General features: G+C 66.8%; 66 protein-coding genes. 30 read left to right on the top strand and 36 right to left on the bottom strand.

Annotated elements, in window-relative coordinates:
- A partial coding sequence (locus BGO91_RS06415) for a DUF4913 domain-containing protein (RefSeq protein ID WP_290471970.1) occupies positions 1 to 273 on the top strand: 273 nt, incomplete at its 5' end.
- Positions 274 to 392: 119 nt separating this feature from the next.
- Here the strand turns inward: BGO91_RS06415 and BGO91_RS06410 are convergent.
- The 4 genes from BGO91_RS06410 to BGO91_RS06395 are packed head-to-tail and all read right to left on the bottom strand — an operon-like array spanning position 393 to position 4209.
- Entirely contained in the window at positions 393 to 1241 is an 849-nt protein-coding gene (locus BGO91_RS06410) for a hypothetical protein (RefSeq protein ID WP_021762747.1), read from the bottom strand.
- Between the two features lie 15 nt (positions 1242 to 1256).
- On the bottom strand, positions 1257 to 2072 hold the full coding sequence (locus tag BGO91_RS06405) for a hypothetical protein (protein WP_021762748.1): 816 nt from the start codon (positions 2070 to 2072) through the stop codon (positions 1257 to 1259).
- Positions 2069 to 3793: a relaxase/mobilization nuclease domain-containing protein gene (locus tag BGO91_RS06400; RefSeq protein WP_290471969.1), complete on the bottom strand. Its 1725-nt coding sequence runs from the start codon at positions 3791 to 3793 to the stop codon at positions 2069 to 2071. The genes BGO91_RS06405 and BGO91_RS06400 overlap by 4 nt, the downstream gene beginning before the upstream one ends.
- The gene (locus tag BGO91_RS06395; RefSeq protein ID WP_021762750.1) at positions 3790 to 4209 is read right to left on the bottom strand and encodes a MobC family plasmid mobilization relaxosome protein; all 420 of its coding nucleotides are present in this window, start codon (positions 4207 to 4209) and stop codon (positions 3790 to 3792) included. The genes BGO91_RS06400 and BGO91_RS06395 overlap by 4 nt, the downstream gene beginning before the upstream one ends.
- 261 nt (positions 4210 to 4470) lie before the next feature.
- Between BGO91_RS06395 and BGO91_RS06390 the strand changes: the two genes are divergently transcribed.
- Entirely contained in the window at positions 4471 to 4842 is a 372-nt protein-coding gene (locus tag BGO91_RS06390) for a hypothetical protein (RefSeq protein WP_021762751.1), read from the top strand.
- Between the two features lie 330 nt (positions 4843 to 5172).
- Entirely contained in the window at positions 5173 to 5376 is a 204-nt protein-coding gene (locus tag BGO91_RS06385; RefSeq protein WP_115698368.1) for a helix-turn-helix domain-containing protein, read from the top strand.
- Positions 5377 to 5402: 26 nt separating this feature from the next.
- On the opposite strand, the gene BGO91_RS06380 is transcribed toward BGO91_RS06385, so the two are convergent.
- The 5 genes from BGO91_RS06380 to BGO91_RS06360 all read right to left on the bottom strand — a co-directional run bounded on the left by BGO91_RS06380 (position 5403) and on the right by BGO91_RS06360 (position 8149).
- Positions 5403 to 5810: a hypothetical protein gene (locus tag BGO91_RS06380; protein ID WP_021762753.1), complete on the bottom strand. Its 408-nt coding sequence runs from the start codon at positions 5808 to 5810 to the stop codon at positions 5403 to 5405.
- A 14-nt stretch (positions 5811 to 5824) separates the two neighbouring features.
- Positions 5825 to 6406 (bottom strand): recombinase family protein, encoded by a 582-nt coding sequence (locus BGO91_RS06375; protein WP_021762754.1) that lies wholly within the window; start codon positions 6404 to 6406, stop codon positions 5825 to 5827.
- Positions 6403 to 7182: a Fic family protein gene (locus BGO91_RS06370; protein WP_021762755.1), complete on the bottom strand. Its 780-nt coding sequence runs from the start codon at positions 7180 to 7182 to the stop codon at positions 6403 to 6405. Before BGO91_RS06370 ends, BGO91_RS06375 begins: the two co-directional genes overlap by 4 nt.
- The gene (locus BGO91_RS06365) at positions 7179 to 7373 is read right to left on the bottom strand and encodes a hypothetical protein (RefSeq protein WP_039921998.1); all 195 of its coding nucleotides are present in this window, start codon (positions 7371 to 7373) and stop codon (positions 7179 to 7181) included. Before BGO91_RS06365 ends, BGO91_RS06370 begins: the two co-directional genes overlap by 4 nt.
- Positions 7374 to 7579: 206 nt before the next feature.
- Entirely contained in the window at positions 7580 to 8149 is a 570-nt protein-coding gene (locus BGO91_RS06360) for a recombinase family protein (protein WP_021762757.1), read from the bottom strand.
- Between the two features lie 283 nt (positions 8150 to 8432).
- Between BGO91_RS06360 and BGO91_RS06355 the strand changes: the two genes are divergently transcribed.
- A complete protein-coding gene (locus BGO91_RS06355; protein WP_308458017.1) occupies positions 8433 to 8954 on the top strand; it encodes a cation transporter in 522 nt (173 codons plus the stop codon).
- 74 nt (positions 8955 to 9028) lie between these two features.
- Here BGO91_RS06355 and BGO91_RS06350 read toward each other — a convergent pair whose 3' ends face one another.
- Positions 9029 to 9577, bottom strand: a complete 549-nt coding sequence (locus BGO91_RS06350; RefSeq protein WP_039922000.1) for a hypothetical protein — start codon at positions 9575 to 9577, stop codon at positions 9029 to 9031.
- Positions 9578 to 9728: 151 nt separating this feature from the next.
- On the opposite strand from BGO91_RS06350, the gene BGO91_RS06345 reads away from it, so the two are divergent.
- From BGO91_RS06345 to BGO91_RS06330, 4 genes are all read left to right on the top strand, one after another.
- A complete protein-coding gene (locus BGO91_RS06345; RefSeq protein ID WP_021762760.1) occupies positions 9729 to 10058 on the top strand; it encodes a hypothetical protein in 330 nt (109 codons plus the stop codon).
- Positions 10059 to 10135: 77 nt separating this feature from the next.
- Positions 10136 to 10336: a hypothetical protein gene (locus tag BGO91_RS06340; protein ID WP_081703938.1), complete on the top strand. Its 201-nt coding sequence runs from the start codon at positions 10136 to 10138 to the stop codon at positions 10334 to 10336.
- Positions 10333 to 12243 (top strand): cytochrome c oxidase assembly protein, encoded by a 1911-nt coding sequence (locus BGO91_RS06335; RefSeq protein ID WP_081703939.1) that lies wholly within the window; start codon positions 10333 to 10335, stop codon positions 12241 to 12243. Before BGO91_RS06340 ends, BGO91_RS06335 begins: the two co-directional genes overlap by 4 nt.
- Before the next feature lies 1 nt (position 12244).
- Positions 12245 to 13183: a cytochrome c oxidase assembly protein gene (locus tag BGO91_RS06330; RefSeq protein ID WP_115698372.1), complete on the top strand. Its 939-nt coding sequence runs from the start codon at positions 12245 to 12247 to the stop codon at positions 13181 to 13183.
- Positions 13184 to 13188: 5 nt separating this feature from the next.
- Here the strand turns inward: BGO91_RS06330 and BGO91_RS06325 are convergent, their stop codons facing one another.
- Both BGO91_RS06325 and BGO91_RS06320 read right to left on the bottom strand, forming a co-directional pair.
- Entirely contained in the window at positions 13189 to 13824 is a 636-nt protein-coding gene (locus BGO91_RS06325) for a copper resistance protein CopC (RefSeq protein WP_021762764.1), read from the bottom strand.
- Between the two features lie 14 nt (positions 13825 to 13838).
- A complete protein-coding gene (locus BGO91_RS06320; RefSeq protein WP_021762765.1) occupies positions 13839 to 14774 on the bottom strand; it encodes a cation diffusion facilitator family transporter in 936 nt (311 codons plus the stop codon).
- Between the two features lie 121 nt (positions 14775 to 14895).
- On the opposite strand from BGO91_RS06320, the gene BGO91_RS06315 reads away from it, so the two are divergent.
- A complete protein-coding gene (locus BGO91_RS06315; RefSeq protein WP_021762766.1) occupies positions 14896 to 15210 on the top strand; it encodes a metalloregulator ArsR/SmtB family transcription factor in 315 nt (104 codons plus the stop codon).
- On the opposite strand, the gene BGO91_RS06310 is transcribed toward BGO91_RS06315, so the two are convergent.
- Positions 15207 to 15518 (bottom strand): zf-TFIIB domain-containing protein, encoded by a 312-nt coding sequence (locus BGO91_RS06310; protein WP_081703940.1) that lies wholly within the window; start codon positions 15516 to 15518, stop codon positions 15207 to 15209. The genes BGO91_RS06315 and BGO91_RS06310 overlap by 4 nt on opposite strands.
- Before the next feature lie 157 nt (positions 15519 to 15675).
- Here BGO91_RS06310 and BGO91_RS06305 point away from each other — a divergent pair, with 157 nt between their 5' ends.
- The 9 genes from BGO91_RS06305 to BGO91_RS06265 all read left to right on the top strand — a co-directional run bounded on the left by BGO91_RS06305 (position 15676) and on the right by BGO91_RS06265 (position 21007).
- Positions 15676 to 16089, top strand: a complete 414-nt coding sequence (locus BGO91_RS06305; RefSeq protein WP_021762769.1) for a hypothetical protein — start codon at positions 15676 to 15678, stop codon at positions 16087 to 16089.
- 336 nt (positions 16090 to 16425) lie between these two features.
- Positions 16426 to 17007, top strand: a complete 582-nt coding sequence (locus BGO91_RS06300; protein WP_051336951.1) for a M23 family metallopeptidase — start codon at positions 16426 to 16428, stop codon at positions 17005 to 17007.
- Positions 17004 to 17699, top strand: a complete 696-nt coding sequence (locus tag BGO91_RS06295) for a thioredoxin domain-containing protein (protein WP_021762771.1) — start codon at positions 17004 to 17006, stop codon at positions 17697 to 17699. The genes BGO91_RS06300 and BGO91_RS06295 overlap by 4 nt, the downstream gene beginning before the upstream one ends.
- Complete coding sequence (locus BGO91_RS06290) at positions 17687 to 17938, top strand: hypothetical protein (RefSeq protein WP_021762772.1); 252 nt, start codon at positions 17687 to 17689, stop codon at positions 17936 to 17938. Before BGO91_RS06295 ends, BGO91_RS06290 begins: the two co-directional genes overlap by 13 nt.
- Before the next feature lie 61 nt (positions 17939 to 17999).
- Positions 18000 to 18377, top strand: coding sequence for a hypothetical protein (locus BGO91_RS06285; RefSeq protein ID WP_185279204.1), 378 nt, complete (start codon positions 18000 to 18002; stop codon positions 18375 to 18377).
- The gene (locus BGO91_RS06280; protein ID WP_021762774.1) at positions 18371 to 18946 is read left to right on the top strand and encodes a signal peptidase II; all 576 of its coding nucleotides are present in this window, start codon (positions 18371 to 18373) and stop codon (positions 18944 to 18946) included. The genes BGO91_RS06285 and BGO91_RS06280 overlap by 7 nt, the downstream gene beginning before the upstream one ends.
- The gene (gene ccsB / locus BGO91_RS06275) at positions 18943 to 19938 is read left to right on the top strand and encodes a c-type cytochrome biogenesis protein CcsB (protein ID WP_115698371.1); all 996 of its coding nucleotides are present in this window, start codon (positions 18943 to 18945) and stop codon (positions 19936 to 19938) included. Before BGO91_RS06280 ends, ccsB begins: the two co-directional genes overlap by 4 nt.
- Positions 19939 to 20003: 65 nt before the next feature.
- Positions 20004 to 20348 carry a metalloregulator ArsR/SmtB family transcription factor gene (locus BGO91_RS06270; RefSeq protein ID WP_021762831.1) on the top strand — a complete coding sequence of 115 codons (345 nt, stop codon included), beginning with the start codon at positions 20004 to 20006 and terminating at the stop codon, positions 20346 to 20348.
- Positions 20345 to 21007 (top strand): cation transporter, encoded by a 663-nt coding sequence (locus BGO91_RS06265; protein ID WP_021762832.1) that lies wholly within the window; start codon positions 20345 to 20347, stop codon positions 21005 to 21007. Before BGO91_RS06270 ends, BGO91_RS06265 begins: the two co-directional genes overlap by 4 nt.
- Before the next feature lie 310 nt (positions 21008 to 21317).
- Here BGO91_RS06265 and BGO91_RS06260 read toward each other — a convergent pair whose 3' ends face one another.
- The 5 genes from BGO91_RS06260 to BGO91_RS06240 form a co-directional block, all read right to left on the bottom strand.
- Positions 21318 to 21755: an SHOCT domain-containing protein gene (locus tag BGO91_RS06260; RefSeq protein WP_081703946.1), complete on the bottom strand. Its 438-nt coding sequence runs from the start codon at positions 21753 to 21755 to the stop codon at positions 21318 to 21320.
- Between the two features lie 48 nt (positions 21756 to 21803).
- Positions 21804 to 23735 (bottom strand): ATP-binding cassette domain-containing protein, encoded by a 1932-nt coding sequence (locus tag BGO91_RS06255; RefSeq protein ID WP_115698370.1) that lies wholly within the window; start codon positions 23733 to 23735, stop codon positions 21804 to 21806.
- A complete protein-coding gene (locus tag BGO91_RS06250; RefSeq protein ID WP_147295979.1) occupies positions 23732 to 24640 on the bottom strand; it encodes a hypothetical protein in 909 nt (302 codons plus the stop codon). Before BGO91_RS06250 ends, BGO91_RS06255 begins: the two co-directional genes overlap by 4 nt.
- 178 nt (positions 24641 to 24818) lie before the next feature.
- On the bottom strand, positions 24819 to 25655 hold the full coding sequence (locus BGO91_RS06245; protein ID WP_147295978.1) for a hypothetical protein: 837 nt from the start codon (positions 25653 to 25655) through the stop codon (positions 24819 to 24821).
- On the bottom strand, positions 25655 to 26011 hold the full coding sequence (locus tag BGO91_RS06240) for a peptidase inhibitor family I36 protein (protein ID WP_021756243.1): 357 nt from the start codon (positions 26009 to 26011) through the stop codon (positions 25655 to 25657). The genes BGO91_RS06245 and BGO91_RS06240 overlap by 1 nt, the downstream gene beginning before the upstream one ends.
- A 244-nt stretch (positions 26012 to 26255) precedes the next feature.
- Here BGO91_RS06240 and BGO91_RS06235 point away from each other — a divergent pair, with 244 nt between their 5' ends.
- The 3 genes from BGO91_RS06235 to BGO91_RS06225 are packed head-to-tail and all read left to right on the top strand — an operon-like array spanning position 26256 to position 27311.
- Positions 26256 to 26651 carry a hypothetical protein gene (locus tag BGO91_RS06235; protein WP_021756244.1) on the top strand — a complete coding sequence of 132 codons (396 nt, stop codon included), beginning with the start codon at positions 26256 to 26258 and terminating at the stop codon, positions 26649 to 26651.
- A gap of 35 nt (positions 26652 to 26686) precedes the next feature.
- Positions 26687 to 26983, top strand: a complete 297-nt coding sequence (locus BGO91_RS06230; RefSeq protein ID WP_039920821.1) for a hypothetical protein — start codon at positions 26687 to 26689, stop codon at positions 26981 to 26983.
- A 55-nt stretch (positions 26984 to 27038) separates the two neighbouring features.
- Complete coding sequence (locus tag BGO91_RS06225; RefSeq protein ID WP_039920823.1) at positions 27039 to 27311, top strand: hypothetical protein; 273 nt, start codon at positions 27039 to 27041, stop codon at positions 27309 to 27311.
- Between the two features lie 3 nt (positions 27312 to 27314).
- On the opposite strand, the gene BGO91_RS06220 is transcribed toward BGO91_RS06225, so the two are convergent.
- Positions 27315 to 27638: a hypothetical protein gene (locus BGO91_RS06220; RefSeq protein WP_021756247.1), complete on the bottom strand. Its 324-nt coding sequence runs from the start codon at positions 27636 to 27638 to the stop codon at positions 27315 to 27317.
- A 59-nt stretch (positions 27639 to 27697) separates the two neighbouring features.
- Between BGO91_RS06220 and BGO91_RS06215 the strand changes: the two genes are divergently transcribed.
- On the top strand, positions 27698 to 28024 hold the full coding sequence (locus BGO91_RS06215) for a hypothetical protein (RefSeq protein ID WP_147295977.1): 327 nt from the start codon (positions 27698 to 27700) through the stop codon (positions 28022 to 28024).
- 10 nt (positions 28025 to 28034) lie between these two features.
- On the opposite strand, the gene BGO91_RS06210 is transcribed toward BGO91_RS06215, so the two are convergent.
- The 17 genes from BGO91_RS06210 to BGO91_RS06130 form a co-directional block, all read right to left on the bottom strand.
- Entirely contained in the window at positions 28035 to 28559 is a 525-nt protein-coding gene (locus BGO91_RS06210) for a hypothetical protein (RefSeq protein WP_021756249.1), read from the bottom strand.
- Entirely contained in the window at positions 28556 to 29314 is a 759-nt protein-coding gene (locus tag BGO91_RS06205; protein ID WP_021756250.1) for a hypothetical protein, read from the bottom strand. Before BGO91_RS06205 ends, BGO91_RS06210 begins: the two co-directional genes overlap by 4 nt.
- 35 nt (positions 29315 to 29349) lie before the next feature.
- Positions 29350 to 29775, bottom strand: a complete 426-nt coding sequence (locus BGO91_RS06200) for a hypothetical protein (RefSeq protein WP_021756251.1) — start codon at positions 29773 to 29775, stop codon at positions 29350 to 29352.
- Complete coding sequence (locus BGO91_RS06195) at positions 29772 to 30611, bottom strand: ParA family protein (RefSeq protein ID WP_290471968.1); 840 nt, start codon at positions 30609 to 30611, stop codon at positions 29772 to 29774. Before BGO91_RS06195 ends, BGO91_RS06200 begins: the two co-directional genes overlap by 4 nt.
- Positions 30612 to 30688: 77 nt before the next feature.
- A complete protein-coding gene (locus tag BGO91_RS06190; RefSeq protein WP_021756253.1) occupies positions 30689 to 31075 on the bottom strand; it encodes a single-stranded DNA-binding protein in 387 nt (128 codons plus the stop codon).
- A 65-nt stretch (positions 31076 to 31140) separates the two neighbouring features.
- Positions 31141 to 31377 carry a hypothetical protein gene (locus tag BGO91_RS06185; RefSeq protein ID WP_021756254.1) on the bottom strand — a complete coding sequence of 79 codons (237 nt, stop codon included), beginning with the start codon at positions 31375 to 31377 and terminating at the stop codon, positions 31141 to 31143.
- A gap of 155 nt (positions 31378 to 31532) precedes the next feature.
- Positions 31533 to 31814, bottom strand: a complete 282-nt coding sequence (locus tag BGO91_RS06180; protein WP_021756255.1) for a hypothetical protein — start codon at positions 31812 to 31814, stop codon at positions 31533 to 31535.
- A 319-nt stretch (positions 31815 to 32133) separates the two neighbouring features.
- Positions 32134 to 32343, bottom strand: coding sequence for a hypothetical protein (locus tag BGO91_RS06175; RefSeq protein ID WP_021756256.1), 210 nt, complete (start codon positions 32341 to 32343; stop codon positions 32134 to 32136).
- A 25-nt stretch (positions 32344 to 32368) separates the two neighbouring features.
- Positions 32369 to 32986, bottom strand: a complete 618-nt coding sequence (locus BGO91_RS06170; protein ID WP_021756257.1) for a DUF6349 family protein — start codon at positions 32984 to 32986, stop codon at positions 32369 to 32371.
- Positions 32987 to 33015: 29 nt separating this feature from the next.
- On the bottom strand, positions 33016 to 33900 hold the full coding sequence (locus BGO91_RS06165) for an ArdC-like ssDNA-binding domain-containing protein (protein WP_021756258.1): 885 nt from the start codon (positions 33898 to 33900) through the stop codon (positions 33016 to 33018).
- 366 nt (positions 33901 to 34266) lie between these two features.
- Entirely contained in the window at positions 34267 to 36267 is a 2001-nt protein-coding gene (locus BGO91_RS06160; RefSeq protein WP_290471967.1) for a hypothetical protein, read from the bottom strand.
- 133 nt (positions 36268 to 36400) lie between these two features.
- On the bottom strand, positions 36401 to 36634 hold the full coding sequence (locus BGO91_RS06155) for a hypothetical protein (RefSeq protein WP_183428951.1): 234 nt from the start codon (positions 36632 to 36634) through the stop codon (positions 36401 to 36403).
- Positions 36635 to 36693: 59 nt separating this feature from the next.
- Positions 36694 to 37608, bottom strand: coding sequence for an FHA domain-containing protein (locus BGO91_RS06150; RefSeq protein WP_021756260.1), 915 nt, complete (start codon positions 37606 to 37608; stop codon positions 36694 to 36696).
- A complete protein-coding gene (locus tag BGO91_RS06145; protein ID WP_021756261.1) occupies positions 37605 to 38936 on the bottom strand; it encodes an AAA family ATPase in 1332 nt (443 codons plus the stop codon). The genes BGO91_RS06150 and BGO91_RS06145 overlap by 4 nt, the downstream gene beginning before the upstream one ends.
- Before the next feature lie 20 nt (positions 38937 to 38956).
- Positions 38957 to 40015: a M23 family metallopeptidase gene (locus BGO91_RS06140; RefSeq protein ID WP_021756262.1), complete on the bottom strand. Its 1059-nt coding sequence runs from the start codon at positions 40013 to 40015 to the stop codon at positions 38957 to 38959.
- A gap of 2 nt (positions 40016 to 40017) precedes the next feature.
- Positions 40018 to 40572 (bottom strand): hypothetical protein, encoded by a 555-nt coding sequence (locus BGO91_RS06135; RefSeq protein WP_021756263.1) that lies wholly within the window; start codon positions 40570 to 40572, stop codon positions 40018 to 40020.
- Positions 40572 to 40847 carry a helix-turn-helix domain-containing protein gene (locus BGO91_RS06130; protein ID WP_021756264.1) on the bottom strand — a complete coding sequence of 92 codons (276 nt, stop codon included), beginning with the start codon at positions 40845 to 40847 and terminating at the stop codon, positions 40572 to 40574. The genes BGO91_RS06135 and BGO91_RS06130 overlap by 1 nt, the downstream gene beginning before the upstream one ends.
- 42 nt (positions 40848 to 40889) lie before the next feature.
- Between BGO91_RS06130 and BGO91_RS22150 the strand changes: the two genes are divergently transcribed.
- The 8 genes from BGO91_RS22150 to BGO91_RS06090 all read left to right on the top strand — a co-directional run.
- Positions 40890 to 41621, top strand: a complete 732-nt coding sequence (locus BGO91_RS22150; protein ID WP_307794843.1) for a DUF6668 family protein — start codon at positions 40890 to 40892, stop codon at positions 41619 to 41621.
- Positions 41618 to 41926, top strand: a complete 309-nt coding sequence (locus BGO91_RS06120; protein WP_290471966.1) for a hypothetical protein — start codon at positions 41618 to 41620, stop codon at positions 41924 to 41926. The genes BGO91_RS22150 and BGO91_RS06120 overlap by 4 nt, the downstream gene beginning before the upstream one ends.
- Before the next feature lie 7 nt (positions 41927 to 41933).
- Positions 41934 to 42680, top strand: a complete 747-nt coding sequence (locus tag BGO91_RS06115; protein ID WP_021756267.1) for a hypothetical protein — start codon at positions 41934 to 41936, stop codon at positions 42678 to 42680.
- A gap of 3 nt (positions 42681 to 42683) precedes the next feature.
- Entirely contained in the window at positions 42684 to 44318 is a 1635-nt protein-coding gene (locus tag BGO91_RS06110; RefSeq protein ID WP_185279202.1) for a hypothetical protein, read from the top strand.
- Positions 44305 to 45816, top strand: a complete 1512-nt coding sequence (locus tag BGO91_RS06105; RefSeq protein WP_183428952.1) for an SCO6880 family protein — start codon at positions 44305 to 44307, stop codon at positions 45814 to 45816. The genes BGO91_RS06110 and BGO91_RS06105 overlap by 14 nt, the downstream gene beginning before the upstream one ends.
- Positions 45816 to 47390: an ATP/GTP-binding protein gene (locus BGO91_RS06100; protein WP_021762744.1), complete on the top strand. Its 1575-nt coding sequence runs from the start codon at positions 45816 to 45818 to the stop codon at positions 47388 to 47390. Before BGO91_RS06105 ends, BGO91_RS06100 begins: the two co-directional genes overlap by 1 nt.
- Positions 47387 to 49183 (top strand): type IV secretory system conjugative DNA transfer family protein, encoded by a 1797-nt coding sequence (locus tag BGO91_RS06095; protein ID WP_241706175.1) that lies wholly within the window; start codon positions 47387 to 47389, stop codon positions 49181 to 49183. The genes BGO91_RS06100 and BGO91_RS06095 overlap by 4 nt, the downstream gene beginning before the upstream one ends.
- Positions 49180 to 49639, top strand: a 460-nt coding sequence (locus tag BGO91_RS06090) for a DUF4913 domain-containing protein (RefSeq protein WP_290471965.1), incomplete at its 3' end; no start/stop codon positions are given. The genes BGO91_RS06095 and BGO91_RS06090, both read left to right, overlap by 4 nt.

The following is a 49639-nucleotide window of genomic DNA, read 5'->3' as shown; positions in this document are numbered from 1 at the left end:
GCCGAATGGTGGAAGTACGACGAGGCGGTGATCCGTCTCGAAGCGCTCTGGCGCTCCTGGGAGTTCCTGCGCCGCGATCCCTCGACCGGTATGAGTGTGTGGTGGCGTGACCACGCTGACACGCACATGGCGGTGCTGATGGACCCGCAGGGGCCGTTCGCGCCGGCCGACGCGATGGCCGCGGAGAACCAATGCAGCAAGGGTGACCCGCTGCCCTACAAGCGACCACCGGAAGGGCTGTTCCCCGACGTCCGCGAAGCGACCGCCGACTAGGGGTGTTGCCGCCTCGGCCGGTCACCCAATAATTGACCCACCGTCGATCCCCCAGCGACGGGGCACGAAGAAGGGCCGCGCTCCCTCAGCGCGGCCCTTCTCCCTGTCCGGTGTCCGGTTCAGCGGCTCTGTTCGTTGCGCTGCACCTGGACCCCGCGGCCGCGCGCCTTGCGCGCCTTCGGTGCCTTGGCCGGACCGCCAGCGGCCACAGCGGCGGTGGCCGGCTTCGCCTGGCTGACGTCTGCGCGCATCCGGGTCGCGATGACCTCCTGATCGATGCCCTTGCTCTCCAACTCCGCCGCGGTGGACGCGCGCCGTTCGGAGCTGTCGTAGGTGGCCGCGCTGTCCTCTCGGGCAGCGCCGGCGCTCACGGTGCGCTCGTCCGCGTCGGCCTGAGCTCGAGTACGCTCCTCCGGGTCGGGCTCGTACTCGGCCGCGGCGCGCTCCTGCTCCGCCAGGCGGTCCTGCTGGTCCGCCTGGGTGAGGAGCTGCTGTGCCTCGACGTTCTCGACCGCAGAGCGCTGTCGTTCCGCGTCGGCCTGCGCACGCTCCTGTTCGGCGCGCTCCACGGCAGTACGGACCGCGGCCGCGTCGGCGCCCGTGTCGGCCGGGTCGACGCCGTAGCGGGTGCGCAGCTCCTCGCGCATCCTCTCCTCGGCGCGGGCGGCCTCCGGGTCGTCCTGCGCCCACGCGCGGGTGGTCTGGTACGTGCGGCCGATCTGCTCGGGCGTCGATCGCTCCCACCAGTCCGACCGGTAGACGTCGGCGTACTCGGTGCGTGCCGTGCGCTGCTCGGCCTCGAACCGTGTCCGCAGCTCGCGCGCCTCACGCTCGCTCGCGGCCTGGGCTCGCCGCAGCGCGTCCTCCCGTGCTCGGGCGATGCGCTCGCCCACCTGTCCCGCAGCGGTCACCAGCACACGGAGCTGTCCCTCGAACGCCTCCGCGATCCCGTCGCTCTCCTCGGCCATGATCGGCCCCCCTTCCTATTCCTGCCCGCCGCGTTGCGACGTGACTTTGTTGTGCGACTTCACATGCAGCCCCAAGGCCTTGATGGCTGCTTCGATCGACCCGTGCTCCGCGATCACGCGAGAGAAGATCACAGCGTTTAGGCGCGCGTCCTCGGCGGCATCGAAGGAGGTTGCCTTGTTACCGACACCGAGCCCGACGTGGAGCGACCACCGGCGGGACGCCGTGGTGGGGTCTACGAGCCCGTACCGCACCACCTGCGCATCCAGCGTGTTTCCCCCGGCTGTGAATGCCTCGATCGACAGCTCCAGGTCGGTATCGGTGCCCGGCACTCCCCACTCTTGTGGGGTTAGGTGTCGTATCGCTTCCATGCCATCCAACCAACGCAAATTTGGCTGTTGGATAGCGGCAAGGTCAAGGAGCCGGCGTAGTTGCGCGCGATCGAATCGCGCGCCGTATGCGGCCGTGTAACCCTCGCGTAGCCGCGGCTCCAACGTCGACCAGACCTCGCGCAGCGACGGCGGTCGAGCCCTCGTGTGCTCCGGCATGAAGCTTTCGCTCATGTCGACGAGCTCCGCGAGCTCGTCAGGAGTGAACGCGCCGTGCAGCGGCGGCTCCACCTGATCGCTCTTGCGGGCCATCCATACCTTCCACGCCTCGACGCGCTGAGCGGCGCACCAGTCGTCCCACGAGTAACCAATGTCTGGTCGCATGAAGCGGTGCAGCTGGACTGCACCGACGCCGGCTGCGTCAACCTCGGCCAGGCCGATGAAGCCTACGGGCTGGTCAATTCCGCCTGGCTCGATGTCGATAGAAACGACCGTGGCACTCATCGCTCTGTCCCGTCCCGTCCCGGACGTGGTGCCGGCCGGCGAGCTGGTGAGTCATCGGGTCGCAGCTCCCGCGGGACGGGCGAGCCTGGCGTGCCGCTCCGGCCGGCGTTCAGCCGGTCGAGCATGGCACGAGTCTCAGCGTCGAGCGCGGGAGCCTCTGTCGCCACGCTGCCCTGCTCCTCGACTACGGCAGCCTGGCCGACGCTACGGGCTGGCGGAGTCGGCAACGCTGCGTGTACACGCTCCAATCGGTCGCGCGCATCCGCTAGAGCGGTACGCGCGTAGCGGTCCTGACGTGCGGCCTCCGCCACCTTCATGACGGCAACGGTGAGTGTCAGCATCTCTCGCACAAGAGCCGCTTCACCGACAGTGCCTTGCCCTCCGCGTACCGCGCTTGCCAGGAACAGCGCAGCCCCGGAAATAGCGATCGTTCCCGCCTTCGCCGGAGGCGGGGTGCGTCGATACGTCTGCGCCGATCGAGACAACGCCTCAGCGGCCGCAGCGATATCACCTGGCGTCTCCTCCACGGCGTTCGACCATGCAGCGAGAGCGCCAGCGGTCTGCCGTGCCACCGTGGCCCACGTCTCGCGATCGTCAAGCGGAACGCGCGCCAGCTCGTCGACAGTACGCGCCAGTCGCTCGCTGTGTCGCAGTGCTTGATCGTTCGTCGGCTCCAGCCGTTCGCGACCAGGTGCCACAACTCGCCGGCCACGCTTGGCCGCGTTCCATTCGGCCACCGCCGCGGTAGCGCCTTGCGGGGTGTCCTCCCACCCGTCGCGCAGCCGCGGCAGCGTGAGGTCGCGGCCAAGGTGGCCGCCGCCGTACCAGATCGGACGTTCCCCGGCCGTGGGTCGTTCGGCCACCGAGTAGCCGGTCACGACGTCAGTACGCCCGTCAGCGTAGCGAGGGCGTACGAGCAACCCTTCACGCCGCATCCGGCGCACGAACTCGGCTTCACTCCGACTAGCGCCAGCACACCCTCGGACCTTCAACGCCAGCAGGTAGCGGGGCTGATCGGTGCGCAGCTCGGCGCTGATCCGAGCCTGCCGATCGGGGCCGGTCAGATGTTCCCAGCGTAGGGCGTCATCGCCCAACTGCGGGCGGGTGCGTTCGTACTTCGCGCGTGCTCGCGACCGTGCCTGAGCCTCCCGCTCGGCCGGGTCGTACCCGCGTGTGGAGCGCTCTGCGCGCACCGATTCCAGCTGCTCCAATCCGTACTTCACTTCAAGCGCTCGGGCCGCGACCTGGGCGCGGTGGAAGTCGTTGTGGATCGATGCCTTGGTGCCGTCCTCGCGAACCAGGTTCACAGCGATGTGGATGTGGTCGTTGCCGTTCGAGGACACACCGTGACGGACGGCAACCCACCGGCACGGCGCCTTCGTCCCCTCGTTGTCGTCGAACTCCATCGCCGCGATGAAGTCGTTGGCGATCGCGCCCCACTGCTCGTCCGCGAGCTGCCCTTCGTCGGCGCGCAGCGACAGCGAGCAGTGCCACACGTGACCGCCCGGAACCTCGACACCGAACACAGCCCGCGGCTTGTCCAAGTGACGCGCGATCGACAGCGCCGCGTCGCGTCCGAGCTCCGCGTCGTCGTGCCACGCCATCAGCGCCGGATCGCCCGCGACCAGGTGCGGTTCGGTGTGCTCGTTCGACCGGCCCGGGCCGGTGAGGTACGTCATCAGTCCCGACATGCGATCGCCGCGGACGACGTTCGGCATCACGACGCTGCACCGCTCAGCTCGTCGACGAATGCGTCGATCCGATCGGCCACCTCGCGGACCTTCCGCAGCGTCGCCACCATCTCAGCCTGCACGTCGCCAGTCGCGTTCGTCGCCTTCGCCATCTGGTTCACGTTATTCGCAATCGTGGCCAGCAGCCGGTGCGTGGAGAACATTTGCGCAATGACCTCATGCCGCACCGACGCATTCGACGCGGCGGCCGCAGCTCCTCCAGCGAGAGCGGAATCCACAAGCAGCTTGGGCACGCTCACCTTGTACTGCAAGGCGAGCGCGAGGAGCTGCCCCTCTTCCTCCGGAGTGACGCGGACGACATGACGGTGCCGGCGACCGCCCTCGACGCGACGGCGGCGTGCCTGGCGGCGCGGCTCCTGCTCCCCCGCGGTGTCAGAAACGGCCATGCCGTCACCTCCTCTCGGCCCAGCGCAGCGACCCCGCCTAACGCGGGGACCACACGTCCAGTGTGCCGCATCCTCGACCTTGTGTCGAGGATCAAGCCCGATCCGGTTACCGGATCGTATAGCTTGCTCCGTCCCTCCGTCCGGGACTCCAATCGCATTTGCTAACATCGTCAGACGGGAGTGGTCGCGGCTTCGCCGCGGCTGCTTGTCAGTGTGTCGATGGGCGTCGACGAGAGGCGCTCAGCTCCGTACCATTAGTGCATGGCTACGCAACTGACACCAGAGGAAGCAATCGAGCGCGCGCGACGTCTACAGGACGACCGGCTCAACGCCGTTCGCAGCGTCGCGGAGGCGCGCCAGGCGCTCGTCGATGTGCGCGAGCAGACCGACCGCGAGCTGAGCGAGCTGCAAGCGAGGATCGCGGAGCGGATCGCCAACGCAGAGCGCGACGACGTGCGCGCCTACTCCGCCGCAGTGAGCGCCGGATGGACCGCGGAGGAGCTTCGCAAGATCGGGTTCTCCGAGCCCGACAAGAAGGCTCGCACCCGGCGACGCGCAACGCGCAAGCCAGCGAACCGACCCGTCTCCGAGGCGGCCACCGAACCAGCGCAGGAGACGTCCTCGCAGGGTTGACCACGCACTCACGAAAGGCCCCACGTTCCGCTCTGCGGCGTGGGGCCTTTCGCATGCCCCCGCGCTGCGGGGGTTGCACTCCGCTACGAGGCCGTCAAGGGCGCTACGCGTCCCTTCGGGAGAGCCCTACGGGCTCCCCTTGACCGCCTCTCCACTGCGTGCAAGTCGGCCAGTGTTCCGTTGAAAGCAGCCAGCTCGTCGCAAGCGCCGAACTGCCAACTTTCAATCGGACACACAACAACCGGAAGGCCGAACGATGAACAGGGAAACCGAGCAGATCGAGAACATCGGAGGGTACGCCGTACCCGTCGACCCGATGGACGAGATGGGATGCGACTCGTGCCAGTGAACGACGACCAGAAGCGGCCCACGATGCTCACACCCAAGGCCCTCGCCGCGCAGCTCGGCGTCGACGTCGAGCACCTGCGCCGCCTACGGGATCAGGGCATCGGGCCGGCCTACATCCGCATCACTCCCCGCACCGTCCGATACCTCAGCTCAGAGGTCGCAGAGTGGCTGAACGACGAGCAGTGAACAGCTCCGATTTGGGGGATTTTGGGCTAGGGGATGAATTGCTCGGGCAGGCTGAACATGCGATCTAGAAGCGGCTCTAAATGCGCGATTGCAGCTCGGTGCTGTTCCTCCGTGAACTCCTCGATCAGAGGCGGGTCGTCGTCCGTCCAGCCGGTGGCTTCTGCCGCGATCGTCAGATCCCATCGGTTCCACCGCAACCGTCCTTGTTCGCGTAGTTGCTCCTGGAACTGTCCCTCGATTCCGAGCGGTCGGAACCGGTTGGCGTCGTTGGGCGACAGAGCCCCGCGCACCTGGTCGATCGCGAGGGTGTATCCGGCGATGAAGGCTGTTACCCGGTCGAACCGGATCGGCAATCCCAGGAACATGCCAGGTCGCTTGATGAACGCGCCCGCCATGATGAGCTGTGATGGGGCGCTCGCCTGGTGTTCACTCATCGTCCATACCTCCTTCAGGCCGACGGCTGGCTCTGGTCGTGCTTCGCAAGCGCGCGCGCGACGGATGACTTGCCGACGCCGAGCACGGCCGCGATCTGTGCGATGCTGTCGCCCTGCTCACGCATCCGCGCGGCCGCGGCGGTCCGTTCCGCTGTCATCACCGAGGGTCGGCCTCCCACGCGACCCTCAGCGCGCGCGTGAGCCAGGCCCCGTACGGTGTTCTCCCGGATCGTGTCGACGCGGAGCTGCGCGAACACGGCAACGATGCCGAACAGGGCTCGGCCCATCGGGGTTGTCGTGTCGATGTCCGGCTCGGTGAGGCTCTTGATGTTCACGCCCCGCTCGTGCAGGTCCGTGATCGTCTCGATGGCCATCTTCTCGCTGCCCGCGAGGCGATCGAGCCGGCGCACCAGCAGTGTGTCGCCGGGGCGCAGGTAGTCCAGGCATGCGAGCCACTGCGGGCGGTCTTTCACACGGCTGGACTCGCCGTGGTCGACGAACACCCGCCCGGCGCCTGCCGCGCGCAGCTCGGCCTCCTGGGCTGCCGGGTTCTGGTCATGACGCGACACCCGCGCGTATCCGACAACGTTGCTCATCGCCCCATCCCTCGATCCATGCCATACCGAGCTCCGGACGTGTGGGGGGCACTCCCGCGCTCCTGGATGCCGCCTGCCGGCGGCGTTCTCCGCGTGGCTTCAGTAGCGGGTTGCGGAAAACTCGCGTGTAGCGCCGAGCTGACGCCCGCCGTGCTCGACAGGGACGGGCTCTGCCGTGGAGCTTCGGAGCTCATGAGCCTGGCACCGAGATAATCGGCCAGCGGCTTGGTGTTGCCGACGACGGCGCGCAGCCGAGCGGTGCGCAGCTCGTCCACGTTGACGCGCCGCCAGTCGATCGGGTGCCCGGCTCGCTCAGCGAGCACGGTGACGTAGAGGCTTTGGCTGCGCGTGTTCCCGTCACGGTAGGGATGGATGGCCGAAAGGTCCCCCCAACGGTCTGCGAGCCGCGCAGCGAACGTGTCGGCGTCCAGCCCCGTCAGGTAGTCCTCGCGGTCGAGCTGGTCGAACAGGCGAGTGAGGTTGGGCTCGATGTACTCGGGACGGCAGTACGCGATCCCGACCCCGGTCGCTTGCACGTCGACGTCGCGGAGCTTACCGGCGATGCCAGGCACGATGCGCTCGAACAGCCGCGTATGGATGCGGCGCAGGTAGTCGTAGTCCAACCGATCCGGCGTCGGCTCGGTGCGCAGCTCCGCCATTGCGACAGAGGCATAGTCGTTCATCGCGGCATCGAGCCGGGCGGCGTTGCGTATCCCCTTCGAGTTGACGAGCACTCCCCCGCTGTCGGGGTAGGTGTACTTGTCGTCCTCACTCACCCTTGGGCGTACTTCGCGTCCAGCTCGACGTACGCCTCAGCAGCGGTCACACGACCGTCGAGGATGCGACGAGCGCGATCAAGCGCTTCGTGATCCGGGAAGTGACCGGCAAGCTGCTGAGCCTTCTCAATCATCGACAGCTCGCCATCAACGTCGACAGTCGGTTGAATCGTCGCGGTGCTGCGGGCCATGCTGGCTCCTCTCGCCTGTTCCGTCCATTCTATCACTTATCCCGAAAACGTTATAGGCGGCATTTCGGGTCAAATTGGTTTCGGGACTGAGTTTCGGGACGGGATTTCTCGGCTGTGACTTTGGTCGCTGTGTGGCGGTTTTCTGGCGGTTCTTGGTGGCGGCTTGGTTGTGAGTCGCGGCGCTAAATGGCGGCTTTCTGGCAGCGCTATTTGGCGCGGTCGCGTTGGAGTTCTCGGTAGATCGTCGCGCGGGAGACGCGCAGCAGTTCGGCGAGCTCGCTCTGGGTGTGAGTGCCGGCGGCGTGGAGGGCGAGTAAGTGCTTGCGCTGGGCTGACGAGAGTTTCGGCTTCTTACCTTTCAGTCTGCCGTTGGCGCGGGCAACGGCCATTCCTTCGCGGGTTCGCATGCGGATGAGGTCGGCTTCGAATTCGGCGACCATGCCGAGGACGTTGAACAGGAGCCGGCCTACCGGGTCGGTGGGGTCGTAGATGCTGCCGCCGAGGCTGAGCGTGACGCCTTTGCGGGTGAGTTCTGCTGCGATGTCGCGTGCGTCCGGTAGGGAGCGGGCGAGCCGGTCGAGTTTGGTGACCACGAGGGTGTCACCGGAGCGCACCGCTGCCAGTGCCGCGCGCAGCCCGGGCCGCTCTCGGTTGGTGCCGGTCAGCCCGTGGTCGACGTGGATGTTCTCGACATCGACGCCGAGCGCCCTGAGCGCGTCGCGTTGCGCGGTGAGGTCTTGTTCGGCGGTGGAGACGCGGCCGTATCCGATCAGCATGAGAACAGTGTTGCAGTTAGCGTCCCATCAGCGGGCATTTCATCGGGCGGGTCTAACGGGCATTGACCTTCGCCCGCACTCCCGCGTGATGACGCGGTTCACACACGCAGGCCCCAGCAGTCGAGGACTGTGCGCTGGTCGACCGCCTATCGGACACGCGATTGCAACTCGTCCGCGTCGTTTGGCGACAGCTGATCATCTTCGTCGTCGCACTGTCGGCCGTGGTCGCCGGGTGGGAGGCGATCGACCGGTTCGTCCATCCGCGCCCGGTGGAGAACGCGTGGTGGCTGATCGCCGCCGGTCTGGTCGGCTTCGCCGGCAACGAGCTTGTCGCAATCTACCGAACCGCGTTGGCCGGAAGATCGGCTCCGCGGCGCTCGTCGCCGACGGTGTGCACGCGCGACTGGATGGCATCACCTCGCTGTCGGTTGTGCTCGGCGCAATCGGCGTCCTTCTCGGGTTTCCGATCGCCGACCCGATCATCGGCCTCCTCATTGCGATCTCGATCCTGATCCTGCTGGGGGGGACCGCGAAGTCCGTCGGGGCGCGCCTGATGGATGCTGTCGACCCGGGTCTGATCGACCGCGTCGAGCGCAGCTTGACGCACACGAAGGGCGTGACCGGTATCCGGAGCGTCAAGCTGCGCTGGGTCGGCCACCGGCTCCTCGGCTCGGCAGTCATCACGACGAACGCCGAAAACCTCCGCGACGCCACGCACGTGGCAGAGCACGCGACCGAACACGTCCGCGGCGAGCTGCGCAACCTCGACGAGTTCGTCGTCACCCCCATCGCCGCCGATCGCTGATCAAACCGTGCGCCTTGAGAGGCGGACTTCCGGCGGATACGCAAGGCCACGACGGGACCACTCACGGCTCCTGGTCAATAGAGTGCCGTCTTGAGCAGGATCACCAGAATGCCGAGTAGAGCGCTGATCAGCGCTGCGGTTATGCAGGCCCACCATGGTCGAGCGCGAAGCCAGAGGACGAGGTAGCCCAGCAGAGCAAGCATGACGACGGCGACCCAGAGTGCGATCGATATGCCGGTGTCGGTCGTCATCACACCGAAGGCCGCGAGCAGCAGGGGAATGGATGGGACGACGGCTGCCTCCAACATGCCGCTGGATTCCTTCAGCGCTTGTCTGATCGAATCTCTTATCCGGTCTCGGAGATGGTCGGCATGCCCGTGGGAACCGAGCGCAGTCGAATAGACGTGAGCGACCCAGAACACGACGACGCTGACGACGGCGAAGATGAGCACTTGCCATGCCGAGCTTGATTCCTTGAGACCGATCGAAGTCGCAGCGACGACGCTCGCATAGACGATCGTGCCGTAGATCGCAGCGGGGGTACCGATGTGCCCCAATAACGTACGGCGTGCGTCGTCGGTCGGCGCGTGCGAGGGTGGGCTCAGTGAGCCCCGACCGGTCATGGTTCACATCATCCGTTTGCCGGTCCGCGGTGGCAAGAGGAGCCGCTGCGCCGACGAAGTGCGACCGATGGGCTCTGAGAGGGGCCTCTCACAGTTGAACTGGGTACGCTGAGCCGAGCAAATGGAGGTAGAGGTGAGTAGAACGCTGCGCGTGGTGCACATCTTCCTACTCGTCCTTGTCGCCGCGGTGATCGCCGGCGTCGGCTTCGGCCACTCTTCCGATGCAGCACACGCAGCCGTGGGCACGTCTTGGTCACAGCCAGTGAGTGTCGGCGACACGGATTCCAATCACAGCGATTCCGAATTCTGCGCGGCGTTGTGCGCCACGGCGGGCGCTGCGACCCCGATTCATGATTCGTTGGTCGTGGTCGAAGTCCGATTCAGGACCGAGCGGCCGACGCCGGCTGCTGTGGCCATTCCGCAACGAGAGTCGCCCGCGCCGCCTTCACTGTTGGGACTGCTGGGCATACTTCGAATCTGATCACCGTCCGTTCCGGGATTTTGCACGCGCACGCCCTGCTCGGCGAGCCGTGTGTTCGACGGTTTGTGAAGGTGAAGATGGACGACTTTTGGACCAATGCTCTGTGGTCTCTGACACCAACGGTGTTGGTGGGACTCGTTTTCTGGTTCGTGCTGCGATCAATATTTCGCGCTGATCGGCGTGAACGTGAAGCGTACGCGCGCGAGGAGAAGCGGCAGCGCGCGCAACGCGTGTCGGCAGCCGGTTCCGCGCAGGCCGGTGAGCAGGATCCGTCGTGACCGGGGCAACGTCGACGCGATCCGCCCCAACGCGAGGTGCGATCGCTGCGCTTGCCGCTCTCGCCATTACAGCGTTGTCTGCTGCGCTGGTGCTGGCATTGCTCACCGTCCAGCCGGATGGGTCGATCTTCAATCCGGGGCCGGCGGTGACGTATGGGTTGCCGGCTGTGAAAGTGGTCGTCGATCTGGCGGCTGCGGCCACGATCGGTGTGCTCGTCGTTGCAGCTTTCTGCGTACCGGTCGGATTACGGTCGTGGAACCGGCTCCTGGACGCGGCGCCCTGGTGTTCCGCCTGCTGGCTGGTCGCCAGCTGCATTGCTGCGGTCATGACCTCGATCAGCTTGACGGGGCCGGTTGAGGCGAACATGCTCGGTCCTAGCCTTGCTCAGTTCTTCACACAGATCGCGGTCGGCCAAGGGTGGTTCGCCACAATCCTGATGACTGCGACGATCAGTGTTGTGGCGTTCGCGGCCCGTGGGCAGGCAGGCGTGGCCGCGGCTGCCATCTTGGCTTTCGCTGCGCTGGTTCCACTCGCGCTCCAGGGGCACGCCGCCGGGGCTGGAAATCACGTCACGGCGACGGTTGCGCTGTGGCTGCACGTCGCGGGAGCGGCGGTGTGGGTTGGTGGTCTGGCCGCGGTGGTCTATGTCGCGACCGTTGATGGGCGCACATTTGTTGCGTTGGTGCGTCGCTATTCAGCGATCGCACTGGCGGGGTTGTGCGCGGTGACCATTTCCGGGTTGGCAGGCGCACTCGTTCGTCTGAGCGATCCAGCACAGCTCCTGACCACGGACTACGGTCGGCTCCTGTCCGTGAAGGTGGTCGCCCTCCTCCTTCTGGTGGCGTTCGGATGGGCGCAACGAACCTACGTGATTCGACGGTTCGGTTCCATGGATGCGCCTGCGCTGCGGCGCCGGCTCGCCTTTGGCTCCCTCGCTCTCTGGGAGCTTGTGGTTATGGGCGTCGCGATGGGGACAGGAGCAACGCTCTCTCGGACAGAGACTCCGGGTGGTCAGATCCTGTTGGCGACGAAGGCTGAGCAGCTCACTGGTGACCGGTTACCGTTGGCACCGGGCATCGCCCGGCTCATGGACGCGTGGGTGTTCGACGCCGCAGCGGTGCTCGTTGTAGTCCTCGGCTTTGGGTCCTACCTCTACGGCGCGATCGCGGCACGTCGAAGCGGCAGCTGGCCCCGATCGCGGATGGTCGCCGCGATCGGGTGTGCCGTGGTCATCGTGTTCGCGTTCTGTTCGCTTCCCGGGGCTTATGCAACGTTCTCGTTTGCGGCGTACACGACTCTGCTTCTGCTCGGTGGTGTGCTTTCGGCAATTCTGGTTGTCGCAGCGCAGCCGATTCGCTTGCTTCAGACGGTCGTGAGACTTCGGGGGGACGGCAGCCTCGGTACGCGCGAATGGACGAGCTGGGTACTAGGAAGTCGAGCGATGGCAGTGCCGCTCCGGACGCCGTGGCTGTCGGCTTGTGCTCTGGTTGTGCTGCTCGGCACCGTGTTTCTATCGCCGTGGCTGGGTTGGGCGGTGCAGGACCCGGTGGGCCGGACCCTCACGACAGTCCTGGTGTTCGGGGTGACGACGCTGTTCGCTGCGTCACTGTTGCGCACGCTCGGCGAAGGACAGCGCCTGTTGGCGCAGGCGGTGGGGATCGCCATGGCGGTGGTCCTGGCAGTGGGCTTGCTCGCGGTCGTGGTCGCTTTCGTCCCCGGAGGTATCCTCCCTGCGTGGTACGGGGTGACCTTGCCCGCGTTGGGCGTGACTCCCGCGCTCGATCAGCTCATCGCGGCCGTGCTGCTCTGGGCGATCGCCGCCATTGCTGTGTTCGTGCTGCTGCTGGTTTTGGGTCAGCGGGTGGTCGAGGCTCGGCCGGAGTCTCCAAGACCGGAGCGAGCCTGAGATGGATGGGCCTGTGTACTTGCCGGAGGAGCCACCGGGCTTGGAGGCCTTCCTAACCTGGGCTCCGCAACCGGTGCCGCTTCTCCCAGTGGTAGGCGTCCTTCTCGCCCTCGCCTATGGGTGGGGCGTTTGGTTGCTAGCGTGCCGGCGTATTGCATGGCCGTGGTGGCGCACCACTCTCTTCGTGACCGGCTGCGGAGTTCTCGTCGCATTGACCGGTACGGGGCTGGAGGGCTACGGCTATCGGATGTTTTCGGTGTTCATGTTTCAGCAGCTCACCCTGATGATGACGATCCCGCCGCTGCTGATTTTGGGGGCGCCGGGCACGCTCCTACTGAAGGCGGCGCCGGCGAGGGGGCGTTGGCGCCTCGTTCGGCGATTGGCTCTCACCGGTCTGAGGTCCCGGCTTGCCCGTCTGCTGTTGCATCCGGGGTTCATGGTCCCGCTGTTCCTGATGGTGTTCTACGGGCTCTATTTCAGCGGCATCGCGTCGACATTGCTGGGATCCGTGGCCGGGCACCTCTCACTCGAGGTGGTGTTCTTGGCCGCGGGCGTCCTCTTCACTCTGCCGCTGATCTCTCCTGACCCATTGCCACATCGCCAATCGCATCTCGGTCGCCTGTTGGACATGTTCATCGAGATGCCCCTTCATGCGTTCTTCGGGGTGATCGCGATGATGGCGACCGTACCGCTGGTGGGCTTCTTCGCCCGGCCGCCGGCGGCGTGGAGCGTTGACGCTGTTGCTGATCAGCGCATCGCTGGCGCGTTGGCGTGGTCCTATGGTGAGCTGCCGTCGCTGATTATCGTGCTGATCCTGTTGTTCGCGTGGGCGTCCGACGACACCCGCCGAGCGGAGGCCGCCGACCGCCGGAAAGATGTGGAAGGCGACGCGGAGCTCGATGCGTACAACGCTTGGCTGTTGCGGCTGAATCGCCGCTGAGCAAGCTATTCCTTGCTGGCGCGTCGCCGGTTGAGTTCGGTGGCGAGCCAGAGTCCGCCGCCGGCGAGGATCAGCACGACGATGATGATCACGACCACCAGCGCGATCGGCGTCCCGGAGGACGAGTTCGCGGCCGTCGGGGGGCTGGTTGGTGAGGCGACAACGGAGGGGGTCGGCGTTGCCGATGACGTCGGCGTCACGGTCGCGGTGGCAGCGGCCGGGATGGGCCCGGCGTAGCTGAAGGTGTAGCTGCCGTCGATCGGATGCCCGTCGGCGGAGACCGTGCGCCAGGACACTGTGTAATCGCCTTGATCGGTCATCAGAACGGCACGGGACAGGGTCCGGTCCTGGATGCGGAGTTCGCCGGTGGTGACCTCGTGGCCGCCCGGACCGACGGCCTGGATGACGATGCCGCCCTGGAGGCCGCTCAGCGGTGCCTCGTTGAAGGTCAGCACGATCTGGTCCAGCTTTTCGGTGACGGTTTGGCCTTGGGCCGGATTGGATTCAGTGAGAGCATCGTGTGCTTCGGCAGGGGGCGCGGTCAGGCAGTTGGCGACCAGAGCGAGCGCGACGACTCCCAGGAGGGCAAGGACCCTCCACAGGAAACGGCTGGGCTCGGCGGCGGCGCTGGGGGCAGTCATCAATGGTCCCTGTGTTACTCGTGTGCGGAATGCTCGTGGCGGCTGTGCTGCGGGGGCTCGAACTGGAAGGTGGAGTGTTCGATACTGACCTCGAAGTGACTTGCAACGCAGTCCTGCAGCTTGTCCAGGAGCTCGGGCAGACGCCCGTTCTCGAAGGTATCGGGTTCCACGATGACGTGTGCGGTGAGGACCGGCAGCCCGGTGGCGATCTGCGTGGCGTGCAGGTCGTGGATGTCGACTACCTCCGGCAGCTCCAGGACGTGATTGCGCACGGAGTCGAGGTCGAGGCCGGGCGGTGTGGATTCCAGCAGCACGCTGGTCGTCTCCCGCAGCAACTTGAACGCACGCGGGAGGATCAGTACTCCGATGAACATTCCGGCCAGCGCGTCAGCGGCACCCCATCCGGTCAGTCCGATCAGGATCGCAGCGACGATGACCGCAACCGAACCGAGCGCGTCGTTCATCACCTCGAGGAAGGCGGCGCGGAGGTTGAAGTTCTCGCTTCGGCTGGAGGCCAGCACGGTCAGCGAGGCGATGTTGCCGACCAAGCCGATGATGCCGAAGACCAGCAGCTCGGTGGAGGGAATCTCCGGCGGCTCGAACAGCCGCCGAATGCCCTCGATCAAGACGAACACGCCGACCCCGAGGAGGACGGCGGCCTGCGCGGTCGCGGCGAGCACCTCAGCCCGCCGGTAGCCCCAAGTGCGCTTGTTCGTAGCCGGTTTGGTGCTCAGGTACGACGCCACCAACGCCATCGCCAGCCCGGCAGTATCGGTAAGCATGTGGCCGGCGTCGACGAGCAACGCCAGGGAGCCGGTGAGGACCGTGCCGACGACCTCGGCAATCAGGATGACGAAAGTGATGCCGAACGCGATCGAGAGGCGAACGCGATGGCGTTTGGCGGCCTCGCCGAAGAGTTCCATCGTGCTGCCATGGTCGTGGCCATCCATGCGACCTCCTTTCGCCATCACCCACTTTACGTCAATACATGCGAATATGTAAATTAGTTAATGTAGTTGAGAACCGTAATCAGAACCGTTCTCGGTACGATGAAGAATCGAGGAGCGAGTCGTGGACGAATTGACGTTGAACATCGAGAGCGCCGGCGAGCTGGCGGAGGTCTTCCATGGCCTGGCATCGCCGACGCGCTTGCGCGTGCTCGCCAGACTTCGGCAGAGTCCATCGAGCGTGACCGTCTTGGCGGAGGAGCTGGAGATCGGACAGGCGACGCTATCGAACCACCTGCGCATCCTCCGCCAGGCAAAGCTCGTCATCGGCGACCGCGACGGACGCTCCATCACCTACCGGCTGTTCGATGACCACGTCGTCGAGTTCTTCGACCAGGCACTGCTGCACCTCGGCCACGCCCAGCCGGGCGGCGACTAGTCGCCGAAGAGATCCCCCAGCCAGCCACCGCGGCGCTTGTTGCCGTAGCCGTTGTGGCCGGAGTTACCGTGGCCGGCGTTTCCGTGGCCGCTCTTGTTGTGATGTCCGGATCGATTCGGGTCCGACCATCCTTGCGGGTCAGCCGGGGCGGCGTATCCAGTCGATGGGCTCTGGGTCAGTGAGCGTTCGATGATCTTGTCGAGCTCGCCCCGATCCAGCCAAACGCCTCGGCAGGCGGGACAGTAGTCGATCTCGATTCCGGAGCGATCGGAGAGCAGGAGTGTCTCGCCGTCAACGGGACATTTCATGGTTCTTACCCTTCTGGTCGGTATGGTTGCCGGAGCGTAGGGGCCTCGTCTGAGAGTCGGCTGATCGCGGACGCGACTCGGATGCGGCAGTCAGGAGCCGTTTGCTACGCTTCCCACCAAAAGCTGGCTGTTATCGAACTGTGACCGTGGAGGTGAGGTGAACGCGCTGAGTGCAAGAGGAATCCGACGCTGGGTCGTCCTCGCCGTCGCAGCGCTCACCGTCGTGTTCGCTCTGCTGCTGGCGCACATGTTCGAAACGGCACACCCGGTCAACGAAACCGCCGGGCCCGCGGCATCCGCCATTGAGGGCAACGCCGCTCCGGCAGCAGCAAAAGCCGCCGCCGCCGCGCTCGCTTCATCAGAGAACGGCGTCCCACACGACCAGGTGCTGGTCCTGGGGTGCGTCCTCGGACTTGCTGCGGCCGCCTTAGCTCTAGCCCTGTTCGTGGGTTTGCTGCGACGAGACGTCCGCCTGACTCTTCTGCGCGTCGTGCGACGCCTGGGCGCGTCATTGCAGCTCGAGCGACCACTCGCGCCTTCTCTGGAATCTCTGGCCATAAGCCGGACCTGACGACACTTTCGCGCACCCACGGTGCCCTCGTCGTTCTTGTCCGTGCCCGCATAGGGCCGAGTCCGGAAACCCTAAATGCTCATCACCCGCCGCGCGCGGCCGGTTCGCCGCGCAACCTTCACCCCCGCCCCCGCTGAACCTCGATCACGTCGTGAGGCTCTCTCCGCTGAACGGAGCGTCCCAAGACGGCGACGCCGCAGCCGGCCGCGCTCCAAGGGTCGGCCTGCCCGCCGTTCCCTGCTACTTCCTCTGGCGGGGGCCGTCTTCGCCGTGACTTTGAGCGTGGCGACCTCGGTTCCAGCCGAAGCTGTACAACCTGACGGCGCCCTCGAAACGGTGGCCGACACCATCGTCGCGGGTGTGCCGCAGGCTATCGGGCAGACCGGCGGCGCAGCCGTTCCGGTGAATCGTGACGCACCCAGCGCGACCTCAGAAGCCGAACTCAAGGCTGCGGCGCGAACGGACCCCGCGGGCACTCTCGTGGGCAACACGCTTGGCCCGATCCAGTGGCCGTTCGCCGGCGATGTCCCGATCAGCGACGGCTATGGGTCGCGCTCCGCGCCCTGCTCCGGGTGCTCCAGCAACCACAAGGGCCTGGACATGACCCCCGGCGGCGGCACCAAGATCGCCGCGATCGCTGACGGCGTGGTCCGTTCCGCCGAAGAGTCCGATGTCGGGTTCGGCGTGAATGTGATCATCGACCACCGGGTCAATGGTGAGCGATTCGCAAGCCTCTACGCGCACATGCAGTTCGGGTCGTTGCAGGTCCGGGCCGGCGACCGCATCGCGGCTGGCCAGATCATCGGACGGGTCGGCACGACGGGCGCCAGCACCGGCAATCACCTCCACCTGGAGATCTGGGCGAACGGCGAGACACCGATCGACCCGTACTCCTGGCTCCGAGCACGAGCGAGATGAGTACCACCATGCCGAAACAGCCACGCCGGAAGCCACAGCCGACCCGCCGGCTTTCCGCGCGATTCTGGGCCAACACCATCGTCATCGCGCTCGCCTTCATCGTCGTGATCGTCATCGTGCTCGTCGGCCGGGCGCAATCGGCATCGAAACAGGACGCAGCGCCCGCCGTAGTGCGAGCCGACAGCCGAATCCTGCAGAAGGCGCCGACGGACAAGGTGACGGTGGTGGAATTCCTCGACTTCGAGTGCGAAGCCTGCGGCGCCGCCTACCCCGTGGTCGAGCAGCTGCGTGAGCAGTACAAGGACCGTGTCACATTCATCGCTCGCTACTTCCCCATCCCGAGTCACAAGAACGCGATGAACGCGGCGATGGCTGCCGAAGCAGCCGGCCGTCAAGGCAAGTTCACCGAGATGTACTCGAAGCTCTTCCAAACTCAGACGCAGTGGGCCGAACGACAGGATGACCAGTCGACTGTTCTGCGATCTGTGGCCGAGTCGCTCGGCCTGGACATGCGCCAGTACGACAAAGACATCGCCGACCCGACACTCCGGATCCGGGTGATGAAGGATCAAACCGACGGTGTCCAGCTGGGTGTGGCGGGTACACCAACGTTCTTCCTGAACGGCGAGAAGCTCACGCTGACCTCCACAGAGCAATTCGCCGCCGAGCTGGAGAAGGCGTGGCGGCGATGATGTTGGGTGACCGCCGGATCCGCCGCCAGATGCAACGGCTGTGGAGGACACCAGAAGCACACGAGACCATCCCGGCAGCCGTGTACCGGGAGCTGATCGAAGCAGCGACCGCGGCCTCCGTCCAGCTCCAGGTCCTCCTCCGCCGCAGGCCCGCAGACTCTGACGTGGAGCTCGAGGCACTCAGCGACGACATCGACACCCTCATTCGGATCATCAAGCGTCATCGACCAACCCGCTGAATCGAGAAGAATCATGTCCACTACTAACCGGCCCGTCCTCATCGCCGCTACAGCGGTCGCATTGGCGGCACCCCTGTTGCTCTCCGGCTGCTCGATCGGGGACACCGTATCCAAGCAAGCGCAGAACGCCGCCTGCCCCTTGGTCACCCCGATCACCGACAAGGTGGCATCCGACATCGATGCCGCCTTGAAGTCCGCGGTGCTCGACCCCGCGGCGGCCCTCGACCAGCTGAAGGCCGCCCGGACGATCCTGGCGCCGATCGCCGATCAACTGCCCGCGGGGAAGCAGCAGACTGCCGTGCAGAACGTGGTCGACACCATCGACAAACTCATCCCCGTCTTGAAAGCGGAATCCACCGGGTCGTCGACGGGCACCAGCTCGGACGTGCTCACCAAGAAGCTCTCCGAACAGATGAAGGCGCTGACCACCCTATGTTGACCGAACAAGCCGTAGAGACGGCGACCACTGGAGACGTCGACCGTCGACGCGTGGCGTTGCGTGCGCTGTCCGCAGGCCTTCTCGCGATTGCTGTAGACCAGGCAGTCAAGGGCATCGCCATCCTTTCACTCCCGTATGGCCAGCCCGTGCCGACGGTGATCCCCAGCCTGGATCTCAATCTGGTCCTGAACGCTGGAGCGGCGTTCGGGCTCGGCGCCCGAGTCGGCCCCCTGTTGGCGGCCGGAATCCTCATCGTCCTGACCGTCCTCACGGCCTGGATCATCCGACGAGTGATTCGTCGGGAGAACCCGACGGTGACAATACTGCTCGCGATCGCCGCCGGTGGCGGCTGGGGCAACATGGTCGACCGCGCGCTCCGAGGAGAGCACGGCGTCCTCAGCGGTGCCGTGGTCGACTACCTCTCCGTCAGCTGGTTCGCCATCTTTAACCTCGCCGACGTCTTCACTGTGGGCGGCATCGCGGCCGCGGTAGTTGCCGCAACTGTCCAAAACCGCCGCGCGCAGGGCGTCGCGGCGGCGACCGTTCACGACACGGTGACCGGCGCATGACCGGGACCCTCTCCGCACTCTCGACGGTGGCACTCTACGTCGCGATGGGCTTCTACACGGCGGCTTTCGTGGTCTTCTCCATCGACCTGGCCAGACGCGGAGCCGAAGCGACAACGACCGTCCCCAGCGCGGTCGCACGACGGATCGCGGCAACACAGCCACCGACGACCGTTGTCATCGGCGAGGAATCCAGCGAGCAGTCGACCAAATCGAAAGGAGCGCCGTCCCGCGCCGCCCGCGGCGTCACACGATGGGCATTCGGTCTGACGATCGCGGGCTTCGCCTTCCATCTCATCGCGACGGTGCTGCGCGGCGTCGCTGCGGCCCGAGTTCCCTGGGCAAACATGTGGGAGTTCTCGATGACCGGCACGTTGGTCATCGTTGGTGTCTTCCTGCTCGCCAACCTCAAGTGGGACATCAAGTACCTTGGCACGTTCATCGTCGGCCTGGTGCTTGTGCTGCAAGGCGTGGCACTGTTGCGGTACTACGTTCCTGTCGTTCCCCTGCAGCCGGCGCTCCAGTCCTACTGGTTGGTCATCCACATCATCGTCGCCGTCCTGGGGACCGCGTTCTTCGCCCTGGGATTCGCGCTATCCGGACTCCAACTGCTGCAGTACCGGCGTGAAGGCCAGGTCAAGGAGTTTCTTCCGCAGCAATTCCGGTTCCTGGCTACCCTGCCAGACTCGGTCGCGCTAGAGAACCTCGCCTATCGGATCAACATCGTCGGCTTCATCGCCTGGACGTTCACGCTCATCGCTGGAGCCATCTGGGCCTCCGCAGCCTGGGGTCGCTACTGGGGTTGGGACACGAAGGAGGTCTGGACGTTCATCATCTGGGTGATCTACGCCGGCTACATCCACGCCCGCGCCACGCGCGGCTGGCGTGGCTCTCGCTCCGCGTGGCTCGCGATCATCGGCTTCGCCGCCGTGCTGTTCAACTTCGGTATCGTCAATGTCTTCTTCAAGGGCCTGCACACCTACTCGGGACTGTAAGTCCAAGCCCCGGAGGGCAACAGTACAGCGATGCATTAATTCAGCATTCGCTGTACATTGGTGGAATGAGCATCGTCATGCCGGCGGCGACCATCACACACACCGCCGCTCTCGCCCGCTTCGGCCACGCGCTGTCCGACCCCACACGAGTGGGTATCCTGCTGGCCCTGCGGGAAGCACCCGCCTATCCATCTGACCTCGCGGACGCCCTGGACGTGAGCCGTCAGGTGATGTCGAATCAGCTGGCCTGTCTGCGCGGCTGCGGCCTGGTCGAGGCCATCCCGGATGGCCGACGCACCTGGTACCGACTTGCCGATGGGCACATCGCCCCTGCACTGGATGAGCTGCTTCGGGTGGTCCTCTACGTTGAACCCGGGTGCTGCGAGGGCGAGGAGTGCAACTGCACATGACGACGGCGACCGCACTCACAGACGCCCGCCGCGGCGTTCTGCGTCGACGAATCCGATGGATCGTATCGATCACAATCGGGTACAACCTCATCGAGGCCGTCGTCGCGATCACCGCCGGAAGCGCCGCATCCTCAGCCGCACTCGTCGGCTTCGGCTTGGACTCAACCATCGAGGTGCTCTCCGCTGTCGCGGTCGCCTGGCAATTCACTCGGAAAGATCCGGAGCGATGGGAGAAGGGCACGCTGCGCGTCATCGCGGTCGCGTTCTTCACGCTCGCGGCCTACGTAACCGTGAGCTCGCTGCTGGCCCTGGTCGGAGCTGTCAATGTAAAACACTCACCGTTTGGGATCATCCTCACCGCGGTCAGTGTCGTGATCATGCCCTTCCTTTCCCTCGCCGAGCGTCGCGCTGGGAAGGAAATCGGTTCTGCGACAGCGGTTGCCGACTCCAAACAGACATTGATCTGTACCTACCTGTCAGCAGCGGTGCTGATCGGGCTTGTTCTGAACAGCGCCTTCGGCTGGTGGTGGGCAGACCCGATCGCGGGCCTCGTCATCGCGGTTTTCGCACTGCGTGAAGGGCTGGAGGCTTGGAAAGGCGATGCCTGCGCGACATCTGTTGGAATGGTGCTAGAGGACGGGAGCGACCACGATCAGTAGGTGATGCGCAACGCTTCGCCCTCCTGGCTCAGCCGCGCGATACGCCCACGCAAATGGCACGCCTCATGAATGCACGCCAACAGGCCCTCCATCCACGCACGCCTCGACCGCATCTGCCCCGCACGGTCGGAGATGTCGTACCCGCCCGCTGAAGGATCCGCTTACGTACCAGCGATGCCGCCACGCAGCGATAACAGAACACCGCCACACAGCGACCAAAGTCACAGACGAGAGCGATCGCCTCAGCGTCCCAGAAACGATCGCTTTCGGTGTCAGCGCGGTCGGATTCAGGCTCTGCGCCAAGGCTGCCCTACTCTAGGAGCTTTCGCTTGCCCTGCTCGTACTCCGCATCAGTAAGAACTCCTTCGTCGTGAAGAGCGGCCAGCTGGCGGAGCTGTCGAGCAAATCGCGGCGGCATGTGGCGCACGGTTTGGCGGGCGGCCCATTGGTGACGCCGCCACGACGTCCGCATTCGAGAAGCGAGATACCCGCCAACGAGGCAGATTCCCACTACAGCCAGAAGGATCCCTCCGCACATCCACAGCCTCGCGTCTGCAGCGGCTGAAGCAGCGGCCGGGTCAAATTGAGAAGCACGGACCTCTGCAATGCCTGCGCGATCGGCCTGAATCAGAAAAATGATCGTTCCGGAGATCGCGGCAGCCGCCCCAACCATCCACAGCAGTGCACCGTGTGATCCGCGCTCGGTGTGGGCTTCACTCAGCTCGGATGTGAGAACTTTCGCGCTCATGCGTCGAGGGTAGTCCTGTGGGTGGCGAGGTGGCACGCCTCTGGGCGATTATCGAATGGCGTCGGCGGGGTCAATTCGCGCGGCGCGTACGGCGGGAAGGAAGGCCGCGAGAGCCCCACAGACGGCGCCGGCTACCGGCGCGATCGCGATCGTCTCCCAAGGCGCGATCGCGGTCCATCCGCGCGCGGCGGCGACTGCGACGGAAATTGCTAATCCGCCTGCGATTCCGGCAAGTGCGCCAGCGAGGCCGATAACGACGCCTTCCCAGAGAAAGATTGCCGCTACGCCGCGTTGTCCCAGTCCCACGGCCCGGGCTAGCGCAAGTTCTTGCGTGCGTGCTTGAACTGAGATGAACATCGCTGAGGCGCCGCTAAGTATGGCGAGGGCCAGAAGCGCGATCGCCAACGAGGCGAGTAACCCGTTGAGGTCGGTCTGCACTCCTACCCGCAAGTTCCGTAGCTCGGCAGCGGTCTCGACTGAGATATCTGCGGGGGATGCCGGGGAGAGAGCGAGCGGTATCGCGCTGGCTAAGGGTCCGGCAAAGCCAGGATCAGTTCGGACCACGATTTGTCGAGAACCGGCCGAAAAAGGCGGTAACGGTACGACAACACTCGTCAAGAGGTTCGGTTCCCGAGGCGCAGCAGTGATAGTGCCCACGACTGTATACGGTTCGCCGTTGACCCAGACCTCAGCTCCAATTCCGCCCCTGTCGGACAGGCCGAGCTGTGCGCCCGCGTCCGCACCAACGAGCGCCACGTGTTCCTTGGTCGATGAGAAGAGCCTGCTCAGGCTCTGGGGGGACGTTCCGATATCCAGCACCCCGAAGAGTCCACTATCAACGGCCACGGTGCTCCCTTGAAAGGGCGAGTTACCGCTGGCCGAAGTGAATGCGAACCGGCTTGTCCGTGCGGTGTTGGCGTCGAGGGGTGCCACCTGCCCGACCTCTCGGACATGTGGGAGCTCCCCGAGTCGGTCTAGCCAGGCGGCGGCCTCCTCGTCTGATGTACCCGCCGGTACGTTCACCCGAACCTCGTCCCGAGCTGCGGCCGTTAGCCGTCCGGCGATCTGCTGCGAGGCAGTCGCGCCGATGCCGGCCGCGCCGATGAGTCCCGCGAATGCGAGAGCGAAGGCCGCAATCAGAGCGACAGAACGCAGCGGTCGAGACGTCACGTTGTTGATCGCCCGAGTGAGGCGATCCGATGCCCGTCGTGACCGTGTGCCACGACGCTCCTTTGAGGGAGTCACTGCCAGCGACGGCCGTTCCTGTCCGTCAAGTTTCGAGCCAACAGAATTTTCTGCCCCCGTGATCTCTAGAACACCGTCAGCCATCCGGACCGTTCGGTCGGCGTAGGCGGCAATCCTCGGATCATGGGTGACGAGGATGACCGTTGCTCCCTGTCGATTGAGCTCGAGCAGGGCCTCCATCACTTGATCGCCGGTCTCGCTGTCCAGGTTTCCGGTGGGCTCGTCCGCGACGATGATCGAAGGATTCGTTGTAAGGGCCCGCGCGATGGCAAGTCTTTGACGTTCCCCACCGGAGAGTGACCGTGCCAGTGCAGCGGCCTTTTGATCAAGGCCCACGGCTTCTAACGCTCGCGAGACCTTTTCGGATTGCTCGCGGAGCGGTGCTCCTTGAATTGCGAGGGCCAGCGTCGCGTTTCGTTCGGTGCTTTCGTATGGGTTGGCGTAGGAGGACTGGAAGATAAATCCGTAGGTTGTGCTGCGCAGGTGATCGATCTGTGTTGCGCTCAGACCGCGAACGTCAATGTCGCCGAGGTGGTAGCTCCCCTCCCAGCGTGAGTCGAGCAATCCGATGATGTTGAGGAGTGTCGACTTTCCCGATCCGGATCGCCCCACGATCGCGAGGAATTCGCCCGGTTCGACGACCAAGGACGCCTCTCGGACAGCGAACCACTGCTGCGACTCTCCGTAACGGCGCTGGATATGGTTGAGCGTGAGCCGTGGCGGTGAAACGGTCATTGGGACACCAATATCTCGTCCCCGACTGCGAGGCCCTCAGCTTTGATGGCCGTCCACCCGTCCGCATTTCGTACCACGACGATTGGAGTGCGCGCAGGAGTATCCGATTTGCTGCGCTTGATCACGTAGTCACCGCCAGAGTCCGACCGGATGGCGATTGTAGGCACTGCCATGTCGGGTTTTGACTCGGTGCCGAAGAGGACTGCGACGGCGTCGCCTGCCGTCAGGTTTCCGCCGGCATCAAGGTTGATTTGGATGTCGCGGCCGGGTGGCCGTCCGCCGCTGGTGGGGCTCGACTGGAAGTCACTGATCTTGGCCACGGCGCCGGTGCCCTTTTTCCCGCCAGAGCCGGTGATTGTCACCTTGTCGTTCAGTTTGATTTGTTCGGCCTCGCTGACACTGGCTCGCACACTGACGTAGGGGGATCCCATTCCCAGCACAGCGAAGGGGTGATCGTTGTCCACGGAAGTGCCGGCCGGAGCGACAGAGACCAAGGAGAGGGCGCCGAGCGAGGTTGGAACGGTGTAGAACTCTGCGGTGGTGATCGTCGTGGAGTATCGACCACCAGGTGGCTCGACATTTGCGGCTGAGTAGGCGGAGCGCACTGCACTGAGGGTGGCGCTATCGACCTTCCCCGTTTGCGGGACTCCAAGCGCCTTTTGCAAGCTGGCGACGTCACTGCCAGTATCTCCAGCGACCAGGTTCCGGAAGAGCGGTATATCCACGCTGTACAGAAACACGGGTCTGTTCGAGACAGTACCAAGAAGCTGTCCGTTGGTAAGTGGGCCGGGGTTAGCCGAAACAGAAGTGACAACGATGCGCTCTGCGCCCGCCGGTGGGCCAACCGTCACCGGCTGTTCCTGTGTCCCCGAGACCTCGCCTTGGATGCGGATGTCGGCGGTCACGGTCCTGGATTCAACCGGGGCGTATACGGGCACATTCGTCCCGCGAGCGTCAAGCACAGCCGAGTCCGGCGAACGCACCCATATACCCAGAAGGAATGCCGCACCCGCGATAAGGACCGTGATTAAGACAAATGCGAGTGCGCGGAAGGGATGATCCAAACGACGCAGCCGCCGCGGCTCACCCGCCAACGGTCGTGACCAATTTCTGTGCTTGGGCGACCACCTTCTTGACCTTGTCGCGGTAGGCCGTCAATTCGCCCTCGTGATCATCGATGTACCCTGCCTGCTTGGTCGCTTCCCAGTCCGCCAGCGTCTGGACGGAATTGAGTGATTCTTTGCACCGTACGTCGATTGCAGCGACCTCGAGCTGCTCTTCTCCAGCGGAAGGGAATTGAGGCACCAGAACCCGGGCATCCTTGTTGGCCGCCAGGCCCCCGTCCTGTATGCAGCTGAGCCACTTCTCCCGGACCGACTTAAACTCGTCGCTGGCAAGAAGAGCCTCGAACGATTCATTCATCCCGCGATCTACCACCGACTGATCCGGCGACGTGTTTACCCCCATCACGGGTAGCTGCTTGGTTGATTTGAAGCACGCCCGATAGTCCTGCCACCAATCGGGACCGAGCGCATCCTCCTGGGCTTGAACATCTTTCGACTGACTCGACTCGGGTAGCTCGTACCCATTGGCCTCAGCGTCGGCCGGCGCCCATAACCCATACCGACGATCCGGTAGAGGCGCGAGCGCCGACCAATCCTGAGACGCGCGGGGGAAAGTCAGCCCCTTGTTGGCCATGCACTTTTCGATCGCAATCGAGTTCGCATGGTTGACCGTCTGAACCTCACCCCAACTCATCGCATATGACTCAAGCGGCAACAGAATCTGTGCCGTCGCCGGATTGAGCTGCGCGCGCACGTTGGCGTGCGCTTGCGACGGCCCGGACGAACACCCGGTCAATGCAACGACGAAGATGAGCGCTGCTGCTGAAGTCGTCGCTGTCAGCCGCCCACCCGCCATCAGTAGAAGTAGAGGGAGTCGAACGAGTCGTTACGCCAGTCAGGCCAATTGAAGAAGCCCGCGGCTCCTCCGGGCTGCTGGAACAATGAACCCGAGTAACCGGGGTCGCTGAACCAGCCGATATAGGCAGTTCGGTTGTTGGCGACGGAGGAGATGACGTCGTGGAACCCCGCAAGCGACGACTGGCTGCTGGTCCACGATCCGAAGGCTCCGGCATAGCTGGAGTCAGTCCAGGCGCACGCGCGGTTACTGCCGCACTGAGTGATGGATGCCTGTGCCGGTGCGCTGAATCCAATGACAGAAGCAGCGACAAGAGCTGCAGCACCTGCAACCCCAATGATTGAACGCTTTTTCACGATATCTCCCCAATCCTCAGTGAACGTGAAGCTGAGCCGGAGTCTAGAACGCCCTGTCTAGGGGACGCAAGTACCAAGCGCGAGAGCTCCACGAGCATCCGAGAACATCAAAGCTGGTGCCATCTCGGGCGGCACCAGCCTGGTCGTCGGGCACCGCTATGGCCCGCCGGGTCGCTTGCGCTAACGATCGTTTCTGAACCTGCCCCCTGTCCCAATGTCGGGACGATGGTGTAGTGTCCCAAGCATGGGACAGCAAGACGGCGGATACCTCGATTGGCTCAGATGGCATGACTCGCTCACCACTGAGGAGCGGATCGCCCGCGGGCCTTTTCAGTCCGCGTTCGCAGTAGGCCGTGGCGAGCACGGTAAAGGCGCAATCGACCGCGCGCGCCGGCAGGCGTCCATCGCATCCCACGTGCTCGACCAGGTGGAGGAGCAAGCGGTGTTCGCCCTCCTCGTCGACGGCCACAGCGTCCGCGACGTCGCCGCGAGCACCGGGCTCAGCAAGAGCGAGGTGGGACGCATCGCCAAGCGTTTTGAACGGGACGGTGACACCTTGGTGTCGCACGCGACGTTAGCGCCCCTGGGAGCCGCAGACGATGTGCGCGACGGCATCCGCGCCGCGTGGGGTCACCGCTGATGCGGGGGTACACAGCGGTCCCGGACCCGTGGCCCATGCCCACCCTGCCGCAGTGGGCGGCCAACATCGTGGACAACGCCGTGCTGTTCATCGTCGGCGTGGTGATCGTCGCCGGCATCGGTGTCGTTGTGTGGATGGTCCTGAGCGATCGCGCTGAGCGTCGGCGCCCAGATGGAGGGCTGCATGCGTTTCGACCGTTCCACGCTGGGCGACGAGCTGCCCGGCAGGGTGCACCGGTGGTCGCTCCGGCAGAGCTGAGCGACCAGGACGCACCCGCCTGGGTGGCCGGCTACCATGTCGGCCGCATGGAACCGGTCGCGTCCCGGAAGTAGGCCGCCCGGTAATGCGGGAGGGCTCGTCAGCTCTGGGTATGAGAGTGTCGATGGCATGAGCGATGAACCAGAAGCGAACCCTCACCTTCGGGATGCGTTGCTGATCGCCAGGCAGCAGTGGCAGCTCAACGAGATACGCGAGCTGGTGCGCGCCTTCGCGCGAAATGGGACGTCGACGGCTCCGCCGGAGGCGTACGCCTATCTCGAACTCATGGTGGATGCGATCGTGGACGATCCGGAACAGGTAATGGCGCTCAACGCGGACGTGAGTCGGCTACTCAACGACGGGGGTACGACCTTCGATCCAGACGGTCGCCAGGCCGGCTGAGCTTCACGGCCTCGGCGTCCCGCTGCGTGGGTCGAGGCCAGCCTTCCATCGCTCGCGCTGTTCCTCCGGGGTCACGATCTGCCCGTGCGGGTCGGTGATGGGGACGAGGAACTTCGGCGTGCCTAGCTCGCCTTCGGCGGCGGCCTGTGCCTCAGCGAGGCTTTCGTAGTAGCCCAATGGCCACCGGTCAGCACGTTTCAGGACCCAATGGTCGACGCGGTACATCATCAGCGTTTCGCGGGTGATCTTGTTCACGGCCGGCCCGTGGTGGATTAAGAAGCGCGGTTGGATCGCGTCGTCGAGCACCAGCCAGTCGCTCTCCCCCACCCGAATCGTTCGCACGAATCCATTCGAACATACTTTCGAATCTCTGGTCTAATGGGGGCATGAGCACGAACCGCCGATATCCCGAAATGGGGATCGGCCGCGGCGTGGAGGAGATTCTGATCCGAGCCCAGCCGGTGAGTCTGACCGATGCGGAGCTCGACGTCGAGCACCACCCGATTCACCGGCCGGCGGAGCCGCGGCCGGTGCGGGCGTGGGTGCGTTTCCCGGAGACGGTGATCCGCCCAGAGTGCGAGGCGATCGCCTGGACGGATCGCGCCGTTCAGGTCCGTTGGACGTCGGTCAACGGCATCGTGCGTACGGCATGGGTGTGGCGGGGCGCGATCGAGGATGGTTGGGACCGGCCGCCGATTCCCCCGCGGCGATAGGAGTCCCTTGTCAGGCTCGGTCGCCAGCCGACCGCTCCGTAGCCTGTTGTTCCAGCCGCTCCCGGGCTTCGGTGATCAGCCGGCCGAGCGCGAACAGGGAGGGGATGGCCTCCGGGTTGCCAAGGCCGGAGTCGTCGACGAGCGTGACTTCGAGAGGGTTCTCATCCTCTGAACGGTTGTTGACCGCGGCGCGGATCGTGATGGCATCGATGTCGGCGTGGAGGACGTCTTCACCAGAAATTCCTCCTGTCATGACCACTGTGCCGTCGCCGCGCCGTTCGAACGTGCCCGCGGAAGTCGCGGTGGGAGGCATGTACCAGAGCAGATCGGCCGCGAATCCGGAGTCCGCCGGCAAGCCCATCTTGGCCAGGAAGAGCCGGGTGTACGTCGGGGCGAGCTTGCTCGTCTCCTGCGCCAACCATTCGGAGCGGAGTTCTTCTTGCTCGGCCGCTTCCTGTGCGCGCTTGGCCTCAATCTCGGCCAGCTCAGAGCGGTACTTGGAAAGGGCGGCCTCTGCCAGTCGGGAGTTCGTCATGCGGTGCCGCCGTTCGTCCGTGCGCGACCGGTGTACGTGAGGCCGGCACGGCGCAGGGCGTCGGCCGGCGTGCCGTCGCTGTAGTCGGGGGCCTCCCCCGTCATCGGCAGCGGCGCATTCGCGCGGGCGTACTCGTGCACCTGGTCGCTGAGTGCGTCCCAGGTTGGGATCTCACCCACCGGAGTGGTGACCAGCTCGACGCCGCACGTGATCCCTTGTTCGGTGAGGTATTGGCGGGCTGCCGTGAGGTACGCCTCGGCGTACGCGGCCAGGTCGCGCGCGAACAGCGCTTCGACGTCCTCGACGAGCTGCTGCGCGGCCGCGGCCCGCTCCTCGGTCATCCCCTCGGTGAACGTGGCTTCTGCGGCCGCGTCGCGTTCGTCGTCGTACAGGTCGCCCAGACCGAAGTCGTAGAACACATCCTCCGCGTCGAACGGCAGCCGCACCGGCTCGGTGCGGTAGCGCAGCAGCTCGGCGTCGTCGTCGCCGGCGGTGCTGTGGACGATCTGGCGCACGTAGTCGGCTTCCCATGATCCGGGCCGGCCGGCCAACAGCTCCTCAACGCCGCCCAGGTTGGCGGCAACGGCCGTGAGGACGTAGGTGGCGATTTCTCCGAAATCGACGGGCTCGACGGTGGCCTGCTCGGTGCCGGCGCCGCGCACGCGCGTCTGACGCGCCGCCGCGGTGAGTGCGGCGATCGCGTCGGCTACCGGGTTGGGCTCGGCAGGCTCGACCGCCTGCAGTGTGGTGGTCATCGTGTGGTCCTTCCGGATCGATACTCGAGGACGGTCTACAGGTTGGCCGCAGCGGCCCCCTGGGGCAGCTCACGGGCTCCCACGGGCGGGAACGGCTGCCCGTTGTTGTACTTGGCTTCCAGGCGCTCGACCTCGGCCATGACGGCCTTGTGGATGAACTGCGAGAGGTTGCGGCTGCCCTCAGTGGTCATCGTGTAGAGGATCGCGCCGCGCACGCGGTCGGTGTCGGCGGGGTCTTGGTAGAACGACACCTTCGCCCGTGACTTCGGCTCGCGTGGCGCGGGCTTCGTCGCGGCGCGCTCGGCAGCCTGGAGCTGGCGGGTCTGCTCTACCTGGTCGGCGTCCTCGTGCTGTTCTTGCGTCCACCGGGTGGCGTCGACGGCAGTCGGCGCGGCCGCGGGTGGCGGCGTGATGGGGCTCGATCCGGCGAGGCTGGATTTGCGTGGTGCTGGTCGGTTCATGATGCGGCTCCTTCGATCGCAGTCAGGTGGTCGGCGTAGATGGCTCCGAGTTCTGTCGCTTCGGAGCCGCCCCACTCGTCGAGGCCGCGTGCGGCCTCGGCCGCGTCGGAGATGACGACGCGCTTGGGGACGACGGGTGAGAGCATCCGCAGCCCTCGGGCCGTGATGGCTTGTCCCAGCTCGTCCAGCCATGTGCGGCCGCTGACGGTCTTTTCCTCGTGCTTGTTGACGATGACGCCCGCGACGCTCAGTCCGGGGTTGTAGTAGGCCCTGACGTTCTCGATCGTGTCGAGGAGCTGGCCGAGCCCGTTGGCGCTGAACAGCTTGGATTCGGTGACAACCACAACGGCATCGGCGGCCGTCAGGCCGTTGATGGTGAGCTGGTCGAGGCTGGGTGCGCAGTCGATCAGGATCAGGTCGTAGTCGTCGACGACGCTGGCCAGGGCCTCGCGCAGGCGGCCTTCTCGGCCGGCTCCGGCGATCACGAGTTCGTCGCGCACGTAGCCGAGCGTGACGCCACTGGTGGGCACGACGTCGAGGCCGGGCCAGACGCCGGGAACGATGACGTCGCGGATGGTCTCAGGTGCGCGCGAGCTGAGCGCGTCGGCAAGGCCGGCCTGGTCCTCCCCTACATCCTCGGCCGCGGCGATCGTCGTCAGGTTGCCTTGTGGGTCGTTGTCGACGGCGAGCACGCGCCGGCCTGCACGCACCGCGGCGCGCGCCAGGTGAAACGTGGTCGTGGACTTGCCGACGCCGCCCTTCTGGTTGCAGAGGGCGAAGATTCGAGCGGTCACGTTGGTTACCTCCAATGGGTCTAATAGTACTGTTACCGTCACGTCATGCTGCTGCGTTGTGTGCGCGTGGCGTGACAGGGCCGGGGAGCTGTCGGGCAGCTCCCCGGCCCTGCTTCGACTCAGAACGGGGTGTCGTCGTTGGTGTCGGCGGCGGCCGTCGCGCGCTGGACGGTGACGCTCTGTCCGCGCAGGCTCACACCGATTTCGTCGGCGCGGACCTCGTGCTGAAGCCGGGTTCCCTGCTCGCCCTTGTACTCGGTGATGCGGTAGCCGCCGGAGAAGGTAACGCGGATGTTTCCGCCTGCCTCGGCCGCGTCCACGAGGTTCTGCGCCTGGTTGCCGCTCACGGCGACGTCGTAGGCCGTGGCCGGACCGTCGCTGTAGGAGCCATCCGACTGACGGATGCGGTCGCTGACGATGACGCGGGCGTAGGTGTACGGGCCGTGCTCCCCCTCCCGGAGCGTGGGCGTCTCGGCCAGGTTTCCAGTGCGAGTGATGTAGCTCATTTCGATTCCTCCCAGAATGATGGTGCCTCTAACAGTACTGTTGGGGTTTATAGAGTTGCAATGACCTAGTAGCGCTCGACCTCCATCTCTCGGCCGTCCATCTGGGGCGGGTACAGCACCCACTCGATGCCGCTGACCGGGTTGGGGTTCTCGACGCGGACGCCGCGCACGGGCGAGCCGAACTCGATCGGCCCCAGCTCGTCGGTGACGCGCAGCGGCGTGCGGTAGATGCGGCCGCCGTGGCTGAGGATGCGGTCCCCGATCCGCAGGTCTGCGAGTCGAGTGACGATGATCTTGGACATGGCTTCTCCTATGGAGTGATCTAACGGTAATAGTACTGTTAGGGTCGTTGGGGCTGTTTTATGTTCCTGCTGGTTCGTGCCGGTGGATGTCGACTGGGCTACTTATGGCCCTTCGTTCACCTCTAATAGTACTATTACCGGCGTTGGGGGTCAAGTCACTGGCAGCTGTCACATTGCAGGGCTTCCATCGGGTCGATGGGCACCACGTACTCGGCCGCAGGGGAGCGGTAGTGGGCATCGCCTTCGTCGTCGCCCGCGGCGTGCGCCTCGATCCACATGTCCGCGCTGGCTGGCTCCCCGATCGCTCGAAGCATCCCCGCCAGGGCCTCGACCTCGCCGCAGCTCAGGGTCGGCCCCAGGTCGCCTGCCATGTCTCCGGCGGAGAACACCGCCGCGAATCGAGTGACGTCGCTGGTGTTGGTAATGAGTGTGCTCATCGCTTCTCTCCCTCTCCCTCTCCCTCATGTTGTTTTGCCGGGAAGGCACGTAGTGCCGTTCAGGGAGAGCGGTTGGAGTGCAACCCGCAGGGCGGCGGGGGAGAGAATTTCCGCGCGAAATAAGGGAGCTTGCGACCGCGTGCGGAAAATCTCGGCGGAGCTGGCTCCCGCAGGGAGCTTGCGCGGAGGCCGCCGACCGTAGAATGCCGCAGGCTTCCCGGCAAAAGACAGGGGCCGAAGGCCGTACAGTCGGCCGGCTCCGTCCGGCCGTCCGTTGTCGGCGCCGGCTCCGTCCGGCGCCGACCGCTCTGGACGGTGTTCAGTCGAAGCCGGGGCCGAAATTGTCGGTCCAGCATTGCGGATGAATGCCGGTTCGGATCAGCTCGCGTTCCGCGGCCGGCCTCGCGGGGGCGGCGTCCTGAATCAGCGCGCCCGCGCGCAGCGCGGCGGCTTCCGCGGCCGTGAGCTCGACGACGCTCGACCGGTGACAAAACATGCATGCGGGTGTGGTGTGCGTCTCGGTGGTCATGAGTCCTCCAATAGTGGTGTTGGGGTTAGTCGGCGGCGAGGTCGTAGCCGCCGAGCGGAGAGCGGCCGGGGACGTGGCGGCGTCCGTGCTCGCCGCGCTCGGTGAGGATCGGGACGCCGGGCCGCTGCCAGGCGGCCGGATAGGTGGCGGTGACCCATGCGGCGACGGCCGCGATCCGCTGCTTGTTCTCGAACCGGGCGAGCTTGCGGGGGAGGATCGGCAGCTCGCGCCATCCGGGGAGGGCGTGGTCGTGCCACGCCTCGACGGCGGCGCTCTCGTTGTCGGTGATGACGTGCCAGGCGCAGCGCGGGCAGTTGGCCTGATACCGGCCGCCGCCGGGCAGCGGGGCGGCGCTGTGGTCGTGGTCAACCTCACGGCACCAGGCGTCCGCGGTGAACATGTGCAGCTCGTGACCCTCGGTGACGGTCGGGCCGTCCAAGTAGTAGGCGCGGTGCCACATGTGGCTGCGGGGGATGCAGCCGAAGTGCCCGTGCTCGGCGCAATAGCGCTCGAACGCGGCGACCAGGGCGGCGGGTTCGTAGTAGTCCGCCGTGTAGCTGAGGGGCGCGCCATCCCAGGGGGTGGCGGCGACCGCCTCGCGCTCGAATTCGGCCAGGTCGAACAGGGTGGGCTCACCGGTCATTGCAGTTACCTCCAACAGTACTATTAGGGTCAGGCGGTGGCGAGCTCGGCCGCGGGCTCGGTGAGCGCGTCCGCGAGGGTGTGCGCGGCGCGCAGGACGTTGGCCGCGGTGGCCTTGATGGTGTCGGAGTCGCAGTTGCTCCACCCGGCGACGTAGCCGACGCTGTAGGCGCTGGTGTCCAGTCCGAGAATGCCGGCGACGACGTAGGCGACGCTCTCGGCTTCGGTTTCCTTCACGCCGCGGTGCTCGATGTACTCGGCCTGATCCTCCTCAGCGTGCAGGATCGCGTGCGCGGCCTCGTGCAGGGCCGTCTTGGCTGCCTGGGCGGGAAACAGGTTCGCGTCGATGACGATGCGTCGGGCCTCGGGGTCGGTGTAGCCGTTGGCAGCTCCCGCGATGGGCTCGCACTCGACGGTCCAGCCGGTGCCGGTGAGGTAGTCGGCGGTGGCCTCGAAGATGCCGCGGGCGTCGTCTCCGGTGAGCGGTCGCGCGATGTCGGCCGGGTCGCCGGCTTCCTCGTCGATGAGGTCGGTCTGTCCCATGTCGAACACGGAGACGGGGAAGAACCGCACGCGGCGCTGTTCTTCTTCCTCGCCGGTTCGTTCGTTCTCGACCGTCTCGCGAATCTCGCGGCCGCCAAAGATGCGGATACCGCGCTCGCCCTTGCGCACTTGGCGGTTGAGCTTCTGCCAGGTCCTGTATCCGGCGACGTGGGTCGCCTCGGGCCGCTGGGCGAAGATCAGCAGCAGGTTTCCCAGGCTGTAGCGGTGGAACGACTGGGCGAAGTTCAGGAAGGCCGCCCATGCCTCGGATTCGCGCAGCGCCTCGACCTGTGTCGCGATCGTCGCTTGCAGCTCCTCGGCCTCGGCACGACGCTCCTCGGCGCTCTTGGTGCTGGTGATCTTGCGGGCCATCTCGCTACCTCCGGTGACGGTATTAGTACTATTAGGGCCACTCAGACCCCCTCCACGTTTTCTTGCCGTGAAGGCACGAAGTGCCATTCAGGGCAGAGGAGGGAGTGCAACCCGCAGGGCGGTGGGGGAGAGAGTTTTCGGCCGATGTGAGGAGCGCAGCGACGCGGCCGAAAAGTCTCGGAGGAGCCGGCGGCGCAGCCGCTTGCGCGGACGACGAGGCCCGTAGAATGCCGCAGGCTTCACGGCGAGAAAACGAGCGCCGCAGGCGCGAGAAGCAGCCGGCCGCGTGCGGCCGTCGTTCACGGCCCGCAGGGTCGCGGGGAGTGCGAGGGCGCCGGCCCTCGTGTCGGCCGGCGGCCGACTCGCTCAGGCGATCCGCTCGTCTCCCAGCATCGTGTCGACAGGATCGGGCGCGATCGCTCGGCGGCCTTTGCTCGCCGTCGATGCCGTAGCCGCGCCGCTCAGCAGTGCACGTGCCATCCGGAAGTCGGCTCGACCGTTAGCGTCCCGCGGGTGTGCGCCATAGGCGTTTGTTCCCAAGTCGGGGAGGAGTGCGAGCTGGCCGGGTCCGGGTCGGCGGCTCGGGTGGGTGCGGCGTGGGGCGCGCATCCACGTCTCCTCGGCCTGCCACCACGCCCACAGCTCGCGCTCGACCGTGTAGCGGGCTGCGCGCGCCTGCAGTCGGCCGTCGACGTCGAGCTGCACGGCGGCGGCTCGACGGTAATCCACCGATCGCCGTCGCCATCCGTGGCGGGTGAGGACGAGGACGCCGGCACGGGTGAGCCGATCGAGGGCCGGCCGCACCTGGTTGACGGTGCATCCTGCGGAACGAGCGAGCGCGTCGACGGGTTGAGGATCCGTTGTGGTGCGGGCGTACATGTTCCCCGCGTGGAAGCCGAGCCCCGGTCCCAGCGTGAAGAGGTCGTGGGCAGCGTCCCGGGTTCTCTGGGTCAGGGTAGCCAGGAGGGTGGATCGTTCTGCGGACCCTGCCCCTGCGGGGCGCGGGTCCGCTTGTGACCGACTTGTAGATGCAGAGCTGGGGATAACCGATTGAGGGTCGATGGTCCAGTGCGCACCATGTGGACCATCGGCAGCGCGGGTCTGGGCGACCCACCCGTCCGCGGCGAGCCGTAGGAGCGCCGTCCTGGCCGTCTCCCGGCCGATCCCGGCAAACAGGGCGAGGCGGCGGGTATCGGCCTCTAGAGAGGCGCTGAGGGCTTTCAGGGCGAGCATGCACAGGACGTCGAGCACGCGGCGGTCGGCTGGGCCTCCTCGGTGGGCCCAGCGGCCGGCAGATGCGTCCGCTCGCGCCTGGACGTGGCGGACGTGGGCGGCGATCGCGTCGGCGCGGGCGTCGAAGGTGGGGTCGTCTCCGACCTGCCGGTCTGTGGTGGCCACGAACCGTACGGCCTTGTCCCATTGCCGGCGGAGGACGTGTGCGGCTCCGCCGCGGCCGCGAGGGCGGCGCTGTAGGCGATCGCGGTAGGACCGGACGTGCTCTAGGCCCGGTGCGTCGTCGACGAGCGCAGCGACGTCGGCGTGACGCCATCTGGCGGCCGCGGCGCCGACGAGGATGCGCCAGAGTACTGCGGAGGCGTCGCCAGAGGCAGCGTCCTCGCGCAGTGCGGCGGCGCTGCGTGCGGTGAGCTCGCGGCGCGGGCCGGGGAGGTACAGGCGGCCGTGCTCGTCGACGGGGATCGGGCGCTTGGGGTCGATACGCCCTGCGGGCTCAGCGCCGTTACTGAGCTTGGCCAGGGCCTCGACCAGGCCACGCACCTGCGCGGCCGTGGTCGTGGGGGTGGTGAGCATCCCGAGGTCGCCGCGCAGCACCGTCGAGCGGCCGCCGTGGCGGTGCGGGGCACCTGGCGGGCGCAGGCAACCGGTCTGCGGGTTCGTCAGGGGAACGATGTCGAGTGTTGGGCACACGTTGCGCAGGAAGTGCGCGAGGGTGGCGATCGTGCCTGCGTCGACGCTCTCGGAGAGAGCGGCCCAGACGTGGCGGCCGTGTGAGGGGCCGGACTCGCAGACTACGTGCTGAATGCCGGCGTCCGTGAGGAGGCCGGCGATCACGTCAGCGTCACGAGCTGCCGCGGCCGCGGCACCGGGCGTCTTGGCGTCGAGGTCGAAGCCAAGGAAGCGGAAGCGTCCGCTGGCGTCGGCCAGGTACATCGCCCACGGGCGCGTGGGCTCCTTGCCGTCGACGCGGCGGTGCGAGGGGTAGCGGTTCTGAACGTCGCCGTAGGCGTCGACGACAGCGACGCGCACGCTCGGCCGAGGGCTGATGGCCGCGGTGAGTATCCACGACGCGCCAGGAGCGCCGGAATATGCATAATCCGTCGCGAGGGTTATGATGGCACCGTCTTTCACGTAGTGGTTGACACAAACAGGCCCCGGTCGCCAAACCGGTTCCTCACATCGCTTGATCTGTTTCCGTCGCCAAACAGTCCAGATCAGGCACTTAGCTTCGGCCCCCGTCTCGCAAGAGGCGGGGGCTTGCTCGTTAAGCCGCTGTGATGGGCAGCTCCTCGTATTCGTGACGTGGGGGGAGCGCGGGCGCGTATTCGGGCATGCCGACTTCGCGCGCGAGCAAGGACGCGATGTAATCGTTGACGCTCATTCCTCGGGCCTCCGCTTCTTCGCGGACGGCCTCTCCGAGAGGGTTAGCTACACGCGAGATGAGGGCCTGACGGTCGCCTTTGCTGTGGCGGCCGCCACGGTATCGCTGCGCTGTCATGTTCGTGAGCCTAGGGGCGTTAAGAAACTGATTCTGGTAGGCCACGCGGGCGTGTTGCATCACTTCGCCTCCGATGGCGTGACCTCGATCGTGCATACGACGTCGCCCATGCGCAGGCTGGTGCCGGGTTCGATCGTGTAGGGCACGCCTGGCTCGAACCGGCGGGGTGGGTCGGTCTGCGTCTCGATGCCGTTGCCGCTGTGGTAGTCGGTGACGACGATGCGGCCCTCGTCGTCGACGTCGATGAGGGCGTGGGTGCGTGAGAGCATCCGCTCGGGGCTCTCGACGGCGATCGGCTTGCGATCGCCTACGGCGATGGGATGGCGGCCGAGCACGACGCTCTCGCTGGTGTCGACCGACTCCTGGGTGGTGAAGCGCAGGCGCAGGCGCGGCCGCGTGTTGGCCGGGGGAGTGGGCTTGGCCATGACCGTGTGGTCCAGCTCCTCGACGGGGACCACCACGGCGCGCACGAAGGGCAGCTCCTCGACGGTGGTCGCGGCGTCGGGGACGACGGCCTTGACGTCGATGGGGTCGGCTTCCACGCGGTGAGGCTCGGGCGTCTTGCACTGGACGCACACGGCCTCGGTGACGGGTTGGAGTCGCCGGCAGATGCGGCAGCGTCCCTCGTGGACGGTGAGCCCGTCTGCCGGCGGGATCGTGCCGGCGGCATCGAGGAGCTGCACGATGCCCTCGGGCCGAACCCCGAGCGTCCATGTCTGGCTGCTGTCCTTGACGGTGAGGCGCACCGGCCGGTGCAAGCGGATGGCGATCGCTACGCATCGGGCGATCATGCCGGTTCGCAGCTCCTCGACGCTGGTGGCTTCGCAGGGCCGCTCAGTGCCGTTGATCGTGATGCTGCCGATGTACGTCGGTGGAGCATCTGTGAGCTGGTCGCTGGGGCCGTGGATGCTGGCGACGACTTTGGGCCAGTCCGCGACGGCTTCTGATGCGCGGAGGGCCTGTGTGGCGCTCATAGCCCGCGGGCGACGGCGGCCGCGGCGGCCAGCCACGCCCGTTGCGTCGAGGGTCGCAGAGCGCCGTAGTGCAGCACGCCGTCGACCATTGCCTGGTCGAAGGGGATCGTGACGGCTTCGCGAGTGATGTCGCGGTAGCCGGCGGCGACGCGCTGCATGTCGGCCGGGGTGGCCTTGGGGTCGGCCTGCGTGACGATCACCACGGCGTTGTCGGCCAGCCGAGCGGATCGCTCGTCGCGGTCGGCCAGCGCTTCCAGGAGAAGCGCGCCGGCCTCGGCGTGGTCGTCGCGGGTGGTGGTGGCCACCACGAGCTGGTCGGCGTGATCGATCATCCGCCGCCACATCGGATCGGACTCGTCGTTGCCGGAGTCGATGAAGATCAGCCGGTAGTACTTGCTGGCGACGGCGTGGATGGCGTCGACGTCCTCGGGCTCGATGCGCTGCTCTTGGGCGAGCGCCATCGGCTTGGACCGGAGAACGTCGAAACGGTCGCGGGTCTGGTGGTGCACGTAGTGGGCGAGGTCGGCGGACTGGGCGCTGGTGCTCAGGAGCCGATCGACCTGGGGCAACAACTCGAGCAACGTCGACTCGTGCGGCCCCTGCTCGGTCCGCCAGCCGAGCGTGCCGCGGGTCTGGTTGTTGTCCCAGGCGAGCACGCCTGCGCCGCCGTAGCGGGCGAACACGCCTGAGAGGAGGACCGTGCTGGGGGTCTTGCCAGCGCCGCCCTTGCCGTTGACGATCGCGATCGTGCGCGGGCCGGGCCAGTGCTGGGAGACGGCGAGCACGTCGGCGCGCTCTGCGCGCTCCTCCTCGCTGGGGCTCATGCGGATGCCGGCGCGCGTTGCCAGGCCGCGCCACCCGGTGGTGGCCGGCTCCTCGATCTGTTCCCGCACCAGAAACGACTGGCGCATGGCTCGACGTGTCGGAAGGTCTGCCCTCGGCGCCGCGGCGGCCGTGGCGGTGACCCATGAGCCGGGGCCGGCCGACGCCGCGCCGGTCTCGTCGGCCTCCGCCTGCTGGGGGGCAGGTTCCGCAGCGGGCTCAGGGGCCTGCGGTCGTGCTTCGCGGCTGTCGTCCTCGGTCACGGTCTGGTCCGGGTGGATGATCAGCGGCCATTCCCCGGCGGGGTCACGGGTGAGGACGTGCAGCGGCCGGCCTAGCTGTTCGGCGCGGGCCGCGACGATCGCGACGACCTGAGCGCGCGCCTCGTCGACGTCGCCTGCGGCAACCTCCGTGACGGTGCCACCGATGGATACCTGGGCGGTGCCGTCCTCGTTGAGGGTCGCGGTGGCGCGGGGCCAGGCGGCTGCTTCCGTTGTCGTGCTCATGTGGGTGTTTCTCCTTCCGCTCATCCGCCGATGGTGATTCCCACGGTCTTCATGAAGGCCACGGGATCGGTGGGGGAGCCGTTGATCATCACTTGAAAGTGGAGGTGACAGCCGGTGGAGTCACCAGAGGAGCCGATACGGGCGATCTGCTGCCCTGCGGTGACCTTCTGGCCGTCCTGGACGAGGATGCCGGAGGCGTACATGTGCAGGTAGACCGTCTGCACGCCGCCGCCGTGGTCGATCACGATCGTGCCGTTGGAGCCGTAGCCGACGCCGAAGCCGGTGGCGATGACGGTGCCGGTCTGGGCGGCGTAGATGGGGGAGTCACAGCCACCGGCGATATCGACGCCGGCGTGGAGCTTGTACACGCCGCTGATCGGGTTCACGCGCATCCCGAAGGGATCGCTGATGGGGCCGGCGGCCGGAAGCGCCCAGCCCTGAGCGCTGACGGTACCGGTGCCGGTGCCGACCCCGGAGCAGACCTGGTTGCCGGTGCCGGTGCTCAGGCCGAGCTTGGCTCCGGTGAGCCCTTCGACGACGGCCACGGCGGCGTCCCAGTACTTGGCGTAGTAGTACGGGTCCGCGTTGACCTGGACCTTGTGCGCGGCGATCGTGGGCGCGAGGGAGTCGCGGTCGGTGATCGTGGCCAGCTTCTTGAAGAAGTTCGTTGCGCTGATGTAGGGGTCCATGCGGTCGCTGAGCGACCCCCATGCCCCGTTCGCGCGCTGCTGGAACAGGCCGCGGCTGTCCGGCCCTACAGCGTCGCCGTAGTTGAGCACACGCAGACCGGATTCGCCCATCGCCGTCATGACGCCGATGGTCTGGTCGCGGGAGCTGAGGTTGAGATCCTTGCCGGCCTGGATCACGTACGCGGCGTTCACGAGCTGGTCGTGCCCGTAGCCGCTGATCGTGGTGGCGGGCACCGTCTTGGGGTCGATGGTGACCGCGGCAGCACTGTTCCCGGTGGGGTTGCAGCTCGCGGACGCCGACGACGTGAGTAGCAGCATCCCGAACACCGTGGCGAGGATCAGCACGGGCACGGTGATGATCGCTACGAGCCCCCCAGACTTGCGATCCATCGTCAGTGTGTCCCTGCCGGAGGGGTGAATCGGCTGGCGAGCCAGGGCGACGCGCCGTCGCGTCGCGTGAGGATGATCGTGTAGGTGCCGGCGTCGGTGGGAACGTCCACCGAGACGGCGTAGGTGCTGCTGTCGTCGACGATGGTCCCGTTGCCGGTGAGCTTGTGCGCCGGGATGTTGGCGGGGTCGACGGACTGGTAGTCCTGCTGCGCCTGCGGCGTCAGGAGCGGCGACAGGGCCGCCCACCACTCAGTGGAACTGAGGTCCGGGCGCGCGAACGCCGTGAGCGCCTTCTCGGCCGCGGCAACGGCGCTACTGCGCTGCGTGGCGTCCCAGGCGGGTGCCGGGTTCGGGTTGACGGTTCCGCCGCCGGACTCGTCGTCGAGCTGGGTGCCGGGGGGAGCCGGTGTGAACGTGTTCAGGTCCGGGATGGAGACACCGGAGGGTGTGGGGGAAGGGCTCTCGGTCGGTCGCTGTTCGCTGTTACCGGCGCATCCGGCCAGCGCAACCGTGACCAAGACGACGCCGGCTAGACCGAGCGTGCGCTTTCCCCCCATTACCCCTCCTCGTGCTCCTCACCCCGCGCTGGCGGCTGTGTCCGCCGTGAGTTCGCCCCCTGCTCTAGAGCTTCCTTTAGTTCATCCCGCAGGATGAACCATGTAGCTCCGAGCTTGTAGCCGGGGATCACTCCGTCTTTGAGCCACTTGTAGACGCCGGGCTTCGTGAGGCCCAGCATCTCTGCAACCTCTGGGACGGTCAGTGTCTCCTTGCGCCCCTTGAACAGCGCATCAAGCCCTGACGTCACGGGGAACACCGGAAGCCGCAAGCGCATGCAGACAGTGTAAACGAAAAGTGGCTCTGTTGCACGCTGTTTATGCGTGTGTATCCCTGTAGCATGCTGTTGCTCCCAGTAGAACGATCGAGTATTCTTGTCGCGTTAGCGACGTCGAACACAATTATCGAGGGGGGAACGGTGAGCGACGGCATTAATCCATGGATATCCCGACCCACTGACCCTGAGCCGGCATCTCCAACGACCAGCGCACCGTCTGTTGCGCCGCCCACAGGCCCGGTCGGGCCTCAGCGTGGGGTTCCGGCCCCGGATCGCGTCGACCAGCTGCCGACGTACGATCGCCCGCAGACAGCGCCCCTGTGGTGGCTCGGAGCGCACGGTGGTTCTGGTGAGTCGAGCTTGGCCGCGCTCGTGCCTGACTGGCTTGCTGCCGATCACGGTTGGCCGCGTCCCCCAGCGGGGATGCCGGCGCGTGTCGTTCTCGTCGCCCGCTCCCACGCTTATGGGCTGCGTGCCGCCCAGGCGGCCGCAACGCAATGGGCGGCCGGCCTCGTTCCGCACGTGGAACTGCTCGGCCTCGTTCTCGTCGCTGATGCCCCCGGCCGGCTGCCGCGCCCGCTGCGCGACCTGGCCCAGGTGGTCGGCGGCGGTGTCCCGCGCACGTGGAACGTGCCGTGGGTCGAATCGTGGCGTCTGGGGGAGCCGCCGGCTCTTGCGGATGCTCCGCGGGAGGTTCATCGACTCGTCGATGAGCTGAGCGCGCTGGTCACACCCGGTGCAACGGGCACCACCTACCGAAAGGAACAGCGATGAGCACGCTGCACACCATCCTGACCGCGGCGAACGACTTCCTGGCGCATGTCCCGGCGGTCGACATTCCGAACCCGAACCCGCAGCAGCCGCCCGGCACGGGCGGCATCACCACGATCATGGCGTGGTTGAAGTGGATCGGGTACGCGGTGGTCGGCGGCTCGATCATCGTTGGCGGCATCCTGATCGCGCTCAGCTTCCGCCGCGGCGAGGGCCACGACGCCCTCCCGAAGATTCTCTGGCCGATGGCCGGCGCGATCGTGATCGGTGCGGGTGCCGCGTGGATCGGCACCATCGCAGGAGGGTGAGGTAGTCGTGAGCGACGAGAACCAGAACGAGAGCCAGAGCCCGTTCACACGTCCGGGCTTCATCGCCGCCGCAATCGTCGTCGCGCTGATCGTCGTGTGCGGGATCATCCTCGTGGCCGTCAACGTGGGCAAGGGGAGCCCTAACGCGGCTCCCACGTCCAGTACGAGCACGTCTCCCAGCGTCATCTCGTCGCCCGGCCCCGTGTCGGGCGACTCGAGCGTTTGCGGCCTCCGTGGGGTCCAGCTTTCCGGTACCGTCAGCGCGGCTCCCGAGACGTCATGGAAGTACCAAGATGTGCTCGCCTACCCGACGTCGCAGACCGCCGGCCCCGGTGCCACGGCCGCGTCCGGATACCGATACTGCTTCCAGCACACCCCCGAAGGAGCGTTGTTTGCCTCAGCAAACTTCGCGATTATGTCGTTCGATCAGTCGCTCCGAAGCACGTGGCTCCCGTACGTACTGGCCCCCGGCCAGAACAGGGACAGCCTGCTCAGCTCCGGGCTCAATGCAGCGAACCCATCCGGCATTCGAGCGTCGATCGCGGGATTCCGCGTGCTGTCGTACGACGGCGAGCACGCGCAGGTCGACGTCGCCTTCCAGGCCACGACTTCCGGCCAGATCGTCACTGGGTCGTTCGTCGCGAAGCTCATTTGGTCTGGCGGCGACTGGAAGCTCGACTCGTCCGCGCAGAACCCGGCGCAGGTTGATCAGCTTCCGAATCTTGCCGGGTACACGGCCTGGGCGGTGGGATGACCAATGGCTGGACAAGACTGCGGATTCCTCGGCACCGGCTGCGTCGTGCAGGACTGGGTGAACAGCGCGGTCGGTAATGCGATCGACAACATGGCGAAGGCGGTCCAGGAGGCTTTCGGTAAGGCGGTGGCCTCGCTGGGAACGGTGTGGGTGAACATCGGCACTCCGAACCTGACGGGATCGGGTGGCAGCTCGTCGATCGCCGCGGGGTCGTCGGCTCCGAATTCGGAGGGCATCACGACGGTGCTCAGCTATGTGACGTGGGTGTCCTTGGCCATCTGCGGTATCGCCATGATCATCCTCGGGATGATCGTGGCTTCTCGCTTGCGATCGGGGCAGGGGATTGCGGCGGTCGGCCGCGCCGGCATCATCTTGGGCGCGGTGGTCCTGATCAGCGGGGCGAGTTCGCTCGTCTCGACGATCATCGCCTCGGGGCCAAGCGGCGCCGGAGGCGCGGTCGCGTTTCTGCAGGCGGGGCTCTGGTGGTACATGGGCGCGCTGGCCGTGCTGTCGGTGATCATCGGCGGTGCCCGGATGGCGTGGGAACAGCGCGCCGAACCGGGACGGGAGACGCTGAAAAGCCTCGTGACGCTGATCATCGTCGCGGGTGCCGGCGTGACCGTCGTCGGCCTCCTCGTCGCGGCGTCCGACTCGTTCTCGGTGTGGATCATCAACAAGTCGCTGGACTGCGATGTGGCCGCGACCGGGTCCACGTGCTTCGGCACGAACGTGCTGAACCTGCTGGCGCTGACGACGAACCCGGCCGCGGGCGGCCTGGGCTCGCTGCTGATCATCATCTTGGGGCTGATCGCGATCCTCGCGACGGCGTTTCAGATCGTGCTCATGGTCGCCCGCGGGGGCATGCTCGTTATCCTGACGGGCATCCTGCCGCTGTCGGCGTCGTTCACGAATCTCGAAACCGGCAAGGCGTGGTTCCGCAAGAACGTCGGCTGGCTGCTGGCGTTCATCCTCTACAAGCCGGCGGCGGCATTGGTGTACGCGGCCGCGTTCCAGCTCGTCGGCACGAACGTGTTCAAGGACGACGGGACGGGCCTGCTGGCCGTGCTCACGGGCCTCATGCTGATGGTGATCGCGCTGTTCGCGATGCCGGCACTGATGAGGTTCGTCACTCCGCTGGTCGGCTCGATGGCTGGTGGCGCGGGTGGCGCGATGGGCGTGGCCGCTATGGCCGCGCTTCCGACCGGAGCTGCGGCGCTGGGACGTCTCGGGACGGGTAGCGGTAGCAGCGGCTCCGATGGGGGCACTGGGAGCACGAGTTCGACCGGCTCGACCGGATCGCCCTCGGGCAGCCGCGGCGGCGGCGGTGCGCCTACGTCTCAGCCCGGCGGCGGCGGTGGTGCGTCCACGGGTGCAGCGAAGTCGACTGGTGCGGCCACGGGCTCCGGTGGTGGAGCTGCGGCCGGTGGCGGAGCTGCGGCCGGTGGCGCGGCCGCTGGAGGCGGTGCTGCTGCGGGTGGCGCGGCGGGTGGTGCGGCCGCGGGTGCGGCTGCCGGGCCGATCGGAATGGGCGTGGGGGCAGCGGCCGGCGTGGTCGCTGACGGCGCGAAGAAGGCCGCACAGGCCGTTCAGAGCGTTGGCGAACAATCTACGGAGGGAGGCCCCAGTGGTGGCCGTTGATTCAACTCAGGAAGGCCCTCGGACCTACGGCAACTGGCGGCGTCCGACGTCGCCGGGCCTGCTGGGTCTGGGCACGGTGGGTACGGGCCTGCTGTTCGTGGCCCTGTTCGCGATCCTGATCGCGCTCATGTCTGCCGGCATCCTGGCAGCGCTGATCACCGCGGCGATCGCGGGCGGTCTGCTGCTCCTCCTGGTGCTCAAGAACGCCGATGGGCGCAGCGTCCTCTCCCGCGCCTCCAACCGGATCGGATGGGCCTCCGCCCGTTCGCGCGGGACGCACCTCTACCGGTCCGGCCCTCTGGGCCGCACCGAGTGGGGCACCTACCAGCTTCCCGGCGTTGCGGCAGCGACGCGGCTCAGCGAGCACACGGACTCCTACGGGCGTCCGTTCGCGCTCGTCTACACGCCCGTCAGCAAGACCTACGCCGTGGTGATCGGGACCGAGCCTGACGGCGCGTCGCTGGTCGATCCGTTGCAGGTCGACACCTGGGTTGCCGACTGGGGTCACTGGCTGTCCCACCTGGCCGACGAGCCGGGTATCGAGGGCGCTTCGGTCGTAATCGAGACGGCCCCGGAGTCCGGCACCCGCCTGCGCCGCGAGGTCGAGCTGAATCTCGACCCGGACGCTCCCGAGTTCGCCCAGGCGATGCTGCGGGAAGTCATCGACACCTACCCCGCCGGCTCGTCGACGGTGAAGGCGTTCGTGACCCTGACCTTCAACGCGATCCCGCGGAAGGGTGCACAGCCTCGCAAGCCGGACGAGATGGCGCGCGAGCTCGCGGCACGCCTGCCTGGCCTGACCGGCAACTTGCAGGCCACCGGGGCGGGTGCCGCTCGCCCCCTCGCGGCGCAGGAGTTGTGCGAGACGATCCGGATCGCCTACGACCCGGCGGCCGCACAGCTCATCGACGAAGCGCACGCCCAAGGTGAGACGCCCGAGCTGTCGTGGCCGGACGTCGGGCCGACCGCGCATCAGGCGTCGTGGTCGGACTACCGCCACGATTCTGCGACGTCGGTCACCTGGGCGATGACTCAGGCTCCGCGGGGAACGGTGCAGTCGGGTGTTCTCGCCCGGCTGCTGGCCCCGCATCGGGATATCGCTCGCAAGCGGGTGACGATCCTCTACAAGCCGATCGATCCGGCCCGTGCGGCCGGACTCGTGGAGTCCGACCTGACGGCCGCGCAGTTCCGTGCCAGCGCGACGCGAAAGCCGCAGGCGCGTGACACCCTCGCGGTGCGCGCCGCGGCCGCGACCGCGCAGGAGGAGGCATCCGGCGCCGGACTGGTGAACTTCGCCATCTTGGTCACCGCGACGGTGCTCGACCCGGCCAGGGAGCCGGAGGCGGCCGCCGCGATCGACAACCTGTCGGCCGGCGCGCGCCTGCGCGTGCGCCGTGTGTACGGGTCGCAGGACTCGGCTTTCGCGATGGCGCTGCCGTTGGGGCTGATCCCGACCAAGCACGTTCAGGTTCCCTCCACGCTCCGGGAGCGGGTGTGATGACGATGGCGACGAACAAGAAGCGCAAGAGCACCAAGAGCCCCGCTCAGAAGGCGCAGACGACGACCGAGCCGCGCCCGCTGCGCCCCAGTGGGCGCGGCTGGATCGGTCGCGGCCGCGGTACTGCCGGATACGTGCAGGCACCCGTCGAGTACCGCGGCACCACCGTTCAGGTGTGCGGGCTGTGGCCGTTCTCGGTGGGTACGGGCGCACCGCTCGTGGGCGTGCCGCTGGGGCGGCACCTCTACACGGGTGCGACGGTCTGCGCGGACCCGATTTCGTGGTTCCAGCGCGCGAAGCTGATCAGCAACCCGAGCGTGTTCGTGCTCGGCTTGCCGGGCCTGGGGAAGTCGACGACGGTTCGACGGATGGCCGCCGGCTTGGCCGGCTTCGGCTCCATCCCGTTCATCCTCGGAGACTTGAAGCCGGACTATGTTGACCTGATCGAGGCCCTCGGCGGACAGGTGATCCGCCTGGGCCGCGGCCGCGGGCACCTGAACGTTCTAGACCCTGGCGAGTCGACAGAAGCCGCGCTGCGGCTGCGTGAGGCCGGGTATGAGAAGGAGGCGGAGGAGGTTGAGGCGGATGCCCACGGCCGACGCCTCACGATCGTCTCTGCCCTGCTGACGATCCTGCGCAAGCAGCCGCCGTCCGACGTCGAGGAGTCGATCGTCGACCAGGCGCTCCGCATCCTGGATCGTCGCTTCGTCGACCAGGTGCCGGTGCTCGCCGACCTGCTAGCGATTGTCCAGGAAGGCCCGGCCGAGCTGCGCGAGGTCGCCGTCGACCGTGGCGACTTTGCCGAGTACCAGCGCACGACCCGCGGGCTGGAAGCATCGCTGATCAGCCTCGCCCGCGGCGGCCGCCTCGGGGAGACGTTCTCTCGGCCGACCACGAATCCGATGCGCCGTGACCGTCCGGTGGTCTACGACATTTCCGGGCTAAAAGAGACCGACGTCGACCTGCGCGCCGCGACCCTGCTTGCCTGCTGGTCGAACGGGTTCGCCACGGTGAACGTGGCGAACGCTCTAGCTGAGGCCGGCCTAGAGCCGCAGCGCCACTACTTCGTGATCATGGACGAGCTGTGGCAGGCGCTCCGCTCCGGTAGCGGCATGGTGGATCGGGTCGACTCGCTCACCCGTCTGAACCGCCAGTTCGGTGTCGGGCAGGCGATGATCACCCACACGATGCGCGACCTCGACGCTCTCCCCACGGAGGAGGACCGGATGAAGGCGCGCGGGTTCGTCGAGCGTGCCGGCATGGTCGTGGTCGGCGGCCTTCCGCACTCGGAGATGCCGCTGCTGACCACCGCCGTGCCGTTCTCGCTGGCGGAGCAGAGTCTCCTCACCGGCTGGTCTGCGCCGCCGTCGTGGGACGCCACGACCGGCAAGGAAACGGAGCCTCCCGGCCGCGGCAAGTTCTTGATCAAGGTGGGTGGCCGCCCCGGCATCCCGATCACGGTCAAGCTGACCGAGACGGAGCGCTCGACCAACGACACGAACAAGCGGTGGCACGCGCAATCCCGTGTCGGCCGGCGCCTGCACGCCGTCGAGCCGGAGGAGGCGGTGTCGTGAGCACGCCGAACAACCGCCGCCGCGACCCGGGCGGCCTGTCGGCGGAGTCGATTCTGCTCGCCGCCGGCATCGTGATCGTCATGGTCGGTGTGGTCGGGGTGAACCTCGCGGTTCGGCTCGGCCACCAGCTCGACCACACGGGGATCACTCTCAGTAGTGACCCCTTCACGCTGACGTTCGAGGTCCTCATGGGCAAGGTGCCGTGGCCGGCGTCGGGCACGTGGATCATCGCCGTGGTCGCGGCGATCGTGCTCGTCCTCGCCGTGCTGATCATTGTGGCGATCGCCCGCTACCGGAAGGGGCGGACCCGCGTCGACCGATCGGCCGCGTACCTGGGCCGCGGCCGCGACGTCGCGGACCTCAGCCGCAAGAGCGCTCTGGAGAAGGCTCAGCGCCTCGGCGTGCCCGACGCGCCCGGTGTTCCCATCGGGCGCACTGTCGCGTCAGGGCAGCCGCTCTACGGCTCCTGGGAGGACATGCACATTGACATCTGGGGGCCGCGCACCGGTAAGACGACCAGCCGCGCCGTGCCGGCGATCCTGGCCGCTCCCGGCGGGGTGCTCGTCACCTCGAACAAGCGCGACGTCGTAGACGCCACCCGCGACGTGCGGGAGAAGGCCGGGCAGGTGTGGGTGTTCGACCCGCAGGGCATCGCTTTGGAGGAGCCCACCTGGTGGTGGAACCCGCTGAGCTACGTCACCGACGAGGTACGCGCCGCCAAGATGGCCCAGCACTTCGCCTCCGGCTCCCGCGACGCGGACGCCAAGACAGATTCCTACTTCGATCCGGCCGGCAAAGACCTCCTGGCCGGCCTTCTCCTCGCCGCAGCGCTGGACGGCCGCCCGATCACGGACGTGTACACGTGGTTGACCCGGCCCGCCGATGACACGGCGGTGGAGATCCTTCGACAGCACGGCTTCCCGCTGACCGCCGACCAGGTGGCCGGCGTCATCGACGCGCCGGAGAAGCAGCGCGGCGGCGTCTACGGCACCGCCCAGCAGATGGCATCGTGCCTGACGAACCGTCAGGTCGCCCGCTGGGTGACCCCGTTGGGCGGGAACGCAAGCGATCGGCGGCCGCAGTTCAGCCCGGAGGCGTTCGTGCGCGAGGGCGGCACGCTCTACAGCCTCTCCAAGGAGGGCCAGGGCACCGCCGGCCCGCTGGTGACCGCGCTCACGGTCGCCGTGGTGGAAGCGGCGGAGGAGCTGGCCGCTCGGTCGGCTGGCGGGCGCCTCAGCACGCCGCTTCTGGGCGTCCTGGACGAGGCGGCGAACGTCTGCCGCTGGCGCGACCTGCCGAACCTCTATTCGCACTACGGTTCGCGCGGCATCGTCCTGATGACGATCTTGCAGAGCTGGTCGCAGGGTGTGGAAGTGTGGGGCGAGTCCGGGATGCGCAAGCTGTGGTCGGCCTCCAACGTGAAGGTATACGGCGGTGGCGTCTCGGAGGCCGGCTTCCTCGAAGACCTCTCGCGGGTGATCGGTGACTACGACCGGCTCTCCTCGTCGACGTCGAGCGGGCGCGGGCAGCGCACGGTGTCGCAGCAGCTCCACCGTGAGCGCATCCTGGACGTCGCGGACCTGGCCGCGTTGCCCAAGGGGCGCGCCGTGGTGCTTTCCTCGGGTTCTCGGCCGACGCTGATCCGCACTCAGCCGTGGATGACCGGCCCGCACGCGGCCGATGTGCGGGCGTCGATCGCCGCGCACGACCCGCAGGCGCAGCACACGATCAGCGAGGCGCAGCACGAGGTCGCCGCCGTTGAGGCGACCATCGGGAGTGAGGCGCGATCGTGAGCGACTGGGGCGAGGACGACTACGAGCCGCAGGACGCCGGCAGTTCGTCGACGACTGCGGCAGCTCCGGCCGGTGGCCGGGCGTTCGGGATCGACGTGGGCGGCCTGGCCGACGAGCTGGTTGATGCCGCGGTCAAGTCGTTGGTGCGCAAGGAAGTGTCGGCCGTCGCCGCCGATGCCGTCAAGGACGCCCTGACCGACGATGTGCTGGACGCGCTTCGTGCTCGGGCTGAGACGGCGGCCGCCGCGGCGATCGCCGCACAGCTCGAAAATTCCGGGCTCGACGAGGGCACCGCGGCGGATGTGCCGGACGCGGCAGAGTCGGTCCTGACCTACGGCAGCGTCGACGAGTTCTTGCGTGAGTATCTGCGCAGCGTGTACCGGCGCAAGATCGACGGCAAGAACCGGGTGTGGGCGGCCGAATGGTGGAAGTACGACGAGGCGGTGATCCGTCTCG

It is taken from the genome of Leifsonia sp. 71-9 (assembly GCF_001898805.1).
GTDB lineage: Bacteria > Actinomycetota > Actinomycetes > Actinomycetales > Microbacteriaceae > Leifsonia.
Note: the sequence above shows the minus strand (reverse complement) of the source record. Positions and strands in the feature narration are given on the sequence as shown.

What these genes read in the sequence shown, in the direction of transcription:
- BGO91_RS06410 (WP_021762747.1), bottom strand. Translation starts at nt 1,241, where the DNA reads ATGGCCGAGGAGAGCGACGGGATCGCGGAGGCGTTCGAGGGACAGCTC.
- BGO91_RS06405 (WP_021762748.1), bottom strand. Translation starts at nt 2,072, where the DNA reads ATGAGTGCCACGGTCGTTTCTATCGACATCGAGCCAGGCGGAATTGAC.
- BGO91_RS06395 (WP_021762750.1), bottom strand. Translation starts at nt 4,209, where the DNA reads ATGGCCGTTTCTGACACCGCGGGGGAGCAGGAGCCGCGCCGCCAGGCA.
- BGO91_RS06390 (WP_021762751.1), top strand. Translation starts at nt 4,471, where the DNA reads ATGGCTACGCAACTGACACCAGAGGAAGCAATCGAGCGCGCGCGACGT.
- BGO91_RS06385 (WP_115698368.1), top strand. Translation starts at nt 5,173, where the DNA reads ATGCGACTCGTGCCAGTGAACGACGACCAGAAGCGGCCCACGATGCTC.
- BGO91_RS06380 (WP_021762753.1), bottom strand. Translation starts at nt 5,810, where the DNA reads ATGAGTGAACACCAGGCGAGCGCCCCATCACAGCTCATCATGGCGGGC.
- BGO91_RS06375 (WP_021762754.1), bottom strand. Translation starts at nt 6,406, where the DNA reads ATGAGCAACGTTGTCGGATACGCGCGGGTGTCGCGTCATGACCAGAAC.
- BGO91_RS06365 (WP_039921998.1), bottom strand. Translation starts at nt 7,373, where the DNA reads ATGGCCCGCAGCACCGCGACGATTCAACCGACTGTCGACGTTGATGGC.
- BGO91_RS06360 (WP_021762757.1), bottom strand. Translation starts at nt 8,149, where the DNA reads ATGCTGATCGGATACGGCCGCGTCTCCACCGCCGAACAAGACCTCACC.
- BGO91_RS06350 (WP_039922000.1), bottom strand. Translation starts at nt 9,577, where the DNA reads ATGACCGGTCGGGGCTCACTGAGCCCACCCTCGCACGCGCCGACCGAC.
- BGO91_RS06340 (WP_081703938.1), top strand. Translation starts at nt 10,136, where the DNA reads ATGGACGACTTTTGGACCAATGCTCTGTGGTCTCTGACACCAACGGTG.
- BGO91_RS06330 (WP_115698372.1), top strand. Translation starts at nt 12,245, where the DNA reads ATGGATGGGCCTGTGTACTTGCCGGAGGAGCCACCGGGCTTGGAGGCC.
- BGO91_RS06325 (WP_021762764.1), bottom strand. Translation starts at nt 13,824, where the DNA reads ATGACTGCCCCCAGCGCCGCCGCCGAGCCCAGCCGTTTCCTGTGGAGG.
- BGO91_RS06320 (WP_021762765.1), bottom strand. Translation starts at nt 14,774, where the DNA reads ATGGATGGCCACGACCATGGCAGCACGATGGAACTCTTCGGCGAGGCC.
- BGO91_RS06310 (WP_081703940.1), bottom strand. Translation starts at nt 15,518, where the DNA reads ATGAAATGTCCCGTTGACGGCGAGACACTCCTGCTCTCCGATCGCTCC.
- BGO91_RS06295 (WP_021762771.1), top strand. Translation starts at nt 17,004, where the DNA reads ATGAGTACCACCATGCCGAAACAGCCACGCCGGAAGCCACAGCCGACC.
- BGO91_RS06280 (WP_021762774.1), top strand. Translation starts at nt 18,371, where the DNA reads ATGTTGACCGAACAAGCCGTAGAGACGGCGACCACTGGAGACGTCGAC.
- ccsB (WP_115698371.1), top strand. Translation starts at nt 18,943, where the DNA reads ATGACCGGGACCCTCTCCGCACTCTCGACGGTGGCACTCTACGTCGCG.
- BGO91_RS06270 (WP_021762831.1), top strand. Translation starts at nt 20,004, where the DNA reads ATGAGCATCGTCATGCCGGCGGCGACCATCACACACACCGCCGCTCTC.
- BGO91_RS06265 (WP_021762832.1), top strand. Translation starts at nt 20,345, where the DNA reads ATGACGACGGCGACCGCACTCACAGACGCCCGCCGCGGCGTTCTGCGT.
- BGO91_RS06260 (WP_081703946.1), bottom strand. Translation starts at nt 21,755, where the DNA reads ATGAGCGCGAAAGTTCTCACATCCGAGCTGAGTGAAGCCCACACCGAG.
- BGO91_RS06255 (WP_115698370.1), bottom strand. Translation starts at nt 23,735, where the DNA reads ATGACCGTTTCACCGCCACGGCTCACGCTCAACCATATCCAGCGCCGT.
- BGO91_RS06245 (WP_147295978.1), bottom strand. Translation starts at nt 25,655, where the DNA reads ATGGCGGGTGGGCGGCTGACAGCGACGACTTCAGCAGCAGCGCTCATC.
- BGO91_RS06235 (WP_021756244.1), top strand. Translation starts at nt 26,256, where the DNA reads ATGGGACAGCAAGACGGCGGATACCTCGATTGGCTCAGATGGCATGAC.
- BGO91_RS06230 (WP_039920821.1), top strand. Translation starts at nt 26,687, where the DNA reads ATGCCCACCCTGCCGCAGTGGGCGGCCAACATCGTGGACAACGCCGTG.
- BGO91_RS06225 (WP_039920823.1), top strand. Translation starts at nt 27,039, where the DNA reads ATGAGCGATGAACCAGAAGCGAACCCTCACCTTCGGGATGCGTTGCTG.
- BGO91_RS06215 (WP_147295977.1), top strand. Translation starts at nt 27,698, where the DNA reads ATGAGCACGAACCGCCGATATCCCGAAATGGGGATCGGCCGCGGCGTG.
- BGO91_RS06210 (WP_021756249.1), bottom strand. Translation starts at nt 28,559, where the DNA reads ATGACGAACTCCCGACTGGCAGAGGCCGCCCTTTCCAAGTACCGCTCT.
- BGO91_RS06205 (WP_021756250.1), bottom strand. Translation starts at nt 29,314, where the DNA reads ATGACCACCACACTGCAGGCGGTCGAGCCTGCCGAGCCCAACCCGGTA.
- BGO91_RS06200 (WP_021756251.1), bottom strand. Translation starts at nt 29,775, where the DNA reads ATGAACCGACCAGCACCACGCAAATCCAGCCTCGCCGGATCGAGCCCC.
- BGO91_RS06190 (WP_021756253.1), bottom strand. Translation starts at nt 31,075, where the DNA reads ATGAGCTACATCACTCGCACTGGAAACCTGGCCGAGACGCCCACGCTC.
- BGO91_RS06185 (WP_021756254.1), bottom strand. Translation starts at nt 31,377, where the DNA reads ATGTCCAAGATCATCGTCACTCGACTCGCAGACCTGCGGATCGGGGAC.
- BGO91_RS06180 (WP_021756255.1), bottom strand. Translation starts at nt 31,814, where the DNA reads ATGAGCACACTCATTACCAACACCAGCGACGTCACTCGATTCGCGGCG.
- BGO91_RS06175 (WP_021756256.1), bottom strand. Translation starts at nt 32,343, where the DNA reads ATGACCACCGAGACGCACACCACACCCGCATGCATGTTTTGTCACCGG.
- BGO91_RS06170 (WP_021756257.1), bottom strand. Translation starts at nt 32,986, where the DNA reads ATGACCGGTGAGCCCACCCTGTTCGACCTGGCCGAATTCGAGCGCGAG.
- BGO91_RS06165 (WP_021756258.1), bottom strand. Translation starts at nt 33,900, where the DNA reads ATGGCCCGCAAGATCACCAGCACCAAGAGCGCCGAGGAGCGTCGTGCC.
- BGO91_RS06155 (WP_183428951.1), bottom strand. Translation starts at nt 36,634, where the DNA reads ATGACAGCGCAGCGATACCGTGGCGGCCGCCACAGCAAAGGCGACCGT.
- BGO91_RS06150 (WP_021756260.1), bottom strand. Translation starts at nt 37,608, where the DNA reads ATGAGCGCCACACAGGCCCTCCGCGCATCAGAAGCCGTCGCGGACTGG.
- BGO91_RS06145 (WP_021756261.1), bottom strand. Translation starts at nt 38,936, where the DNA reads ATGAGCACGACAACGGAAGCAGCCGCCTGGCCCCGCGCCACCGCGACC.
- BGO91_RS06140 (WP_021756262.1), bottom strand. Translation starts at nt 40,015, where the DNA reads ATGGATCGCAAGTCTGGGGGGCTCGTAGCGATCATCACCGTGCCCGTG.
- BGO91_RS06135 (WP_021756263.1), bottom strand. Translation starts at nt 40,572, where the DNA reads ATGGGGGGAAAGCGCACGCTCGGTCTAGCCGGCGTCGTCTTGGTCACG.
- BGO91_RS06130 (WP_021756264.1), bottom strand. Translation starts at nt 40,847, where the DNA reads ATGCGCTTGCGGCTTCCGGTGTTCCCCGTGACGTCAGGGCTTGATGCG.
- BGO91_RS22150 (WP_307794843.1), top strand. Translation starts at nt 40,890, where the DNA reads ATGCGTGTGTATCCCTGTAGCATGCTGTTGCTCCCAGTAGAACGATCG.
- BGO91_RS06120 (WP_290471966.1), top strand. Translation starts at nt 41,618, where the DNA reads ATGAGCACGCTGCACACCATCCTGACCGCGGCGAACGACTTCCTGGCG.
- BGO91_RS06110 (WP_185279202.1), top strand. Translation starts at nt 42,684, where the DNA reads ATGGCTGGACAAGACTGCGGATTCCTCGGCACCGGCTGCGTCGTGCAG.
- BGO91_RS06100 (WP_021762744.1), top strand. Translation starts at nt 45,816, where the DNA reads ATGACGATGGCGACGAACAAGAAGCGCAAGAGCACCAAGAGCCCCGCT.